Origin of the sequence: Microbacterium sp. 67-17 (assembly GCF_001898325.1) — a bacterium.
GTDB classification, from domain to species: domain Bacteria; phylum Actinomycetota; class Actinomycetes; order Actinomycetales; family Microbacteriaceae; genus Microbacterium; species Microbacterium schleiferi.
Genome location: NZ_MKTR01000012.1, coordinates 90,375 through 146,890, shown reverse-complemented (window position 1 = coordinate 146,890; position 56,516 = coordinate 90,375). Strand labels below are relative to the sequence as shown.

Genomic DNA, 56,516 nt, shown 5'->3' with positions numbered 1-56,516 from the left:
GGCCCAGCGCATTCGCGGTCGCGTGCTCTCCAGCGACACCGCCGCCGATCACAACGACCTTTGCCTTGGGGGTGCCGGGCACGCCGCCCAGCAGCATCCCCCGTCCACCCGACGGGCTCATCAGGGCCTGCGCGCCCACGGTGATCGAGAGCCGGCCGGCGACCTCGCTCATGGGGGCGAGAAGAGGGAGTGCCTTGTCGATCGTCTGCACGGTCTCGTAGGCGACGGCTGTTGTGCCGGCGTTCATCAGGGCGTCAGTCAGCGGCCGGTCGGCTGCGAGGTGCAGGTAGGTGAAGAGGGTGAGATCGTCGCGCAGCAGCCCGTACTCGGGGGCGATCGGCTCCTTGACCTTGACGACCATCTCAGCGCCGCCCCAGGTCTCTTCGGCCGTGTCGGCAATCTGCGCGCCGGCGGCGCGATACGCGTCATCCGTGAACGCACTACCCAGGCCCGCGCCACGCTGAACCGTCACGGTGTGACCGCGACGTACCAGGGCGTCGACTGCTGCCGGCGTCATGGCGACGCGGTTCTCGTTGTTCTTGATCTCGGTGGGTACGCCGATCCGCATGATCTTCTCCGTTCTTCCTTGAGCGCGGCCACACAGCTCGCCGTCGAACAGAGAATCGCACGATCTTCTGCTCGGAATGTTTCAGATCGAAGAAATCGAGCCATATAGCGGGGTTCTGGTGACACCACAACGAAGAAAACTTGGTCGACTAGCACTTATGACGAAGAATATTCGACATGAGTACGGAGCTTGACCCGATCGACGAACGCATCGTTGCGCTGCTGTCCGCCGACGGTCGGATGACCAACGCGGCCCTCGCCGATGCGATCGGCCTTGCGCCATCAACCGTGCACACGCGTGTTCGCGCTCTCGTGGACCGCGGTGTCATCACAGGCTTTCACGCTGCCCTCGACCAGGGTGCCCTCGGGCGCGGGCTGCAGGCTGTCATCGGAGTGACACTGCGTCCCGGTGCGCGCCAAGAGAGCATCCGCGCCTTCACACAAGAGGTGCGGCGAATCCCTGAGGTCATCCAGGTCTTCTTTCTCGGCGGTGCTGACGACTTCCTCGTCCACATCGCGGTCGAGGATTCGTCGGCGGTGCGCCGCTTCGTCGTCGATCACCTCTCGGCTCGCCACAGCGTGGCATCCACCCGCACGAGCCTGATCTTCGAATACCACCGCAACGCCGTCGCGGCTGACTTCGACTAGGTCCGCGCGAGTGCGGTGTCGTAAGAAAGCGCCGCGCAATTGGTCCCGCAGCCTTGGAACGACGGATGATGGAACAACGGCGCATCACAGCATCAGTGCGCCGACCCACACCTGGAGGCCCCGTGTCCCGTCCCTTTGGCGCATCCCGCGCCCGCATCCTCGCCGTCGCAGCAGCAGTCGCAGTCTCGGCGCTCGCCCTGGCCGGCTGCTCGAGTTCGAGCGAGCAGGCAGACTCAGCCGACGCGGGCTACGTCACGCCCGGCAAGCTCACCATCGCAACCGGGCAGACCGCCTACGAGCCGTACGTCATTGGCGACGACCCGGCCTCGGGTGAAGGATTCGAGGCCGCTCTCGCCTACGCGATCGCCGACAAGCTCGGTTTTGCCGCCGAGGACGTCGAATGGGTGCGCACGAGCTTCGAGGCAGCGATCGCCCCCGGTCCCAAGGACTTCGACTTCAACATCCAGCAGTACACGATCACCGACGAACGCAAGCAGGCCGTCGATTTCTCGTCGCCCTACTATTCGGCGGCGCAGGCTGTTGTCGCACTGGAGGGTGGGCCGGCAGAGGGTGTCAGCGACCTCGACGGGCTGAAGTCCCTCGTGTTCGGCGCAATGTCTGGCTCGACCAGCGCGCAGACGATCGACGCGGTAGTGCAGCCCGACACGACGACACAGTTGTACTCATCGAACGAGGATGCCGTCGCAGCCCTCAAGGCGGGGCAGATCGACGCGTTCGTGATCGATCTTCCGACGGCGTTCCTTGCCACGTCGCAGTACATCGAGAACTCCTTCATCGTCGGCCAGCTGCCCCTCGGCGGAATCGCCGATGAGTGGGGCGTGGTTCTGGCGAAGGACTCGCCGCTGACGGCATCCGTCTCAGCAGCGATCGACGAACTGCGCGCCGACGGCACGCTGCAGCAGATCACCGACCAGTGGCTGGATGCCGAGCAGGGCGTTCCGATCCTGCAGTGACCACTCCCGCCCCCACCGCGGACGGCCCACCGCCGCCCAGCGCGCTCGAGCTCGACCGCCGCGCCTATCGGCGCCGGCGGTCGCAGCGCTCTGTGCTGCTTGCGGTCGCCTCGACGGTGGTGTTCGCCGCCATCGTCTGGTTGACGGTCATCCGGACGCCCGGATGGGCTGCCGTGCAGGAATCGTTCTTCGACCCGCGGATCGCAATCGAGTCGCTCCCGAAGGTGTGGGACGGGTTCCTGCTGAACCTTCAGGTGCTGGGGCTGTCGGTGATCACGGTGAGTGTGGTCGCGCTGACGGTCGCGGTGCTGCGTACTCTGCGCGGACCGGTGTTCTTTCCGCTGCGGGTGCTCGCGGCCGGCTACACCGACTTGTTTCGCGGGTTCCCGTTCATCATCGTGCTTTACCTCGTCGGGTTCGGCATCCCGACGGTCGTGGGTGAGCGGATCGAGCCCGTGATCCTCGCGGTGCTGGCAGTCACCCTCACCTACTCGGCGTACGTCGCTGAAGTCATCCGTGCCGGCATCGAGGCTGTGCATCCGTCGCAGCGCCTCGCCGCGCGCGCCCTTGGGCTCGGGCACGTGCAGACGCTCCGGCATGTCGTGCTGCCGCAGGCTCTGCGCAAGATGACACCGCCCCTGATGAACGACTTCATCTCGATGCAGAAGGATGTCGGATTGATCTCGATCCTCGGGGCTGTGGATGCCATCGCCGCCGCCCGCTCGGAGGTCTCACTCACCTACAACTTCACGCCGTACGTCGTGGCGGGCATCCTGTTCGTCCTGCTCGCCATCCCGACGATCCGCGTGGCGGATTGGTACACCGCGAAACTGCAGCGCCGCGAGCAGGCGGGATCCGTCCTATGAGCACCGTGCTGCGGGCCGAGGGCCTGTGGAAGAGCTTCGGCGATCAGCCCGTGCTGCGGGGAGTATCACTCGACCTCTCCCGCCACGAGGTCGTCGCAGTGATCGGCTCGAGTGGCTCGGGTAAGTCCACTCTGTTGCGGTGTCTGAACCTGCTCGAGAGCATCGACGACGGGCGCATCTTGCTCGGTGACGACGACATCTCCGATCCGCGCGTGGATGCCGACCGCGTGCGCTCGCGGCTCGGCACCGTCTTTCAGGGGTACAACCTGTTCCCGCACCTGAGCGTGCTCGATAACGTCACCCTCGCGTCGCGGGTTGTGCGACGGGTGCCACGGCGCGATGCCGAGGAACGAGGGAAGGTGCTGCTTGACCGGGTGGGGCTCGCAGCGTTCGCGCACGAGCATCCCGACCGTCTCTCAGGCGGACAGCAGCAGCGTGCGGCGCTGGCCCGCGCTATCGCTACCGACCCCGAGGTGCTGCTACTCGACGAGATCACCTCGGCCCTCGACCCGGAGCTCGTCGGCGAGGTGCTCGGCCTGGTCCGTCAGCTGGCCGAAGACGGTGCGACGATCCTCATGGCTACCCACGAGATGGCCTTCGCCCGCGACGTCGCCCATCGCGTGCTGTTTCTCGATGAGGGCCGTGTGCTCGAAGAGGGCACGCCCGCCCAGGTGTTCGAGGCGCCGCGCGAAGCCCGCACCAGGGAGTTCCTCACGCGCTTCCGAGCGTAGGGGTCGCCAGCCGGGATGTCAGTGGCCGGCGCCGAGCTCTCGGGGCGGAGTCGTTGACCGTCCCTAACTCCGCAGTATCGCCGCTTGTTCGCATCCGTTGTGCCGGATGCTGCGAAGTCCGCGCAATTCTGCGGAGTTAGCGGCGCCGACAGCGGCGACCCCGGCCGTCGGGCGCTTCAGGCGACGTATCCTGAACCGGACCGGGGCGAGAGGAGCGACGGATGACAATCGTCGATGAGGCTGCCCGGATTGAGGCAATCAGCGGTTACGACGTCATCGCTTGCCCGCCCGCGTCGGAGCTTCAGGGGCTCGTACGTCTCGCGGCGATGTTGTGCGGAGTCTCGAAGGCCGTGATCAACATCATCGATGATCGCTTTCAGCACCAGGTCGCCGCGTTCGGTCTCGAACCGGCAGTCTGCGCCCGCGAGGACTCGATGTGCGCCGCCGTTCTCGCGGATCGAGCCCCCATCGTGGTTACGGATGCCCGGCGGGATCCTCGATTCCGAGCGCACCCGTTCGTCGTGGGCGAGATCGCGAGCGTGCGCTTCTACGCGTCGAGCCCGCTCGTGACACCTGACGGTGCGATCATCGGGACGCTCTGTGTCTTCGACGAGACCGTCCGCGACCTCGATCCCGAGGCCCAGCGCGCCCTCGAGATCCTCGCCGGGCAGGTCATCGAGGTCCTCGAACTCCGGCGCGCGACGCGAGAGCTCACTGCGTCCAACGAGATGCTCACCCAGTTCGCGGGGCAGATCAGCCACGATCTTCGCAATCCGCTGACCGCGTTGGTCGGATACCTGGAGCTGGCATCCGACAGCCCCGACATCGATTTGGCGCCGCAGGCCGCCCGATCTCTCGCGCACGCCGAGTCGGCGGCTGACCGGATGGCCGCCATGATCGCTGATTTGCTGGAGTACGCACGGCGCGGATCTGCTGCACCTCATCCTCAAGCGGTGAAGCTTGATGAGCTGACCGCAGACGTCATCGCTGATCTTCGTGTGCCGATCGCCGCGTCGTCGGCGACGATCGCCGTGGATGCCGACATCGAGGTCTGGGCTGATCGCACGCTGCTGGGAGTCGTGATGCAGAATGTGGTCGCGAACGCGGTGAAGTTCGCGGCAGCGGCCGGCTTTCAGCCGCACGTCGAGGTAACGGGAACACGAACGTCAGCCGGTTCACTCATTGCCGTCGACGACAACGGGCCGGGAGTGCCTCGCGAGTTGCGCAGGCGTGTGTTCGATCTGATGGACCGCGGCAACGCGGAGGGGGTCGACGGCCTGGGACTCGGTCTTGCCACCTGCCGCGGCATCCTGCAGGCTCACGGCGGCCGCATCGCCATCGAAGACTCACCACTCGGCGGCGCTCGGGTGCGGATCACCTTGCCGAACCCACCAGACCTGCCCTGAAGTGGCGCCGCAACCTGGGTTGCGCGCAGAAGACTGGAACCGCTCCCATACAATTGTCGGCGGCCTCGCCATGACTCCCGATACTCCTTCCCGCACTGCGCCGCGCCGCGACATCCAGGGCCTGCGCGCGCTTGCCGTCCTGGCGGTGCTCGGCGCGCACGCAGTCGGGTGGCCCGCCGGGGGGTTCGTCGGGGTCGACATCTTCTTCGTGATCTCGGGCTTTCTCATCACCGGGATGCTGCTCTCCGAGATTCGCCGTCGCGGCAGCGTCTCCGTGGGCGGCTTCTACGCGCGCCGTGCACGTCGCATCCTTCCCGCGGCGCTCGTGACCCTGGGTGCGGTCGTCGGCGCTGCGTTTGCGCTGTTCAACACCGTGCGGGCCGATCAGACCCTGTGGGATGCCATCAGCGCAGCGCTGTTCGTCTCGAACTGGCGCTTCGCCGCCCAGGGCACCGACTATTTCCACGCCGCTGATGCCGTCTCACCCCTACAGAACTTCTGGTCGCTGTCGGTGGAAGAGCAGTTCTACCTCGCATGGCCGGGGCTGCTTGTCATCCTCGTGCTGCTCGTGCCCGTTGCGGCACGGCGAGGCGCTGCGGCACGAGTGGTTGTGGGAATCGCTGCGGGAGCGATTGTCGCGGCATCCTTCGCCTGGGCGCTCACGCAGACCGAGGCGCACCCCACCCTCGCCTACTTCTCGACGCTGACGCGGGCGTGGGAACTCGCGGCGGGGGCGCTGCTTGCTGCGGCGGTTCCGGTGCTTACCCGAATACCGCGAGCTCTCGGAATCGTGATGGGATGGCTGGGGCTTGCCGGTGCGGTGACGGCAGTCCTGTTCATCGAACCCACCGCTGCCGGCTTCCCCGCGCCGTGGGCCGCGCTTCCGGTTGTCGCCACCTGCCTCGTGCTTGCCGGTGGCGTCGCCGGAGATCCACGGCAGAGACACCTGTTTCCGCTCAGCAACTCCGTGAGCGTGTTCGTCGGTGACATGTCCTACTCGCTCTACCTGTGGCACTTTCCCGTCATCGTTTTCGCCGCCGTGCTGCTCCCTGAGTCCGATCAGAGAATCTGGATCGTGCTCGGGGCCATCGCCGTGCTGAGCCTTGCCTCGTATTTCATCGTCGAGCAGCCCTTGCGATACGCGCCGTGGCTGGGGGCTCGGATGCCTGCCCCGTCGGATCGGGCGGCATCCGAGCGGGCCGCGCTGCAGCCGGCGGCGGCAAACGGCACGCCGGCGAGCGGTGGCGTGGCCTCGACTCGGCCGGCGGGATGGACACCGGGAACCCGGTACTTCCCTGACAGTCGGCGGCCGATGCCTGCGTCGGCGCTTTCAGTTCCTCCGAACACGCCTGCTGTCTCGGGCGGCCCTGCAGCAATCCCGCCGCAGCAGCTCGTGCGTGGTCCTGCCTCGCCCGCCGACGCCGAGTCGGTGAGCGCACCCGAGGCAGCGCCCGGTCGGCTGTGGCGTGAACGATTCGGGGCACAGATCTTCCTCGCTACGGCGGGTCTGCTCGCCGTCGCGCTGGGAACTGCGACGTGGGTGTACTCGACCTCCGGTGCTGGCCCGCTTATTCAGCCGCCGGCTTTTTCTGCTCCCGCGCCGCCCCAGCCGGCGGCTGACCCGACAGCACAGCTGCAGGCCGAGCTTGCCGCAGCAGTCGCGGCGACGTCATGGCCCGAGCTTCATCCCTCCCTCGACGAGGTCATGGCGCAGTCATCCGGTGCCAACCCGGCGCACGACTGCTTCTCGCCGACCGTGACGCCTGATCCGGCGGCGTGCACGTGGGGGAGCGCTGACGCGCCGACCCACCTCTACCTCGTTGGCGACTCCACGGCGATGGCTTACGCCCCGGCACTCCGGTCGCTGGCCGACAACAGCGGCGGGACGATCTCCGCGACCACGGTGGGGCTGTACGGATGCCGCTTCACCGATGTCCTCGTGCAGAACGACGGCGACGGAATCATGGCGGCATGCTCCGAACGCAAGGACGTCGTTCGGCAGCTGATCGCGGCTGATCAGCCCTCCCTCGTTATCGTGTCGAACGCCTTCACCCTCGGACGCTCGACAGACGGAACGGATCTGTCGGCGCAGGATCTCGTCGCGGCTGCGCAGTCCGAGGCTGCCACCTACGGGATGCCGGGCCGTGTCGTTTACCTGGCGCCGCCGCCGCAGGGAGTGAATCTCGGTGCCTGCTATTCGCCGGTGTCGTCGCCGTCGGCGTGTGCGTCCGCGGTTGACGACACCTGGATCGCGATGTGGGACGCGACGGTTGCTGCAGCGGCGGCATCCGGTGACCACGCCGTCGACGCGCTGCCGTTCAGCTGCTGGGAAGGGATCTGTCCTGCCTTTGCCGGGACGCTACCGACCAAGTACGACCAGACGCACCTGACGGTTCCGTATGCGGAGCACATCGCGCCCTACCTGGCGTGGGTGCTTCAGAGCCAGGGCCTTATCGCCGCAGGATGATCGTCTCGGAAATCATCCGAAGTGCTGATCGAGGGCCGTCATCACGGCATCCGGATAGGCGAGGCCGACGAAATGTCCGGCCTCGGGAAAGCTCACGAGCGTTGCCGAGGGCACCGCTGCCGCCATCCGGGATGCCCAGCTGGGTCGGATGAGCTGGTCTGCATCACCTTGGATCAGCGTGACCGGCATCGTGACATCGGCCAGCGCGAAGCCCCACGGCGCACCGAAGACCCGATACTCATCAACGGCGCCCTCGATCTGCGTCACTGCCTCGAGCATGCAGGCGGTGTACCACTCGGAGCGGGCGCGAATGATCGCCGCATCGGCAGGCCCCAGCGACTTCTCCGAGAGGCGTTCGACCTGCTCGGGTCTGCGGCGCAGCATCCGCCGCATCACATGGAAGTAGCTGCGGGCTGTCGCGGGGAGGCGCCGCGACAGGGTGATGAGCCGCCGGTCCATACGGCCCAGCTCGCGGAGAGTGTCGGCGTCGTCGAGCGGCAGCGCGCCAGCGATCACGACGACGCCCCGGATCCTGTCGGGCTGCGCCACAGCAGCCGCTAACGCGTACTGCCCGCCGGCTGACCAGCCCAGCGCGACGGCATCGGCCGCGCCGACGTCGTCGAGAACGGCGCCGACATCCTCTTGTCCCCACGACAGAATCGACCGCTTCGGGTCGCGATCGCTCATTCCGACCCCGGGACGGTCGGGTGAGACGATCCGGATGCCGCGATCGCGGGCGATGTCGTCGTACGCTGACGAATCCCACCCGCTCACCAGGCCGCCGTGGGCGCTGATGACGGTTCGCGATGAGCTCGTGTCGCCGAATACGCGATAGCCAATCGCACGGCCACCGACGGTGACCACGCGCGATGAGGACGCAGCGGGTTGAGGCTCCATCGCCGGTTCAGTTGGCGGCGTTATAGGCCTCGAGAACGGATGCCGGAACTCGTCCGCGCTCCGAGACGGAGTACCCGTTCTCCTTGGCCCACGCGCGCACGGCGCTGTAGTCCTGCTGGCCCGAACGCCGGCGCTTGCGTCCCGCCGCCGATGCGCTGTGCGACGCCGAGATTCGGCGTCCGGCCGAGACATACGGCGCCAGCGAATCCCGCAACGCTGCGGCATTCGCGTCGGTGAGATCGATCTCGTATGCGACGCCGTCGAGGGAGAACGTCAATGTTTCTCCTTCGCCGATCTCCAGAACGGTTCCGTCGAGATCATCGACGAGTTGATGAACGATTTTGCGTGCCATATGTCGAGTGTATTGCGAATGCATCCCTGAGGCGGGAGATAAAGTCCATCGCGGGGTGAATTCCGTTCTTTCGCGACCGGACCCCGAATTACGGCAGAATTCCCGCGCGTCGTGCCTTTGTCACAGCTGCATGGCGGGTGGAGACATCCAGTTTCGACATCGCCGACTGAAGATAGGACTTGACCGTTCCTTCTCGGAGTCCGAGGGATGCCGCCACTTCCGCATTCGTCGCGCCCAGGGCGACGCTCGCAAGGACATCGACCTCTCGAGGAGAAAGGCGCACGTCCAGAGTGGTGGCTGAACCGTCACCGCTCAATGCGGCAAGTCGGCGCTCGATGGCCTGGAGTCGACGTTTCACCGATTCATCCGAAATCGAGGCGGCAATACTCCGTATTTCGGCGTAGCTCTCTCGCAACTCTTCGCGCGCGGCACTGCCGATATCCGTGGATGCAGGTGTCGCAAAGCTCGATAGACGGCGATCGATTTCGCTTCTCACCCGCAGTTCGGTGGCGAGAGAGTCGGCAACAGAGAATGCTGCGCGCGCCACGACCTCGCCCACGGCGGATTCTGCCCACGAGCCGCAATAAAGAACTCCGCGCGCCTGACCATCGACCATCACGGGAACCGCGAACAGCGTAGAGATTCCCTCGCCGAGAACCGCACGATCATAGTCGTGAGTAATACCCCGTGCGGTGCGATAGTCGATCGCGAGCCGCGCGCGCTTTTCGACGAGCGACCGGCCGCCGAGGCCCCGTTCGGGCTGGACGACGAGTCCGGCAAGCGATCGAGTTCGCGTCCCGGCCGTCGCGGTGACCGGCAGGAGTCCGTCGGTTGTCAGCCCGCCGAAGGCGACAGGGAACTTCGTAACGCGGGGAAGACTGTCGACTGCGCGCGCGAGTAACTCCTGCTCTGTCTCGGATGAGAATCGCAGGGCCACATCGACCGCCTCGTGTCGGGACGACCGCGTCGGTCCAGGACGTCACTGTCGCCGAATTCAGTAGCGATGAGGCTACCACCGGTGTTTCCTCGGTGCGCAGTGCGGGATCCCCGGTCGAACCCGGGGATCCCGCCGGTCGCGCCGGCCTACACGGCGCGACCGGCTTGTTCTCGCTCGAGCACGTGGGATTCGAGGTCGAGGAGGAACCTCTTTGTTTCGGGGTGGCCGCCGTACTCTCCGATCGACCCGTCGGCGCGGATGACGCGGTGAACCGGAACGACGATCGAGAACGGTGTCGTCGCGCATGCCGTGCCGACAGCCCGCGCAGCCCGCGCGCGCCCCGCCATGACAGCGACCTCGCCGTAGCCGGCAGTCTCGCCGAATGGGATTCGCGCCACAGCCTCGAGCGCATCGCGCGTGAAGCCGCGCACGAGTGCCCAGTCGAGTGGCACCTCGAACGCCGTCCGATCGCCAGCGAAGTACTCGTCGAGTTGCGCGGCAAGCTGCAGCGCGGCATCCGTGGTTCCGGGGCTCGGCTCGGCCCGAAGCGCCACCGTCAGGGCCGCGAGCTCATCCCCCGGATTGTCGTAGACGGGGTGGCACGAGATGACTGCGTCGGGCGTGCTGACGATCAGCACGTCTCCGAGGGGAGTGGGGTGCAAGAGGTATCTCGAGGAGACGGCTACGGGAGGCATGTCTCCATCCTGTCCATTGACGCCGGTTCGGATGCCGCCGGGGGTGGCGCGCGGTGGACAGTAGTGCCACATCGGCCCCGGGGGAGGAAGCCCTGACGGATTCGGCGTGTCGCGCAATACCGCAACACTCGTGGTGCGTTACCGGGACGCATCGAGACCGCAACCTAGTCTGACCGTGTGGTGCGAGCAGAAGGTGGCGTCATCCTTGGCGCCGATGGTGCGATGCGTGCGGTGTCTGTGGATCCCGCAGACCTGACCCTCGCTGACACCGACGCGACGATCGTTCACATCGCCGAGGAGGAGCGCGAGAGGTTGCGCGCCCAGGCGGCGGATCTCGGTGGTCGCTCGGCGCTCTTGCATTTCTCCGATACTCCGGATGCCGGAATCGAGATCACCAAGGCGCATCCGGGGAGCCTTCCGCAGTTCATCACGGGACGATCGACGCTGCTGTCGGGCCTGTTCCGCGACGAAGTCGCCCTCGGCACCGCTCGTCGGGCTGCGGAGCGGATCACAACGAAGAACGTCGAGCTGCGGACTGCCCGGGGGATCGATGCCGTGCGCCTGGCTGTCGGGATCGCATCGTGGCGTATCGGGGGACTTGACTGCATAGCTCCCGTCTTGCTGCGTCCGTTGGCCATCCGCCGGCACCACACCGACTTCGAACTGAAGCTGCACGGCAGCTTCCAGGTCAATCCCGAACTCCTGCGCGCGATGCGGATGCACTTCGGCATCGAACTCGACGGTGACGCCCTGTCGGGTCTTGCCTACGATCAGGGCGTCTTCAAGCCGCAGCCGGTGATCGATCACCTGCGTGCGCTCATGGCGCAGATTCCGTCGTTCATGGTCAAGCCGCGCCTCGTCGTCTCGACGTTTGTGGACGTCGGGTCCGCGATGGTACGCGACTCGGCTCAGTTGGATCATCCGGTCCTGAATGCCCTCGCAGGTCACCCCGCCGATCGGGAGGCAGTGACGCTGCGGCGTCCGGTTCCGGTGATGCCCGGGCCCGACGAGCGCGTGCCTTCTGCTGACACACTGCTGCTGGATGCCGACGCCGAGCAGGAAGCCGTGTTGGCGCGGGTTGCTGCCGGTCAATCTCTGGTCGTTCACACGTTGCCGGGTACCGGCGGAACCCAGACCGTCATCAACGCGGTGGGAGCGCTTGTGCGGGAGGGGCGGCGGGTGCTCGTCGTCAGTGCGCGACGCTCGACACTCGACGGGGTCCGACACCGCCTCGCGGGCGTTGGGCTTCCGGGCCTTGCCGTCTCACCGAGCGAACTGCAGCGCGATCTCGTCCGCGCGATCGGCCGCAATGAGAAGGCCGTTGCCCCCAAGGTTTCCGAGATCGATGACGCCCTCGTGCGCCTTCGCACGGTGCTGCGCGACTACCGGTCGTCGCTGGCCGATCGCCACGACGCCCTCGGAACCTCCGTGCTCGACATCCTGCGGGAACTGTCGGCGCTCGCCCAGCGCGAGGAACCCCCGACGACGACCGCACGCCTGGATATCGAGACTCTCGTGCGGCTCGCGAAGGGTCGAGAGGATGCCGCCGCGAAGCTTGCCTCGGCGGCGCGTCTCGGCGAGTTCCGGATCGGCCCATCGGATTCGCCCTGGTACGGCGTGAGCTTTGCCACGACCGAGCAGGCGCGGTCGGCGCACGCTCTGGCGGGCAAGCTCCACCGCATGGACCTTCCGCACCTGCTTGAGCGCGGGTACGTGCTGCTCGGGCAGACGCACATGCGCCCCTTCGAGAGCGTCGGTGAGCTGGGGGAGTACCTCCGTCTGCTGCAGGGCATCCGGGACTCGCTCGACCGCTTCAGCCCGACGGTCTTCGAGCGGCCGATCGGTGACCTCATTCAGGCTCATGCGCCGCGCCGTGACACCTCGACGCTCAGCGGCGCCGACCGCCGTCGGCTTCGGCGCCTCTCTCGCGAGTACGTGCGCCCCGGCGTGCACGTCGGTGACATGTACGAGGCGCTTTCTCGTATCCAGAAGCAGCGTCAGCAGTGGCAGCGCTACGTCGAGGCGAACGTCGTTCCCGACATCCCGCTCGGCCTTGCCGACGTCGCGGTTGCGTGGCAGCGCGTGGATGCCGAACTCAGCGAGCTGGATGCGGTTCTCGGGCGCTCGGGGGCGCAGGCGCTGTCTTCGCTTCCGGTGAAGACACTCGTGCGCACGCTCGCAGGGCTGGCCGCGGAGTCCGAGGTGTTCGAGAACCTCATGGAACGCGCGAGTCTGCGCAGCGAGTTGGCCTCGCTCGGTCTCGAGCCGCTGCTGCTCGACCTCTCAGTGCGGCACGTGCCCGAACAGCAGGTCGCCGGTGAGCTCGAATATGCGTGGTGGCAGTCGGCGCTTGAGCACCTGTTGCGCAGCGACCGGGCGCTTCTCGGTGCCAATACGGCAGTCGTCGACCGACTGGAGCGCGACTTCCGTCTGGTCGATGAAGCTCATGCCGCGGCATCCGGGCAGCTTCTTGCTGCCCAACTGGCAACGCAGTGGCGGGTCGGAATCGTCGATGAACCCCACGAGGCTGCGGCCCTGAAGCAGGCGCTGCGCGAGGGGCGAACCTCACCGCGCACTCTCGTTTCGACAGCGCCGACACTCATGCGCTCGCTCGCGCCGGTCTGGCTCGCTTCGCCCTACGAAGTGCCCGCGATCCCCGACGACCTCGTCTTCGACGTCGTCATCATCTCGGATGCCGCATCGCTGAGCCTTGCCGAGGCTGCCCCCGCGATCCGTCGCGGCCGGCAGATTGTGGCGCTCGGCGATCCTGTGACCCAGAAGCCGACGGCGTTCCGTGTCGCCGCCGGCTCGCCGACTGCCGACGACGAGCCGGAGGTGCCGTTCGACGACGCGAGCGTGTTCGAGCGCCTTGCTGAGATCCTGCCCGTCGAAACACTCACGCGCAGCTATCGGGCCGGGGGCGAGGATCTCGCGGAGCTGGTCAATGGCGCGTTCTACGGCGGCGAGATCGTCTCCCTACCCTGGGCCGGGTCCTACCTCGGGCGCGGAAGCCTCTCGGTGGATTACGTCGAGGGCGGCATCGGTGTGCCCGACCCCGAGTCTGGCGCCGTCGAGAGCCCGGATGCCGAGGTTCAGCGCGTCGTGACTCTCGTGGTCGAGCATGCCGTCAACCGTGGGTCCGAATCACTCATGGTCATCACGGCCAGTGCGAAGCACGCTGCCCGCATCCGTGCCGCTGTCGACCGCGCTTTCGCGGGGCGCTCGGACGTCGCCGACTTCGTCGCGCGCGACTCCGCCGAGCCGTTCTCGGTGCTCACGCTGGAGGAGTCGGTGGCCGAGAGTCGCGACCGCGTCATCTTCTCGCTCGGGTACGGGCTCACCCGACACGGGCGCGTCCTCAGCGACTTCGGTGATCTTTCGACCTCCGACGGTGAGCGGCTGCTGACCGTGGGGATGACGCGCGCTCGCCGCTCGATGGTGATCGTGTCCTGCATCCGTCCCGGTGCCGTTGATGACGGCCGGCTGGCGCACGGGGCGGCATCCCTCATGTCGATCCTCGGCGACGTTGAGCGTCGCGCTCGAGTCTCGCGGCACGAGGATGACGGTGACCCTTTGATGCTCTCGCTCGCGAAGGAGCTGCGCCGCCTGGGGGTTGCCGTCGAGGTGAACTACCGAGGCCTGCTTCCGCTGGTCGCGCACCACCAGGGCAAGGCCGTCGTCGCTGAAAGCGATCCCGAGACCATCGGCGGATCGCTGCGCGAGTCGCTGCGGCTGCGGCCCCAGATTCTGCGGCGCCTCGGCTGGCACTACGTGCGCGTGCACTCGTTCGATCTGTACAGCGACCCCGGCGGCGTCGCACAGCGCATCGCCGGCATCCTCGGCGTAACCGTCGAATCGCCCGTTGCCGAGGGTGACACGCAGCCGATCGATGTCGTCGCCTGACGAGCGTCAGCGCGTCGAGCGCGTTCCCGGATCACGTCGCGCACGTCTGACTCCGGCCCCGGGCACGGATGTCGCCCCCGAAACCCCGGATGCCGACGCCGACGCCAACGCGCCCTCGACCTCGTCTGACACCGGCCCGAACGACGACCGCCTACGAGCCGACGTCCCTCCGCACTACTGACGCTGCGTCAGGGTTTCGGCGGCGCCGCGTCGTTCTGCTTCTGGAGCAGATCGCGGATCTGGATGAGGATCTCGGCTTCGCTCGGCATCGGCTCGGGCTCGGGCGGCAGCTGCTCGCGAGCAGCGGCGCGCTCCTTGAGCTTGTTCATCGGCATGACGAAGACGAAGTAGACGACCACGGCTACCGCGAGGAAGTTGATGACCGCGCCGATGATCGAACCCCAGGCGAAGGTGGTGGTTCCACCCATAAGCGTCGGCACATCCCAGGTGAGTCCGTTGAGGCTTTCCGCCTGAAACACGTAGGCGATCATGGGATTGATCAGACCGGAGACGATCGCGTTGACGATGCCGGTGAAGGCAGCGCCGATGACGACGGCTACCGCGAGGTCGATGACGTTACCGCGGAGGATGAACTCCCGGAATCCCTTGATCATGGTGGTCCCTTCGTTGTGTCGAGCGTCAGCTGGAGGTGGTCGCGGTACTCGTCGAGGCGCTCGACCCTGACGACGAACCTGAACTCGACGATGAGCTCGAGCTGTCCGACTTCGATCCCGAGTCCTTCGAGCCGGATTCCTTCGATCCCGAGCCGCCGGAGTCCTTGCCGCCACTACCCGCCCGTGAGTCGGTGCGGTAGAAGCCGGATCCGTTGAAGGTCACGCCGATCGATCCGTACTCCTTTCGAAGTGATCCGCCGCACTCCGGGCACTCGGTGAGGGAGGCATCCGTAAAGGACTGCACGGCTTCGAATCGGTGGCCGCATTGGCGGCAGGCGTAGGCATAGGTGGGCATCGGTGGTCTTTCGGTGGGTGCGAGGGTTCAGCGGTGAGGATGCAGGTCGACGATACGGGTCGGCGTGACCACGCCGGTGACCGGTTGGTCGTGGACGTCCCGCGGAACAGCGGGCACGAGTTCGTCGTCGAAAATGACGGCGTAGACGGGCGGGCAGCGCTCCATCGAGCCGATCGTCTTATCGAAATAGCCGCGACCCCAGCCGAGCCGCATGCCGGTGGTGTCCACGGCGGCGGCGGGGATGATCATGAGGTCGACGTCGTTCACAGCGATCGGGCCGAGGAGCTCGCCGGTGGGCTCGGGCATCCCGAACAGCCCCTCGACCTCGCTGCCGTCGCGCTCGGCGACCGTCCAGTCGAGGAGCCCGTCGGCGCGGGTGATAGGGAGCAGGACGCGCAAGCCGCGGTCGATGGCGGCATTCACGAACTCTCGCGTGCCCGGCTCGGTTGTCGTCGACAGGAAGCACGAGAGGGATGTTGCGCCCGAGCGCTCCACGAGGGCATCGAGCTGGGAGCGGATGCCTTCGGCGGCGGCTTCCCGGGCGGTTTCGGAGTGCGTCTGCCGACGCTCTCGAAGGTCCGCGCGCATCGCACGCTTGGCATCGGCGATCGCATCAGACATGCGTAGATTCTAAGCTGCTTGCGTGCGCAGACAGGCTCCGGCCCCCGATGTCAAGGGGTGACGGCGCGTCGCGTATCCGTCACATCGTGTTCATAGCCTCTCGGTAGAGTGAGGGCCATGTCTGATCTCCCCTTCAAGGCAGTGATTCCCGCGGCGGGTCTCGGCACTCGCTTCCTTCCTGCCACCAAAGCCATGCCCAAAGAGATGCTGCCGGTGGTTGACAAGCCGGCGATCCAGTACGTCGTGGAAGAGGCCGCGGCTGCCGGCATCCAGGATGTGCTGATCATCATCGGGCGGAACAAGAACAACATCGCCAACCACTTCGACTCGGTTCCCGAGCTCGAAGAGAAGCTGCGCGAGAAGGGCGACGGCAAGAAGCTGGCGGCCGTCGAGCACTCCTCGGACCTCGCCGAGGTGCACATGGTGCGCCAGGGTGAGCCCAAGGGCCTGGGTCACGCAGTGCTGCGTGCGAAGTCGCACGTCGGTAACCACCCGTTCGCGGTGCTCCTCGGTGATGACCTGATCGACGAGCGCGACCCGCTGCTGACCAAGATGCTCGATGAGCACCGCCGCACGGGTGCCGCGATCGTCGCGCTCATGGAGGTCGACCCCGAGCAGATCCACCTCTACGGGTGCGCCGTCGCCGAGCCCACCGATGACCCGGATGTCGTCACCGTGGGCGGCCTTGTCGAAAAGCCCGCCAAAGAAGACGCCCCCTCGAACCTTGCGATCATCGGTCGCTATGTCCTCGCGCCGACCGTGTTCGACGTTCTCGAGCACACCGAGCCGGGCAAGGGTGGCGAGATCCAGCTCACCGACGCGCTCGAAGAGCTCGCGAAGGACCCCAACGGGCCCGGCGTGCGCGGTGTAATCTTCCGCGGGCGTCGCTATGACACCGGCGATAAGGTTGACTACATCAAGGCCATCGTTCAGCTCGCCTCGGATCGTGAAGACCTTGGCGCCGAGCTGAAGCCCTGGTTGAAGGATTTCGCGGCGACCCTGTAGCGCCGCCCGGGTGGGAGGGTCACGTGGATCTGACGTCGCCCTTCCACCACGGTCCGGTATCCATTCGTCTCATCCGACCGCGCGACGCCCGCGTTCTGCAGCAGCAGCTACTCGACAATCGATCGTGGTTGCGGCGGTGGGAGGCGACCAGCCCCGATGGGCCGGTCTCGTTCGACATGAGGCTCAGCATCCGTCGCCTCTTGCAGCAGCATCGCGAGGGAGCCGGTGTGCCCTACGTGATGGAGTACGAGGGGCAGTGCGCCGGACAGCTCAACGTCTGGGGGATCGCTCGGGGTTCCCTTGCCTCTGCGACGATCGGGTACTGGATCGCCGAGGAGTTCGCTGGCCGCAACGTGACGCCGATTTCGGTCGCCCTCGCCACCGACATCTGCTTCCGAGAACTCAACCTGCATCGGGTTGAGATCTGCATCCGTCCCGAGAATCGGGCGAGTCTGCGGGTGGTTGAGAAGCTCGGCTTCCGCTATGAGGGGTATCGGCGTCGCTACATCCACATCGACGGCGACTGGCGTGACCACTATGCCTTCGCCCTGGTGCGTGAGGACGTTCCCGAGGGTGTACTGCGTCGGTGGGTCTCGGGGCGGGTGCCGCCGGATGCCGCGACCGTTCCTCCCGAAGACCGGATGCCCGTCTGAATCGGTGCGTTTAGGCACAAACCGAGACAGACACACGTCGCGGGCTCCCGGGATCGTGCGCCCTCGTCGCATACCGTATGGATCATGGATGGGCAGGTACTCGGAGGGGGCGTGATCGTCGCGGTTTCCGTGCTCCTGTGGCTCGTCTATCTCGTGCCTTCCTGGTACGAGCGTCGTCAGTACGATGCTGCCGAACGAAACGCCGTTCGGCTGAACCAGGCGCTGCGTGTCCTCGCTGAGACAAGCGAGACGCCCGATGAGGTTCGGCTCGAACTCAACACCCGCACGGCACAAGCGCAGCAGCGCGAAGCCAAGCGCGCACTAGCCGAACGTGAGCGGCTCGCCAAGCTTGCCGCCGCTGAGCGTGAGCAGGCAGCCGTCGAGGAGGCCCGCGCCGAACTCGTTGTCGCGAAGTCGTATCCCGCAGCCCGCCGCGCTCGCGCTCGCCGCCGCGCGCGGCTGTTGACGACGATCGTCGGGCTCGTCGCCATTGCCCTCCTTGGTTGGGGCACGTGGCTGCTGGCCACGACCGGCTCGCAGACTCTGCTGTGGTGGTCGGCCGGCATCCTTGCGGTCTGCGCCACGATGCTCGTGCAGATGGCGCGTGTTTCGTCGCGCGCCGCGGTGCGGTCCCAGGTCGCCGTGGAAGCTCCCGTGCGGGCGGCGCCCGCCGTGCAGGATGTCGCCCTTCCCGTCTCACGCCAGTGGGCGCCGCGTGAGCTGCCCAAGCCCCTCACCGCGGCATCCGGCTCCCGCGCCTCAGCGACGCTCGACGGTGTTGCAGCGCGCGAGGCTCTTCGCCAAGCCGCGCGCGATGAGGCGATGCGCCAGCGTGCCGAAGCGGCTGCGCCGCCGACGATCGACCGCGCTCGCGCCGACCGCGAACGTGCCCGACGGGCGGCATCCGTTGCTGCCCCTGCGCGGGAGGCGGCTGCTTCTGCGGGCGTTGATTTCGCACGCATGGGGTACGTCGATGACGCCGAGATCGAAGCCCACGTGCGCGACCTGTTGAGCCGCCGCGCTGCCAGCGCTTAGGGGCTCCAGCGATTCAGCCCGCCGGGGCGTGCGTGATAGTGTTGCTGAGTTCACGGGCCTGTGGCGCAGTTGGTAGCGCGCCTCGTTCGCATCGAGGAGGTCAGGGGTTCGAATCCCCTCAGGTCCACCGTGTGATGAGTCGCGACATAGGTCTCTCCTGAGTCGCGTCATATGTCACTTTCGACCGACTGCGGGACGCGTTTCGTTGGTAAAGGGGGCCGTCACTGCGCACCAAATTGTTGACGGATCTCGTCGCTTCCCAGCCGTGAAGCGGCAATCTGGGCCACCTATTCCGCGCTTCGAGGAAGCTGCCGGGCGACGGGAGTCCAGAGCCGATGTGGCGCGAACGGTTACCTCGGGCTCGCGGTGCGCGCGGAGCGGCGATTGGCTTGGATGAAGGCCAGAAGCGCCGCGGCACTCAGCGCTAGGGCCAGCAGGCCGCCCAGCGCGAGCACGATCTCGCTGCCGGGTCGCTCAACGTAGGCATAGGTGCCATACGTGGCGTCCCAGACGGTGGTCTCGACGCCGTAGCTGGCGGCTGCCCAGCCCATGAGAACGGCGAGCGCGAAGCTGACTCCTGCCGTGACCAGCAGGGCCAGAGGTCGCGAGGTCATCACGGATGCAGCATGCCACGTCGGACTGTCCTTCTGGTGAACAGGCGACGTCATCGAGCGGCGCTGGCCGCCGCGGCGACCTACATCCAGCGCCGTAGCAGGAGCTTCTGGGCGAGGCTCAGGAGCGCGTTAGTGAGGGTTCCGAGCAGCGCGAGCAGCACGATCGCAAGCAGGATGCGGTCGACTCGGCCCGTGGACTGCGAGTCGGTCAGCAGGAAGCCCAGGCCCATGGCTGCCGCTAGCAGCTCAGCCGCTACGAGGAACAGCCACGACTGCGCGAGCCCGAGCCGCAAGCCCGACATGATCGAGGGCACCACGGCGGGTAGCTGCACCGCGCGGAAGAGGTCGAAGCCCCCCAGGCTGAACGACCGCGCCATCTCGACCGCATGCGGGTCGACCTGGCGTAGGGCGGCGCTCACGGTCGTGAAGACGGGGAAGAAGGCGCCGATCGCGATCAGTGTCACCTTGGAGTCCTCGCCAATTCCCATCCACAGCAGAAGCAGCGGGACGAGCGCAAGTGAAGGGATAGCCCGCACGGCGGCAAGCGACGGGCTCAGCAGGATGTCACCTGCGCGCGTGAGCCCGACGATTGCCGCGACCGCGAGACCGACGACCGAACCGATCGCGAAGCCCAGCAAGACGCGCTGCAGCGAGATCGCGACGTGGATCCACAGGTCACCGCTCTGGGCGAGTTGGACGGCGGCATCGAGCACCGTCGCGGGCGGCGGCAGCCGATAGGGCGGGATGAGTCCCGAGACCGTGACGGCCTGCCAGAGCGCGAGGACCAGAAGCGGCAGGATGAGACCGCCGATGACTCTGGTCGCCCGGCGATCCCACAGGGTGCGCGGCCCCGGGGCGGCGGCGTCGGTCAGACGCTCACCGCCCCGAATAGCAGTCGTCGCGCTCATCAGCCCTGCGTGGCCTTCTCAGCGAAGGTCGGGTTGATGATCGTGGCGAGAGCTTCATCGATCGCGGCTTGTCCGCCCTGGACAGCATCCGAGGCGACCAGGACCGGCGCGATCTTCTTCAGCACGGCGAGCTGGTCTGCTCCCGGGATGCCGCTGACGTCGAGGTTCGAGCGTTCGGTGATGACCGTGGCGGCGACATCCGGATCGATGCCCGCCACCTCGGCGAGGAGTGCTGCGGTCTCATCCGGGTGCTCGAGTGCCCAGGCGCGAGCCTGCTCGTAGGCATCCACGACAACCTGGGCGAGGTCGGCGTGGTCGGTGAGGAACTGCTCGGTCGCGTTGAGGAAGCCGTAGGAATTGAAGTCGACGTTGCGGTAGATCAGGCGAGCGCCCGACTCGACCTCGGCCGCAGCCATGATCGGGTCGAGGCCCGCCCAGGCATCCACCGACCCGGCATCCAGCGCGGCACGACCGTCGGCATGCTGCACGTTCTGCACTTCGACATCCTCGATCGACAGGCCCTCGGCCTCGAGGGCCTGCAGCAGGAAGAAGTAGGGGTCGGTTCCGGCGGTCGCGGCGATCGATGCGCCAGCCAGGTCTTGCACGGACTGGATGGGGCTCTCGGCGGGCACGACGATCGCCGACCACTCGGGCTGCGAGTAGATGTCGATCACCTGGATCGGCGAGCCGTTAGCTCGGGCGAGGAGCGCCGCAGAGCCGGCGGTCGAGCCGACATCGACGGATCCTGCGCGCAGGAACTCGTTCGCCTTGTTCGAACCGGCCGACTGCACCCACTCGACGGTGACGCTGTCGCCGAGCGCTTCTTCGATGAGCCCCTGGTTGCGAACGATGAGACTCAGCGGGTTGTAGGTCGCGAAGTCGACGGTGAGCGTGTCCGATGACCAGGCGCTATCGCCGGACGCCGCCGGGGCTGCTGAAGCGTTCTCGCCAGCGAGGCATCCGGTGGTGCCGAGGGCGACAGCGGCGGTCGTGAGCAGGACGAGCCCGGCACGGATGCCGAGAGCGGTGCGCGAGGGCATGGGTGTCTCCGTTGATCTGGTGCGGTGCAAGGGGGTGGATTAGGGGAGGGAGGCGTGATGCGTGTCGACGCCGAGGCCGGTAAGGACGTCGGCGCGCAGGTCGGCAAACGCCGCCTCGGCTCGGTCACGAGGACGCTCGCCTGGAGCTGTGAGGATGCGCGCTACCGATCCGGTGTCGTCGCCGCGCGTCAGCGTACGCAGCAGCAGCACGCGATCGGCGAGGAACAGTGCCTCCTCGACGTCGTGCGTGACGAGGACCACGGTGGTCGGTTCTGCGGTGTGGACCTGAAGCAGCAGATCCTGCATCCGGAGCCTCGTGAGGGCATCGAGGGCGCCGAAGGGTTCATCGAGCAGCAGCACTTCGGGGCCGCGAGCCAGCGCGCGCGCGAGGGAGGCACGCTGTGCCATGCCGCCCGACACCTGTCGCGGACGCAGGTCAGCGGATGCCGTGAGCCCGACGATGTCGAGCAGCTCGGCGACCCGCGCACGCCCGGCCCGGCGGCCGGTGCCGCGTGGTAGTCCGAGTTCGACGTTCTCGGCGATCGTGCGCCACGGCAGCAGGCGCGGCTCCTGGAAGGCGATGGCAGTGCGGGAATCGGTGTCGACAACCGGATGCCCCGAGACGGTGATCTCTCCGGCCGTCGGACGGTCGAGGCCACCGATCACGCGCAGGAGCGTCGACTTGCCGCATCCGGAGGGCCCGACGATGCTGAGGATCTCGCCGCCGCGAATCTGGAGCGTGAGGTCGCGAAGCACGTCGCGGCCGCCGTCGGGGCCGGGAAAGGTGCGACCAAGGTCGACGAGGTCGACGGTTCCCCCGACGCGGGAGCGCGCGTCGACCACATCGTCGAATGCAACGGAACTGTCGAGTGCGATCACAGACATGCCGCCCATGGTGTCGGCGTTCGCGTCACGGGCCCAACCCGATCGTCACGAAGCGCCGCGGGGCGTCATGGTTCGACGCGCAGCGTCATGAATCGAAATCAGGCCCGTACTGGCGCGGCTTGCTGTCACACGTGGCTGAGGACCCTGCGTGCGTGGTGGCCCCTAGCTGCGGGTTCCTGCGCTCGTCGGAACGGGCCCCGTCCCCGTGCCCGGGTTGACCATCGCGCCGAACTCCTCAGCAGCGGCGGTCGCGAGCATCGCCTCGTCGTCAGCGGCTTCCTGGAGCGCTGAGCGGTCGCGCAGCGGCGGGGTGCGGAAGAAGAGCGAGAGGACGAACGCGATGAGGACGACGTACATCCCAACCCAGTAGACCAGCACCGCCGACTCGTTGAACGCGATGAGCAGCGGCTCAGCGAGCGCCGGGTTCGCGCCGGTGAGGAACGACGTGTCATCCATCGTGCTGCTATCGAGCGAGCTGTCGCCGCCACCGGCGAACTGCTCCTCGATCTGCGGGATGATCTGTGCGACAAAGGCCTCGCGGTCGGCGGCGTCTGAGAAGTCGAGTGTGACCGTGCCGTCGCTCGAGATCTGCGCGACCGGGATCTGCTCCTCGATCTGTGCCGTCGCCGCGGCTTGTGCCTGCGCGACGGCAGCTGCGGTGGCTGCCTCTTGCGCGGAGGCCGGGATGGTCCCTGCCGCGACCTGATCGGCGACGGCCTGAGTGGCGGCATCCGTTGCCTGCTGCAGCCCCTGCTCGATCTGCTGCGTGGTTGCATCGGTAACGGCTGAAACGATCGGGGTGTAGATCGTCTGCATGATCGCCGCGTTCTCGGGAGCGTTGGCGATCTCGGGAGTCAGGGCGGCGTTCAGTGCGCCCGACAGGTTCGTCTCGTTCTGGAAAGCGGTCTGCACGTTGGTGGGGAGCACCGTGAACAGCAGCGAGAGGAGCACGGCAGTCCCGGCGGTGCCACCGATCTGACGGAAGAAGGTCGACGCGCTCGTGGCCACACCCATGTCGCGCGCGCCGACGGAGTTCTGGCTCGCGATCGTGAGGGTCTGCATGAGCTGCCCAAGCCCGAGCCCGAGCAGCAGCATCGCGCCGGCGATCATCCAGTAGGACGAGTCGTATCGCATGAAGGTCAAGACGAAGTAGCCGAGCGCCATGAACGCGGTGCCGGTGATCGGGAAGATGCGGTACCTGCCGGTGCGCGCGATGATCTGGCCGCTTGCGATCGACGAGATCATGAGGCCGAGGATCATCGGCAGCAGCTGGAGGCCGCTCTCGGTCGGGGTCGATCCCAGGACGAGCTGCAGGTACAGGGGGATCGTGAGCATCGCGCCGAACATGCCGAAGCCGACGAACACGCCGATGACGGTCGCCATCGAGAACGTGGGGGAGCTGAACAGCTTCAGGGGGATGATCGCGTCATCCTTCATCGCCCGCTCGATGAGCACAAAGGCCAGGATGCCGATGGCGCCGATCACGTAGCAGGAGATGGCGATGGGCGAATCCCAACCCCACTCGCGGCCCTGCTCGGCGACCAGCAGCAGCGGCACGAGGGCGACGATGACGGCGGCAGCCCCCCACCAGTCGATGCGAACCGAGCGGGCGCCGTTATGGCGGGGAATGTGGAGGAAGCGCACGACGACCGCGAGGGCCGCGATACCGATCGGCACGTTGATGAGGAAGACCCAGCGCCATCCGTCGATCCACAGGATCTGGTCGGCGCCGGCGAACAGGCCGCCGATGAGCGGGCCGATCACCGAAGAGATACCGAAGACGGCCAGGAAGTATCCCTGGTAGCGGGCTCGCTCGCGCGGCGCGAGGATGTCGCCCATGATCGCGAGGGGCATCGACATCAGGCCACCGGCACCGAGGCCCTGGATCGCGCGGAACACGGCGAGCTGCACCATCGACTGCGAGAAGCTGGCCAGGATCGAGCCGATGATGAAGATCCCGATCGCGATGATGAACAGCGGACGACGGCCGAAGATGTCAGACAGCTTGCCGTAGATCGGCGTCGAGATCGTCGCCAGGATGAGGTACGCCGTGGTGACCCACGCCTGCAGGCTCAGTCCATTGAGGTCGTCGCCGATCGTGCGGATCGAGGTGCCGACGATGGTCTGATCCAGCGCAGAGAGGAACATGCCGGCCATGAGGCCGAAGATGACCACGAGGATCTCTCGGTGTGTCATCACCGGAGCGCCGGCGGCAGGGCGAACTGCAGCAGTTGACATAGTGCCTCACGAGAAAAGAGGGGCAGAGCGCCCGAAAGATGGTTGACCAGACGCAACTATATACCCGGATCGTCGGAATGGAGGCGCCGTGACTCCTTCAGCTATGCTGAAGGAGTGTTCCGAACTCCACTCTCCCTCTTTCGCACCCTCGCCATCCTCGAGGCGATTTCGTGGACCCTGCTCATCGCAGCGCTCATTGCTCGCGCCGTGAACCCGGAACTCGCGCTCGCCGTAACGATCGGGGGCGGCATCCACGGCTTCATCTTCTTGTCTTACGGCGCCACGGTGATCCTCGTGGCGCTGAACAACAGATGGCGGGCGTGGCCGACCGTTGTCGGTCTCGTCAGTGCCGTCGTGCCGTACGCCACGATCCCGACGGAGATCTGGCTGCACCGGCGCGGATCGCTCGCCGGGACCTGGCGCCTCGAGCAGACCGATGATCCGCGCGATGGCGCCTGGTACGACCGTGCGTTGCGCTGGTTCCTGCGCCGCCCGTGGATGCTCGGCATCCTGATTGCCGCGGCTGTCGTCGTGCTCTATGTGAGCCTGCTGATGATCGGCCCGCCCGGCGGCAAGGGCTGAGGTTCGACCGCGCCTCAGCTCAGCTCGTGCATGACGAACGCGAGAAGGAATCCGAGGGTCGCCCACAGGCCCGTCAGGAAGTGAAGGCGCTCGAACGCTTCGGGGATCATCGTGTTCGCGACCATGGCGAGCAGCGCGCCCGCCGCCACGCTCGTGATGATCGCGATGAGCTCGGGCGGTGCGGTCTGGAGGGCCAGGTATCCGACCACGGCTGCGATGACGGACGCCGCCGTGATACCGCCCCACAGCACCGCGACAGTGCGGCCGCGGCTGCCGTCCTGCTTGAAGGCTGCCGTCGACGAGAGCCCCTCGGGAATGTTGCTGATCGCGATCGCTGCGACGACCGGGATGCTGAGTCCGCCCGTCTGCAACACCGAGAGTCCCAAGACCACAGACTCGGGGATGCCATCGATGAGCGAACCGATCGCGATCACTGCTCCTCCGGCAGAGAGCGCGGCCTTGCCCTTCCCGCGGCGCTTGGCGATGTTGCGGGAGCCCCCCGCTGCGGGCTTTGGGCGTGAGACAGCCCAGTCGGCGACGATGTAGATCACGGCGCCGCCGAGGAACCCGGCAGAGGTGGGAACGATGCCGCCACCATCAGCGGCCTCGGCCACCAGTTCGAACGCCAACGTCGAGATCAGTACTCCGGCCCCGAATGCCATGATCGCCATGACGACCAGCCGCGGAACCTTCACGAACCACGCGACGCCGGCGCCGACGAACAGCGCGCCGCCTCCGATCAGGCCGCTCAGCGCGGCGAGCCAGACTTCCACGCGGTAAGCCTACGGATGCCGGCGCCCGGTGTCGCGGCATCCGTGTGCGTGTCAGCTTCCGCCCGACAGGATGCCGACCAGGCCCGAAACGACCAGATACACGCCGACACCGGCAACGACGACCCAGATTGTGATGCGTGCGGGCGTGATCTTGTTCTTGTCGTTGCCCGACCCGCCGCCGAAGAAGCTCATTGGCACAGGATATCCGGCGCGCTCGCTGCTCGCCCTAGGCTCAGATCATGTCCGATCACCTTCCTGCTCGCAGCCGCCTCGTCCACGACGCGATCCGTGCCGCGGGGATTCCCGGCGACATCGTCGTTCTCCCGGATGCCGCATCCACTGCGGCGCTGGCAGCCGACGCCCTCGGAGTCGAGGTGGGGGCCATCGCCAACAGCCTGGTCTTCTGGTCCGACGGAGAACCGCTGCTGGTGATGACCAGCGGTGCCCACCGCGTCGATACGAAAGCATTGGCGACCCGGCTCGGCCGGACCTCGATCACCCGTGCGACCCCCGATCAGGTGCGTCAGGCCACCGGGCAGGCGATCGGGGGAGTCGCTCCGACGGGGCATCCGGCGTCGCTCGTGACGATCGTCGATGAGGATCTCGCCGCGTTCCCCGAGATCTGGGCGGCAGGCGGCACGCCGCATACGGTGTTCCCGCTGACCTTCCCCCAGTTGGTGGATCTCACCGGCGGGACCGTCATCAGCGTCGTCTGACCGCGCCTGATCGCGGCGCTCGCGCTCAGCCGAACAGGGCGTGAGCGATCGCGTAGATCGCAAGTCCCGCCAGCGCGCCGACGATCGTGCCGTTCAGGCGGATGTACTGCAGGTCGCGTCCGACCATGAGCTCGATCTTCTCGGTCGTCTCGGCAGGGTCCCAGCGCTCGACGGTGTCGGTGATCAGCGAGGCGATGTCGTGGCGATATCGGTCGACGAGGAAGACTGCGGCATCCGTCACCCAGGTGTCGACGCGACGCTGCAGTTCGGGTTCGCGCACGAGCCGTTCACCGATGTCACGAAGGGCACTGTCGATCTGGGTGCGCAGTCCGCTGTGCGGGTCGGCGAGCGCGTCGAGAAGGCCCGACTTTGCCGTGCTCCAGGCATGGGTTGCTAGGTCGCGAACGCGGGGGCTGTCGAAGATCGCGAGCTTGGCATCCTCGAATCGGCCGATCGTCTGCGGGTCGTGCTGCATGCTCTCGGACAAGCGGCTGAGGTAGGCGGTGATCGCAGCACGGGCCGGATGCTCGGGATTGGTTCGCACGGCACGCACGAACCCGACGGCCTCGGAGTACACGGTCTCGTCGACGAGGCGCGCGGCGATGCTCGGCACCCAGGAGGGTAGGCGCCCCGAGACCAGGCCCGTGAAGGCATCCCGGTTGTTCGCGAGCCACTCGTCGATGTTCTCGGCGGCGAGGTCCACGGCGGTTCGGTGGGCGTCGGCGTCGACGATGCGGCCGAGCCACTCGCCGATCGCCGGCGACCACTCCGGCACGATGAGGTGCTCGCGGGCGAGGGCGGTGATGACATCTTGAGCGTCGTCGTCGCTGAGGGCGCGAAGGATGCCGGAACCCATCGCCGCCGCTTCCGACCCGATCCGCGCCGCGTGTGCGGGATCGCTCAGCCACGCACCCAGGCGGGCGGCGATCGAGGTCGATTCGAGCTTGGTGCGCACGACATCCGTCGCGAGGAAGTTCGTCTCGACGAACTCGCCCAGCGACTGACCGATCTCGTCTTTCCGCCGCGGGATGATCGCGGTGTGGGGGATCGGGATCCCCAACGGATGCCGAAACAGCGCAGTCACTGCGAACCAGTCGGCCAGTGCGCCGACCATTCCGCCTTCGGCTGCTGCGCGCAGGTAGGCGAGCCCCGGAACCTGTTGTTGGCCGATGAAGCCGATGAGGAACAGGACTGCCATGAGAAGCAGGGCTCCGAGCGCCACGGACTTCATGGTGCGTAGGCCCCGTCGCCGCTCCTGGTCGGCGGGGCTCAGCAGAGCGGTCGGCGTGCGTGCCATTCCCACATCTTCACACGCGGCGGGTCGCGTCGATCAGGTAGCGCAGAGCTCAACCCGCCACCGGCCCGAGCCACGCCGTGGCGACGGTGGAGTGCGCCGACTCCGGGTCGGACGGGTGGAACATCCCGGCCAGCACGTCGCGGTACAGGCGGCTGAGCTCACTCCCGGCGAAGTAACTCGACCCGCCTGCCACGAGGATCGCATCATCCACGACAGCCTTGGCCATCGTAACGGCGCGGTGCTTCACGCCCGACAGGAGCGAGAACCACCGCGGCCCGTGATCGACGAGGGTGTCGATGTCGCGGCTGAGCGTCGCCAGCTGCGGAGGCAGCGCGTCGTACGCGAGCGCCATGTCGGCGATTCGCCAGCGGATGTCGGGGTCCTGACTGTAGGTCAGTCCCGTCTTCTTCGACCGGCGCGTGCCGACGGTTGCGACAGCGACATCCAGCGCCCGGCGAGCGATGCCCGTATAGACCGAGGCCAGCAGGATCTCGAAGACGCTGAAGATGCCGAACACGATCGGATCGGGGTTCGGTCCCGGCGGGATGCGGCGCACGACCCGGTCTGCCGCTGCCACTGCTCCCCGCAGCTGCGTCGTGCGGGACTGCGTGGCGCGCATGCCGAGCGTGTTCCAGTCGTCGCGGGTGGCGATTCGCCCGGCATCCTCCTCGGAGCGCGGCACGAAGGCGTAGACCATCTTCGGGCCGTCGGGTGAGGTGGTGTCCAGGCCGTGGAGGCCGAGCTGCGTCCAGACCGGCGCGAGAGAAGTGAAGATCTTTGTGCCGGTGAAGGCGTATGAGCCGTCCGGCTGCGGCGCGGCGTCAGTGTCACTGCCGAAGAGCACGAGATCGTTGCCCGCCTCGCTGATGCCGAACGCGAAGACCTCGCCCGCCACGGCGCCCTCGAGCACGAAGCGCAGATCGTCGACGCCGCGATCTGCGAGCGCCTTCGCGACACCGGTCCACACGAGGTGCATGTTGATCGCGAGCGCTGTCGCCGGGGCTGCGGTAGCCAGGCGCTGCTGCAGGAGCGACACCTCGGCAAGACCGAGGCCCGCCCCGCCGAGCTCCGTCGGAGCGAACAGCGCGAGGTATCCGGCATCCCTCAGGTCGGCGAGGTCGTCGTGCGGGAAGGTGTTGTCGCTGTCGTGCTGGGCCGCACGCTTGCGGAACCGCTGGAGCAGAGCGTCGGGCAGCACGGATGCCGGGTCGAAGGGGCTCCGGTGGTCAGGGCTTGTCATGGCTTCAGCATCCTTTCAGCGCGCGCGCGGCCTGTACGTGCCGACGGGAATGATCGTGCCGTCGGGTGCGCGCATGCCGAATCCGAAAGTCCGATCCAGAGCGATGTGAAGCAGCCAGCCCATGCCGCACCAGAACAGCGGCAGTCCGACCTCCCGCATCTCCCACAGGTATGCCATGGAGCCGCCGAGGAAGAACAGCAGCGCCGGAATCCACGCCTGATGCAACCAGTTGTAGAACGCGACGCGTTCGGGGCGAATGATGCCGCGCTGGCTGCTGGACGCCCCGATCAGGGAGATGTCGGGAAGCAACGCGAACACGATGATGATCCCGGCGGTCACCCATCCGTGGCCGATGCTCTCGAAGACCGTGACGATCAACAGTGCAAGGGCAAGAAGAGTCCAGGCGAGCCGGGTGTAGGTCACGGGTTCATCGTAGGCGCGCGTGGTGAACGCGCGGGTCAGGATCAGGGCATCGGCGGCGCCGCGTGCGCGACTCCCGCGCCCTTCGCCGGTGCAATTCGCTCGAAGAAGCCCCCGCGCTCGAGAGCTGCGACCGCCTGCTCACGGGACGATACCCCGAGCTTCGCGTACAGCCGGCGCAGGACGGCATCCTCGAACTCGGCCTCCGCGACGTCGTCATCGCCTAGAGCGCGGTGCGCGAGCGCGCGCCGGAACAGGATCGGGCCGCGGGTTCTGATGCAGTGGCGCGCGCCCATCGCCGCACGCGCGCGCGTCGTCTGCAGCGCTCTCAGCGGTTCTCCGAGAGCCAGGTAGGCCGAGGCTCGCTGCATGTCGAAGCACAGAGTGTGCTCCCGGTTTGAGTCGACGCCCTCGAGCAGGGCGAGAGTCCGCAGCGGCTCCCCTCGCAGCAGGTGTGCGTCCGCGATGATCCCCAGCGCGAACCCTCGCACCATCGGCAGAACCCGCTCGTCGGCCATCCCCCCGACGGCCGGGTGGGCAGCGGCGATGGCCCCGGCGGAGTCACCGCGGGCCAAGGCCGACATCCCTGCGACCACAGTTGCCGTCGAGGCGAACCGCGGGTCGTCGGGACGCAAAACTCATCTCGGTCACCGGTGATCGGGTGGCTCAGGTGATCGTCGGAACGGGCTCGGTATCGGGGATGGGGCTCGGATCCCGATCGCGCAGGTCAGGGAAGCCGCGGACGAACACGATGGCCACGATCGCGCCGGTCGCAGCGAACAGCGCAGCGGCAAGGTAGGCGCCCTGCGGGCCCGCGCCGTCGACGAGGAAGCCCGCGACGGCGGAACCCGCCGCGGCGCCGATGAGCTGCCCGGTCCCGATCCAGCCGTAAGCTTCGGCGGTCTCGCTGAACTTCACGCTCGCGGACGTCATGGCGAAGATCACCGCTAGCGCTGGCGCCACGCCCAGGCCCGCGACGGCGAGTGTCGCACCCAGCCACCAGGCGTTGAGCGAGATCATCGTCAGGCCGAGTCCCGCCGCAACGATCAGCATCCGCCTTGCCGTCGCCCACGGTCCGATCGGGATGTGGCCGAAGGAGAGACCCCCGGCGAGGCTGCCGACGGCGAAGACCGCAAGCACCAGGCCCGCCTCGATACCCTCGTGCCCGAAGGTGGATACCACGCCCACCTCGACGGCGGAGCACGCGCCGATCAGGAGGAAGCCGACGACGGTTGCCAACAGCACCGCGGGCTTGCCGAGCACCTTTCCGAAGCTGCGACGGCTACGAGGGATGCGTACCCGCCCGACCTCGGGGGAGAGGATGAACCAGGCGCCACCACCCAGAAGGACGACGACGATGAGAGCGAGGGCTTGGACGGTACCGATCTGCGTCGCGACGAACGTGATGAGAACGGGTGCGACGACCCAGATGATCTCCTGGAGTGAGGCATCCAGGGAGTACAGCGGAGTCACCTGTCGCGAGTTGACCATCTTGGGGTAGATCGTGCGAACCGCTGCTTGCACCGGCGGTGTTGACAGACCGGCGATGAGCCCCAGCACCATATAGGCAGGCAGGGGGAGCGTGAACGCCGCGATGCACGCGATCGCTGCGGCGCAGATGGCGAGGGTCACGGTCAGCACCCGTCGCATACCCCACAGGCCCATCCACCTGCTCGTGATCGGACCCGCGACAGCCTGCCCGACCGAGGTCGCAGCCAGCACGAGTCCTGCAGAGCCGTAGGAGCCCGTGACCTGTTCGATGTGCAGCAGGATCGCCAGGCTCGTCATCCCGTTCGGGAACCGCGCTGTCAGCTGCGCTGCGATGATGCGCGCGACCCCCGGAGTGCGCAGCAGTTCTCCATATCCCGCCACCCTCCTACGGTAGTCGCGCCGAACCGGTTGGGCGATATCGGAGCGCGGACCACGCGGTGCGTGGGCGGATGCCGCGACACGCCGCGACACGCCGGAAACGCAATCCACAGGCGAATTCGATGTCGGTGGATCGCCGTAGCGTCGCGCTGTGGAGGGATGACGGACGCAGGCACCCGAACCCGCGTGATTTCAGGCTTCTCCCAGGTTTCGCGGGTTGGTCGATCTGTGGATGAAACGGTGGACAAATCGCGTTGTATCTGAGGAGAGCGGTGGAAAACTACACGAATGTAACTACTACCCCTTGTGGTGCTATCCGATGTCGGCACCCATATGTAGTATTGGACTCCCGGTGGGGGAGCTGCCGGTTCGACGAAGGATTTTGAGGGGACAACGGATCTAACATGGCGATCACGGTCTACACCAAGCCGGCCTGCGTGCAGTGCACTGCGACCTACCGCGCGCTGGATTCCAAGGGCATCGATTACGAAGTTCTCGACCTCTCGCAGGACCCCGCGGCCCTCGAGCAGGTCAAGGCGCTGGGCTACCTGCAGGCCCCCGTCGTCATCACCGACGAGGACCACTGGTCGGGCTTCCGTCCCGACAAGATCGACGAGCTCGCGTCTCGCCTCGCCTGAGCCATGAGCACGGCGATCGCGACAGAGACGCCGTTGCTCGTGTACTTCTCGAGCGTTTCGCAGAACACGGCGCGCTTCATCGAGAAGTTGGGATTGCGCGCTGAGCGCATCCCGCTCTTCGCATCCGAGCCGATGCTCCTGGTCGATGAGCCCTTCGTCCTGGTCACCCCCACCTATGGGGGAGGCCAGGGTCGCGGCGAGGAGCGAGGCGCGGTGCCCAAGCAAGTCATCCGGTTCCTCAACGTCGAGCAGAACCGCACCCTCATCCGCGGCGTCATCGCCGCGGGAAACACCAATTTCGGCGACGCTTTCTGCGCCGCCGGCGACATCATCAGCCGCAAGTGTCACGTGCCGCACTTGTACCGGCTCGAATTGTTCGGCACGTCGGAAGACGTCACACGCGTAAGCGAAGGATTGGAACGATGGTGGAAGCTGCAGTGACAGACACGGCATTCAAGACCGAGGCCCGCTTCGATGGGCTCGACTATCACGCCCTCAACGCCATGTTGAATCTGTATGGGCCCGACGGCAAAATCCAGTTCGACGCCGACAAGCGTGCTGCGCGGGAATACTTCCTGCAGCACGTCAACCAGAACACCGTCTTCTTCCACTCGCTGAAGGAGAAGCTCGACTACCTGGTCGACAAGCAGTACTACGAGCCCGCCGTGCTCGAGAAGTACTCGTTCGAGTTCATCTCGTCGCTGCACGACCACGCGTTCGAGAAGAAGTTCCGCTTCGAGACCTTCCTCGGCGCCTTCAAGTACTACACGAGCTACACCCTGAAGACCTTCGACGGAAAGCGCTACCTCGAGCGTTTCGAGGACCGCGTCGTGATGACGGCCCTCGGTCTTGCCGACGGTGACGAGGCCCTCGCGACGCAGCTGGTCGACGAGATCATCTCGGGTCGCTTCCAGCCCGCGACCCCGACGTTCCTGAACACCGGCAAGGCCCAGCGCGGGGAACTGGTCTCGTGCTTCCTGCTGCGCATCGAAGACAACATGGAGTCGATCGCCCGTGGCATCAACTCCGCGCTGCAGCTGAGCAAGCGCGGCGGTGGCGTCGCACTCCTCCTGTCGAACATCCGCGAGGCGGGTGCTCCCATCAAGCAGATCGAGAACCAGTCCAGCGGCATCATCCCCGTCATGAAGCTGCTCGAAGACAGCTTCAGCTACGCCAACCAACTCGGGGCACGTCAGGGAGCGGGCGCCGTCTACCTGTCGGCCCACCACCCCGACATCCTGAAGTTCCTCGACACCAAGCGCGAGAACGCCGACGAGAAGATCCGCATCAAGACCCTCTCGCTCGGGGTCGTCGTTCCCGACATCACGTTCGAACTGGCCAAGAACGGCGAGGACATGTACCTCTTCTCGCCCTACGACGTCGAGCGCGTCTACGGCGTGCCGTTCGGCGACATCTCGGTCACCGAGAAGTACCGCGAGATGGTCGATGACCCGCGCATCAAGAAGAGCAAGATCAACGCGCGTGAGTTCTTCCAGACTCTCGCCGAGATCCAGTTCGAGTCGGGCTATCCCTACATCATGTTCGAAGACACGGTGAACCGAGCCAACCCCATCAAGGGCCGGATCAACATGTCGAACCTGTGCTCCGAGATCCTGCAGGTCAACACCCCGACGACCTACAACGAAGACCTCTCGTACGACCAGATCGGCAAGGACATCTCGTGCAACCTCGGGTCGATGAACATCGCCCTGGCGATGGACGGCGGCGACCTCGGTCTCACGGTAGACACGGCCATCCGTGCCCTGACCGCGGTCAGCGACCAGAGCCACATCTCGTCGGTGCGATCGATCGAAGACGGCAACGACCGCTCCCACGCGATCGGCCTCGGCCAGATGAACCTGCACGGCTACCTCGCTCGTGAGCACGTTCACTACGGCTCGGAAGAGGGCCTGGACTTCACGAACATCTACTTCTACACGGTGCTCTTCCACGCTCTGCGCGCGTCGAACAAGCTCGCGATCGAGCGGGGGACAGCCTTCGAGGGCTTCCCCGACTCGACGTACGCGTCGGGCGAGTTCTTCGACAAGTACACCGAGCAGGAGTGGGTTCCGCAGACCGAGCGCGTGCGCGAGTTGTTCGCCGGGCACCACATTCCTACGCAGGATGACTGGCGTGAGTTGAAGGCGTCGGTGCAGGCCCACGGGATCTACAACCAGAACCTGCAGGCTGTGCCCCCGACCGGATCCATCTCCTACATCAACAACTCGACGAGCTCGATCCACCCGATCGCCTCGAAGATCGAGATCCGCAAGGAAGGCAAGCTCGGCCGCGTCTACTACCCGGCGCCGTTCATGACCAACGACAACCTGGAGTACTACCAGGATGCCTACGAGATCGGTTACGAGAAGGTCATCGACACCTACGCTGCTGCCACCCAGCACGTGGACCAGGGCCTGTCGCTCACGCTGTTCTTCAAGGACACCGCGACCACCCGTGACATCAACCGGGCGCAGATCTACGCCTGGAAGAAGGGCATCAAGACCATTTACTACATCCGTCTGCGTCAGATGGCCCTGGAGGGCACTGATATGACGGAGTGCGTCAGCTGCATGCTCTGAGCACCGCCGATTCGACTCTGCGAGAAAGACGACAATGACCGAGAAGCTCAAGCTGATCGACCACGTACAGGCGATCAACTGGAACCGCATTCAAGACGACAAGGACCTCGAAGTCTGGAACCGTCTCGTGAACAACTTCTGGCTGCCCGAGAAGGTGCCTCTCTCCAACGACGTGCAGTCGTGGAACACCCTCACCCCCGAGGAGCAGACCCTCACGATGCGCGTGTTCACGGGGTTGACGCTCCTGGACACGATCCAGGGCACCGTCGGCGCGGTTTCGCTGATCCCCGACGCGATCACACCGCACGAAGAGGCCGTGTACACGAACATCGCCTTCATGGAGTCGGTGCACGCGAAAAGCTACTCGTCGATCTTCTCGACCCTGTGCTCGACGAAGGAGATCGACGAGGCGTTCCGCTGGTCGGTCGAAAACCCCAACTTGCAGCGCAAGGCGCAGATCGTCATGGAGTACTACCGGGGCGACGAGCCGCTCAAGCGTAAGGTCGCCTCGACCCTGCTGGAGTCGTTCCTCTTCTACTCGGGCTTCTACCTGCCCATGCACTGGTCGAGCCGCGCAAAGCTCACCAACACCGCCGACCTCATTCGCCTCATCATCCGTGATGAGGCCGTGCACGGCTACTACATCGGCTACAAGTTCCAGAAGGGGCTCGAGCGGGTCGACGAGGCCAAACGCCAGGACATCAAGGACTACACGTTCTCGCTGCTGTATGAGCTCTACGACAACGAGGTGCAGTACACGCAGGACCTTTACGACGGCGTCGGCCTGACCGAAGACGTCAAGAAGTTCTTGCACTACAACGCCAACAAGGCGCTCATGAACCTCGGCTACGAGGCCATGTTCCCCGAGTCGGTCACGAATGTGAACCCCGCGATCCTGTCGGCCCTGTCGCCGAACGCCGACGAGAACCACGACTTCTTCTCGGGGTCGGGCTCCTCGTACGTCATCGGCAAGGCCGTCGCCACCGAGGACGAGGACTGGGACTTCTAGAAGCCCAGATAAGAAGCCGATTTCGGCAGGACAGCGAACCATGAGGACGGCCCCGGTCGGCAGCTCAGAAGAGCCAGCAGATCGGGGCCGTGCCCGCATTTTGCCCACATCCTGAAGGGAACGAACATGGCGAAAGGTGACATCAGTACCTACAACGACGGAGGCGTCTGGAAGTCGAAGGTCGAGGGCAGCTCGCGCGCTGCTCACGCCGGCGGCACCAAAGCCGAGCAGCAGGCCATTGGCCGCCGCATGGCGCAGGACCGCGGCGTCGAGCACACCATCCGCAAGATGGACGGCACGATCGGCGAGAAGAACTCCTACGGCAAGGACCCCTACCCGCCCAAGGGCTGACCAGCGGGATTCATCCCAAGGCGCGCAGGTGTGACCGCAGCTCGGGCGTCGGCAAGAACGGCGAGATCCGCTCCGTCGACGTGAAGCCGAGCATCTCGGCCACCTGGAGATCACCGAGTCCATTCGCGCGGAGCGAGCCTCCGATGCTCGGTGCGAGCCGCGGCGTCTCGGGGATGAACGTCTCATCCCCGGGCTCGCGAGTTCGCCAGCGCCGGGCACTCATCATCTTGTAGAAGTCCTGGCGCCTGGCGGCATCGACAACTCCGAGACTGAAAGCACGCTCGTACAGTGCCTGCATCGACGTGCCCCAACGCTCCTTGAGCGTCAGGAGAAGCGAAATCGTTCGCTGCGCGGAGGCTCCGCTCAGCGGGCGGAGTTCGTTGCGGATGATGTGTCCTGGCATGAGGAACTCGGCGGCGAATGCGTTCGCCTCTGATTCGACGTCGTCGTCGCCGGCCAGTACCTCGTCGTGCATGACGAGGTGCCCGAGTTCGTGCGTCATTGTCAGTCGGCGCCGGTGCAGGGGGAGTAGCCCGTTCACGAGCATCACAGCGGATTCCTTGCCCCACTGGCTCATGCCGTCGATCTTCGGCGTGGGGAAGTCTTCTACGATCACCACGATCCCGGCAGCTTCGAGCCACGGCGTGATTGAGGCTACGGGGCCGCTCGGCATTCTCCACCGGGCACGGGTGAGCTGCGCGGCCTCTTCCGGCGAGGTGACGGTCATGTCCACCTCGGGCACCGTGAACTCCTGCCGCATGGGCGCACGCGCAAGGAAGTACGTGGTGCTCATCCTCAGCTCGTTCAGGCGCGCCTCCACGAGCTTCCAGTCGCCCGCCTTGGTTGTCTTCCGCTTTCTCATGTGTGCGTCTTGTGCCACGCCGCCTTGAAGGCGGAACTCGTGCTGCAGGAACTGCTCGGTCACGCCGAGCGCTGCCGCCAGTTCAGTCACGACTTCCGGGCGTGGCTCACGCTCTCCAGCTTCGTAGCGGTGGAGAGTGACCTGAGTGGCGCCTATCTTGTCGGCGAGCTCGGTCTGCGAGAGCCCTCGTGACTGGCGAAGCGTGGTGATTGCGTCGCCGAGAGTGCTCATGACGATTCAGCGTCCTTCGCGGATGCGGCGACGATTCCGGAGAAGTCGAACTCCGGCTGAGGCGGAATGATCGGCTCGTACGGGACGTGCAGGATGCCGTCGTCGATCTCACCGACACCGATAACCCAGATCGGCTCGGCGCCGGTGGATTTTTGCTTGGACAGCACGGCGCGGCCGATGCTCCGCGTCTCGGGGATCCATTCATAGCCGATCGCGAGGTTCTCGACTTCCAGCCCGGCGAGCGTCCCCATGTAGAAGTCGCGGGAACCGCGAGTGCGGTAGCCGCTGATCTGTCCGTCCATGGAGTGTCGTTTCACGCGGAGACCGACGCTGTCATCGATGCAGATGGTGCGGGTCGTCCCGTTGTCGGTGACGACGATGTTGGCCTCGAGCGCCTCGACGTCGTGGGTGACGTGGCTCCAGAGTCGATCATGGATAACCCCGGCGAGGGTGCGGTCGGACCAGTCGACATGCCAGTCGGAGGGGAGTGTTGCGAAGAAGTGTGCGAAGTCGTTGCGCGTCTCGTCGATTGCGCTGCGGAAGTGCTGAAGGAACGGGCGTCCGAGAGCGGCAAGGGCATCCTCTGGAGTGATCAGCGCATCAACCATGCATGCAAATATACCAGAAAATATACCGGATGGAAGTGTGGACCATCAGACCGCGGCGTGCCATTCGCGGGTCATAGCCGCCGCGACTTCTTCTCGGGGTCTGGCTCCTCATACGTCATCGGCAAGGCAGTCGCGACCGAGGACGAGGACTGGGACTTCTAGATCTCCCGGTGCGGGCTCTGTTTAGTCCTCAACGGCGCGTCGAGGCCGTGACCGTGAACTTCGGGGTCCGGGCGATCTGACGAGTCGGGCCGACGACTTTCTCGAGCGACGGGCGGTAGCGGAGGGCCGAGTTCCAGACGGTCCACAGTTCGCCGCCCGGGCGCAGGACGCGCGCCGCATCCGCGAACAGGTGGCGCGCGATCGTCTCATCGATCGCTGCGCCCCGATGAAACGGCGGGTTCAGGGCGATGAACGACGCGCTCGCGTCGGGCAGGGTCGACAGTGCGTCATCACGAACCACTGTCATCCGGTCGCCAATCCCGTTCGCTGCCGCGGTCGCGCGAGCCGAAGCGACGGCGGCGGCCGACTCGTCGGACGCGTACACGCGCAGCCCCGGATGCCGCAGGGCCAGCGTCGCGCCGACGACCCCGTTGCCGCACGCCAGGTCGACCGCCTGCCCGGGGATCGTCTCGGGCAGGTTGTCGAGCAGCAGGCGCGTGCCGATGTCGAGTGTCGCGCCGGCGAACACACCGCCGAAGGCGCGGACCTCGACATCCGTGTCACCGATGTGCTGCCGTGCCGCAGACGGCTCGGGATCGCGCCCGCCGTGAGGGCCGCGCGCGATGAGCACCCGCGACTTCTGCCGGGCGTGCGAGACATCCACCGTGTCGAAGTGCTCCCGCAGCACGTCGTTCATGCCGAGGCTCATGTGTTTGATCCGCCCACCCGCGAACACGACGACATCGGGCGCGGCGTGCGCGGCGATCAGCCCCGCGACGTCGCGGAGCGCCTCGAGTGACCGGGGGAGGCGCACGAGTACGACCCGCGCACCGCGCACGACCTCTGCATCAAGAGGGAGCGACTCGACGGATGCCTCGAGCCCGGTCGATCGCGCATTGGCGGTGAGGGTGCGCTCACCGCCGAGGGAGTCCTGGTGGACGCGGACGACACCATCGGCGGCATCGCTGGCGCACGCGAGAGCCAGGGCGCCGAACGTATCGCCGATGACGGCGATCTCATGTCGCGCAAGGCCGCGCCGAGCGTCGGCTGACTCGTCGAGGAGCAGCCGATCCGCCGCATCGTGTGCGCGGCGGTCAGGGTCACCGGCATCGGGGAAGGGGCGAAGAGCGTCGAGGTCGAGGGTCACTGGATCCACGCTATCCCGCGCCGAGGGAGCTCTCAGCCCTGTGCGAGCGCCGCTTTCGTGTATGCCACGACGGCGTTCGCGTGGCCGTGGCCCAGCCCGTGTTCAGTCTTGAGCGCCTCGACAACTGCCATGTGCGCGTCGCCGGCGTCGAGCCGCTCGACAGCGATGTCGATCCAGTCCTGCACCGGACGACCGTACGTCTTCTCGATGCTCGGGAAGTACGACGCAGGCCCTTTCGGCTTGTCGATGCCGGACAGGTCAGGGGCGAGCACGCGGGAGGCCATGACACGACAGTAGCGCCCGTCCCCGACACCCCGGACGTCCGTCATGCCAGAGTGGATCCGTCGGCGACAGCGCTGGAGGAACACGGATGCCGGTACAGGATGACTACCGTCGCAAGCTCATGTCGGCAGCGGATGCCGCGGCATCCATCCCCTCGGGAGTGCAGGTGCTGGTGGCGATGGGCCTCGGGGCGCCGCCGGCGATTCTGGCAGCTCTTGCCGATCGCGTGCGCGCCGACGAGCTCGTCGACCTCGACCTCTACTACGGCATGGGCGGCGACGCGATCGGTGACACGATCCTGCAGCCCGGGGTGATCGAGAAGCTCCGTGCGCATACGTTCTTCGTCGCCGGACGCGATCACCACATCATCGCCGACCCCGCTCGAGCCGACCGCGAAACCCTCGATTTCATTCCGGTCAACTTCTCGAACCTGCCGCGGGTGATCCGCGAACACCTCGACATCGACACGTTCCTGGTGCAGGTCAGCCCCATGGACGCGAGCGGTCACTTCTCGTTCGGCGTCGTGAACGATTACGCGAGCGTCGCGGCGCGCGCCTGCCGCCGCCTGATCGTCGAGGTCAACCCCAACATGCCGCGCGTCTTCGGTGATTCCCTCCTTCACATCGACGAGGTGGACGCTGTCGTCGAGCATCCGTCGCCCCTCCCCGAGCTCATTGAGGCACCACCGACCGACGCTGACCTCGCGATCGCAGCGCTCGTGGCGGCGCGCATTCCCGATGGCGCCACGCTGCAGATCGGCGCCGGCCGGGTTCCCGCCGCGGTCGCCGCCGCCCTCGCCGACCACCGTGACCTCGGCATCCATTCGGCGCTCTTCTCATCGGCGTTCGTGCCCCTGATCGAATCGGGGGTGATCACAGGCCGGCGCAAGACTCTGCATCCGCGGCGGCATGTCTGGACCTCGGCGGTCGGGGATGCCCACACCTACGCCTTCATGAACGACAACCCGTCGATGGTCAGCTTTCCCGCCGACTACGTCAACGATCCGCAGGTGATCTCGCGCAACGACGACATGATTTCCGTCAACGCGGCGATTCAGGTCGATCTCTACGGGCAGGTCAACGCCGAGATGATCGGGGGCCTGCAGTACTCCGGATCGGGGGGACAGTTCGATTTCGTGACGGGGGCTGCCAAGTCGCGGGGGGCGGCAAGTCGTTCGTGGTGCTCCCTGCCACAGCCAAGGGTGGCTCAGTGTCGACGATCGTGCCGCGGGTCGACATCGTCACCGACGAGCGCATGGATGTCGAGCACGTCGTGACCGAGCACGGCACGGTGAATCTGCGGGGGCTCTCGACGCAGGAGCGCGCGCTTGCCCTGATCTCGCTTGCCGATGACGCCCACAAGGATGCCTTGATTGAGGCTGCGCGAGCGCAGCGGCTCCTAGCCTGAGGCGCGCTGCGGCTCCTGAGCTCTACCGGTGGTGCCGATGCCCCGAACCCGAGGCGACGGGTTGGGGTCCCGTCGTCGTCGGAACGGGGAGTGCGAAGAACGACTGGATCTCTTCGAGTACGTCCGTGAGACGCTCGACGGCTGACTGCAGGCTGTCGATCGCGCGGAGGGTGGGGTCATCGGGATAGCTCTGCTGGGCCTCGTGGAGTTCCGCGAGGGCCCTACTGAGGTCCTTCCGGATCTCGTACAGCGAGGTGTCCATTTTCTGATGATGGCACGACCTACGCCGGATTGCGCAGGGGTTTTTCCCGGTCATCGCCGCTTGACTTCTTTATGCACGACGATCCTGTCCCGTCTGTTCGGGAGGGCGCGGGCTACGATGAAGGATCTGGCGTCCCGCAGAAGGAGATCCCGTGGCAGCTCAGCAACGACGGTTCAGTCCAGTCATCGCGCTGCTGACGATGTCGAGCATCTGGGAGGCGCAACTCGGCGCGGTTCTGAAGGATCTCGGGCTCACCACGCGCAAGTATGCCCTGCTCGGCCACATCTACGGGATGCCGGGCATTTCGTTCAGCGAACTTGCACGCCGATCGCAGATCACCGTCCAGACCGCGCACACGGCCGTGCGCACTCTCGTGGACGAAGGGTTCGTGCACGACTCGACGGCTCACGCCGGCTCGGCATCCGAGCTGCGGGTCACCGAGAAGGGGGACTGGGCGCTCATGGAGGCCGAGAAGCGACTGCGCGCTCTCGACCGGGACCTGTCAAAGGGTGCGCCAGAACTCTCGCAGGCACTGCGAGGCCTGCACGAGGAGCCCGTCGAGGTACACCCGGCGGGCCGACGCACGGCATGAGGGTGCTTCGCTGGCTCCTCGCGGCTCTCCTCGTGGCAGCGGGAGTGTCGCATCTCACGTGGGGGCGGCGGGGCTATCGCATCGTCGTGCCGGACTGGGCGACCAGGCTCTTGCACACCGACAAGGATGCAATCGTCGTCGGCTCCGGCGCCGTGGAGATCATGCTCGGCGCCGGGCTCGTAGCGCTGCCCCGCGAACGGGTACGCCTCGGCGCCGCGGTCGCGGCATTTTTCGTCGCGGTCTTTCCAGGGAACGTGCACCAGTGGCAGACGGGTCGGTCTGCGCCGCTGCTCGACACCGACACGCGCCGCTTTGTGCGGCTCCTGCTCCAACCGCTGCTGGTGGTGTGGGCGCTCGCCGTCGCCCTCTCACCCGAGCGGTAACGACCCGCGCCGCCTCGGCTGGACACCCGCCTACGACGTTGACTTTCCCGGCGCGGGAGGTTTGGCTGGGCGCATGCGAACAGTACTGAGGTGGATGCTGGCCGGGGCGATGATCTTCGCGGGAGTGACCCGCCTCACGGTGGCCCGCAAGGAGTTCCAGACACAGGTGCCGCCGTGGGCCGCGGAACTCTCGCCGCTGGATGAGGATGCGATCGTGGTGGCATCCGGCGTTGTCGAGATCATGCTCGGCACGGCGCTTGTCGCACTGCCCAAGGAGCGTCGCCGCGTCGGCGCGATCCTCGCGGCGTTCTTCATCGCGATCTTCCCCGGCAACATCTCGCAGTACGTCGAAAAGCGCGACGGCTTCGGGCTCGATACCGATACGAAGCGTCTCGTTCGGCTGTTCTTCCAGCCGGTACTCGTTGCCTGGGCGTGGTGGTCGACGCGCCGCTGACGGCATTCGGTCCGGCGCCCGGACCCCCGGGGGCAATGTCGGACCCCCCTCGTAGTGTCGGGGTATGGACGATTTCGGCGCCACCGAGCCGGGCGAGAACGCTCGTGAGCCGGATGCCGCGTCCTGCGCCCACCAGCACACCGTCGACCCCGACGAGTACCTCGTGTATGAGGGTGATGACTGCTTCGTTCGCGAAGGTGACTTCTGCGACTCCGACGAGGAGCTGGGCTGGGTGCCGGCGCAGCCCGATGCCGTGGCGCTCGTGCTTGAGGTCGCGACGATGGAGGCGGTGTTCGCGGCGCAGCGGCTTGCCCGCATCGACCAGCTGCGTGTCGAGGCGCTCGACGACGTCACGCGATACGGCGGAGGCTCGCGGGAGTTGATCGAGCGCTCGGTGCGGCTCGAGCTGGCCGCAGCCCTCCGGATCACCGAGAACCAGGCCGGAATGCTGATGTACCGTGCCGAGGCACTCGTGCACCGGTACCCGACGGTCTGGAATTCGCTGGCCCGCGCGGGCATGACCGAGCGGCACGCGACGATCATCGTGGATGAGCTTGCGCCCCTCGAACCGGAGGTTGCGGCGCGGCTCGTCGAGAATGCGCGAGACCTCGCAGAGACCCTCGCGGTCGGGCCGTTCAGGCGGGCGCTGCGACGGCTCATCGATCGGGAACTGGCGCCGACACTGTCGGTGCGGCACGAACACGCCGTCCGACGCCGGAGGATCTTCGTCGAGCCCGAGGCCGACGGGATGTCGTGGCTGCATGCACTGGTGCCGACGGTCGAAGCTCACGCGATTCACGGACGAATGACGGCGAAGGGCAAGGCGTTTCTCGCCGCGCATGTCGGCGGCGAAGGCGGCGGCTCTCAGCCCGATGACCGCACGCTCGACGAGATCCGTGCCGACATCCTGTGCGATCTTCTGCTTGACGGTATTGTTCCTGCTCACCCGAAGGATGTGCAGGGCATCCGCCCCACGGTTGTCGTGACGGTTCCCGCGCTCGCTCTGCTCGGTGCCGACGGCGATGGCCCTCAGGACCCCGCGGTCGTGGAGGGTGTTGGTCCTATCCCGATCGAGAAGGCGCGGGAACTTGCGGGAGCCGCGACGTCGTGGATCCGGGTACTGACCCACCCCGAAACCGGCGTCGTTCTGTCGGTCGGCAGAACCCGATACCGACCTCCGCCAGACATGGTGGCGCTGACGAAGTGGCGCGCCGATAGATGCATGGCACCGGGGTGCGGTGTCCCCGCCTCCCGATGTCAGATCGATCACTCGCTCGCCTGGGAACACGGCGGAGAGACCTCGGTCGTGAATACCGCTCCGCTCTGTCAGGGGCACCATACGGTCAAGCACCATGGCGGCTGGCGCGTCATCCAGACCGGAGATGGGTCGCTGCTATGGATTTCTCCGAGCGGTCGTCAGTACATCGTTGCTCCGGAGCGCCGACTTCCCGTCTTCCGGGTGGACTCGGCTGCCGCCTGAGCGGGCTTATTCGCCCGGGTAACGCACGCCGAGCTGCGCGCGCAGTTCGTCGAGCACGTGCATGATGGCTACCGACTCGTCCAGCGCAAGCAGGTCGCTGTCGGTCTTGCCCTCGGCGAGCAGCCGCTCGGCGGCGATCGCCTGGTACTGCATGCCCCGGCCCTGAACCTCGCTGTGATACTCCTCGAGAACCTCGCCGTCGTGCGCGACAACACGGAACGAGGTGGGGGTGTACCAGACGCGATCGATGTCAATGCGTGCGTCAGTGCCCAGAACATGGGCGGTGTTGGGGCCGACCGCGCGTGAGGTCGAGATCGAGGTCGAGACCGCTCCACCGTCGTGCGTGAAGATCGTCGCGACCTCGGCATCCGCGCCCGTGTCGCCGAGGCGCCCGCGCGCGGTCACCGTCTGCGGCTTCCCGAGCACGTCCCACGCGAACGAGACCGGATAGATCCCGAGGTCCAGGAGCGACCCGCCGCCGAGTTCCAGGGCGTTGAGGCGGTGGCTCGGGTCGGACGAGATCCGCTGAGTGTGATCGGCGAACAGCGTGCGGATCTCGCCCAGCGTGCCGGCCGCGATGATCTCGCGGATCCGTACCATGTGCGGCAGATACCGGGTCCACATCGCTTCCATCGCCAGTAGACCCCGAGCGCGAGCGACATCGCGCACACGCTCGGCCTCGGCGCCGGTCAGCGTGAAGGGCTTCTCGATGAGCACATGCTTGCCAGCTTCGAGCGCGAGCACAGCGTTGTCGGCGTGCATCGGATGCGGCGTTGCGATGTAGACGATGTCGACGTCGGGATCGGCGACGAGGTCTTCGTAGGAACCGTGTGCGTGCGGAATGTCGAACTGGTCAGCGAAAGCCTGCGAGGCATCCGGACGCCGAGATCCCACCGCTGAGACGGTCAGTCCGGCAGTTCGCAGGTCGCTCGTGAAGGCGTGTGCGATACCGCCCGTGGCCAGGATTCCCCATCGCAATGCAGTCATGGTTCGAGCGTAGCCCGCCCGCGCAGTGCCGCGAGTAGCCTCGAAGCATGAGCACTCCGTTGGATCGCTTCCGAGAACTCCTGGCTATCCCCACCGTGTCGTACGCCGACGATTCGCGGATGGATGCGTCGGTGTTCGACGAGTTCCACCGTGCGCTGGAGCGCCTCTACCCGAAGACGCATGAGCGCCTCGAGCGTGACGTGATCGCCCGCCACTCGCTGCTGTACCGCTGGCCGGGCACCTCATCCGAGGATCCGCTCGTTCTCATGGCCCACATGGATGTCGTGCCCGTCATCGAGGCGGAGTGGCAGCATCCACCGTTCGGTGCCGAGATCGTGGGCGAGGGTGAGGATGCCGAACTCCACGCCCGTGGCGCCATCGACGACAAAGGGTCGCTCGTTGCCATCTTCGAGGCTGTCGAGATTCTCGTCGCCGAAGGATTCACACCGGCACGCGACATCTACCTGTCGTTCGGTCACAACGAAGAGACGTCGGGAGACGGAGCGCGCGCGATCGTCGCGCACCTGGAAGAGCGCGGCATCCATCCGGCGCTCGTGCTCGATGAGGGCGGCGCCGTCGTCGAGGGCATCATCCCGGGCGTCGCGGTGCCCACGGCGATGATTGGTGTCGCCGAACGGGGGGTCATGACCCTCGTCATGACCGTCCGCGAACAGGGCGGGCACGCATCGACGCCGCCCGCGATGCCCGCCACCGCACGGTTGGCGCGAGCTATCGACCGGCTGCGGCGCAAACCGTTCCCGACGCGGCTCGCACCCCCGGTACGCGCCATGCTCGCAACCCTCTCGCCCCACACTCCCGAACCGCTACGGACCCTGTTCCGGCGCGGTGAGATCACGGGGCCGCTGCTTGCCGGCGCCTTCACGCTCGGCGGGCCGGAGACCAACGCGATGGTGCGCACCACCGCGGTCGTCACCGAACTCAGCGGCGCACCCGGGGAGAACGTCCTGGCCACGTCAGCGAAGGCGTCGGTAAACATCCGCCTGCTCACTGGCGACACCATCGAGAGCGCAACCGCACACGTGCGTCGGGCGGTGGCCGACGAGAAGGTCGAGCTCGAGGTGCGTCACGCCTCCAACCCGTCGCCGGTTTCGCCCTGGCGAGGAGAGCCGTGGCGGCGGATCGCCAGCGCCGTGGTCTCGACTCTCGGCGGCGATATCGTTCCGACGCCCTACGTGCAGCTCGGCGCAAGCGACAGCCGGTGGTTCACGGCAATCAGCGACCACGTCTATCGGTTCACGCCATTCCATCTGACCCGGTCCGAGCGCGACGCGCTGCACTCGCACAACGAGAGAATCCGCGTCGAGGTATGGCTCCGCGGAATCGGCTTCTACCGCGCTCTCATCGAAGCGTCGTAACCCCGCTCCGTTAGGCCAGCGCCTGCGCGAGATCCGCGATGAGATCGGTCTCGTCCTCGAGTCCGATCGAGAGCCGGATCGTCCGAGGCGAGATGCCTGCTTCGCGCAGTTGCTCCGCGGTCAAGTGCAGGTGGGTCATGGATGCCGGGTGGTTCACCATGCTGCGAGCATCGCCGATGTTGGCGACCAGGCGGATGACGTGCAGCGCGTCGATGACCTGCTCGACGCGGCGATCATCGGCATCCGCATCCCCGGTGCCGGCGAGATCGAACGAGAACACCGACGAGGCCCCACGCGGCAAGTAGCGCTGGGTAGTCGCGTGCCACGGGCTGGACGCGAGTCCCGGATGCCACACCTTCTCGACAGCGGGATGCTGCTCGAGAAATCGCGCGACGGCGAGTGCGCTCGCCGAGTGACGCTGCATCCTCAGATCGAGGGTCTCGAGCCCCTGGAGAAGCTGGAACGACGACCACGCCGGCAGGGTCGTTCCGAAATCGTGCACGAACCGGGTCTTGATGTAGATGACCAGGGCAAGCCCCTGCTCCCCGAAACGGTCCCACAGCACCAGGTCGCCGAATCGGGGATACGGCGTCGTGAACTGGGGCCAGCGCCCGGGATCGGCGCCGAAATCGAACGAGCCGATATCGACCACCACGCCGCCGAGCGCCACGCCGTGCCCGCCGATGTACTTCGTGGCGGAATGGATGACGATGTCTGCGCCGTGCTCGCCCGGACGCACCAGGTACGGCGACGCGACGGTGTTGTCGACGACGAGCGGCACCCCCGCGGCGTGGGCGACATCGGCGACGGCACGGATGTCGAGCACGGTCGCCAGCGGATTGGTGATCGTCTCGGCGAAGAAGGCTCGCGTGCTCGGGCGAACCGCATCACGCCAGGCATCCGTGTCGTCCTGATCGACGTAGGTGACCTCGATGCCGAGGCTCCCGAGCGAGTCCGACAGCAGATCAACGGTGCCGCCGTAGAGCTGGCGGGCAGCAACCACGTGGTCGCCAGCCGAGGCCAGCGCAAGAATCGCCGCCGCCGCGGCCGCCTGCCCGGACGACACCGCGACAGCGGCTCGCCCACCCTCGAGGGCAGCGATGCGCTGCTCGAACACCGCCTGGGTGGGGTTCGCGTTGCGGCTGTAGACGTTGCCAAGGCTGCGGAGGGCGAAGACGTCGCGCGCGTGGGCGAGGGAGGGGAACTCGTAGCCGTTGGACTGGTAGATCGGCACGACGGCGGTGTTCTGCGCGACACCGGGCACGTACCCTGCCTGCACCTGGGCGGTCGCGAACGACGCGGTGGGATCGGGCACAGGGGTGGTCACATTTCCATCGTGGCATGCGGCGTCGCCCCCGTCGGAGCTGTGTGTCGCTGTGTGACAGCCAGGCGCACTCAGGCGCCGGCCAACGCCTTCGTCAACCGTTGCAGCGAGACGGGTTCGGCAGTGCCGAGGTTCTGGGCGAACAGGCTCACGCGGTACTCCTCGAGCAGCCAGCGCCCGTGAACGAGCGGCGCGGGGGCGTCGGGGGCCAGGGGAATCGTGCCGCCAGCATCCCGGTAGATTGCCGCCGCGCGCTCATACTCGGTCAAGCGCTGTCGATCACGTCCGGGGTTCTCGGCGAGTGCGGCGGTGCGGGTGATCAGGGCCGCGAGATATCGCGGGTAGTGCGCGAGACGCTCCAGCCCTACCTTCGACACGAAACCGGGATAGATGAGCCCCGACAACTGCCCGCGGACGTCGGTGAGCGCTGCCAGCAGCGTCATGGCATTGAGGTTTCGAAGGCCCCGCTCGACCTCGCGCGCCGCGGTGAGGATGCGGGAGGTCAGCGAAACCGCCGAGAACAGGGCGTCGGTCACCTCGGCCGAGAACGCATCCCGCGCTGTCTCGAACTGGGCGCGGGTGCGGATCGGATCGGCAAAGCGGGCGAGGATTGCGTCTGCCACGGCGACCCGGCAGTCCTCCACGAGGGCGCGCGCCGATGAATACGGGGATGCCGCGAGCGCGAGCTTCTCGGCGGCAGTGAGGTGGTCGAGCACATACGTGGCGGGGGAGGGTACCGCGAGCAGCAGCAGGCGACGAAGACCTGCGCGGGTGGCTCGCTCGGCGGCCTCCGGAGTGGCGTCGATCCGCAGCGCGACGCTCTCCCCCTCGTCGATGAGGGCGGGATAACCGCGCACCACACCGCCGGCAACGCGCGTGTCGACGACGGCGGGAAGCTCGGAGAGCGTCCAGTCGGTGAGCCCAGATACCTCCGTGAACGCGGCGGTATCGGCAGCCGGCTTCGGCGCACGCTGGGTGGGTGCCGGCGGGCGGGAGAGGGAGGATGCCACGGCACCCCGGGCAGCCCCGGCCAACTCCTGCTGCAGGCGGGTGAGGTCGCGCCCGGAGCCGAGCGTGCGTCCTCGCTGATCGACCACCCGGAACGAGATCCCGAGGTGGGGAGGTACGCGCTCGAGGTCGAAATCGTCTGCCGTGACAGGATGGTGGGCCACGCGCTGGATCCGCCCCGCGAGCGCTGCCCGAAGGGTCGTCGGCGGGAGTCCGCCGTGATCCTCCGGTCCCTCGCCGGCGAGATCCGCCGAGAATCGCGCTGCCCAGTCGGCAGCAGGCACGACGTGACGGCGAATGGCCTTGGGCAGTGCCCGGATGAGCGCGGCGATCAGCTCGTCGCGCAGTCCCGGCACCTGCCAGTCGAATCCAGTGTCGCGAAGCCCCGCGAGGAGGGCCACCGGCACCACAGCATTGACCCCATCGTCGGCGGCGCCCGGTTCGAACCGGTAGCTCAGCGAGAGCACCTGATCGCCCTGCGTCCACCGGGAGGGATACTCATCGCTGCGCGCTGCCGCGGCGCCCTCGGCAAGGTCGGATTCGCCCATGTCGAGCAGGCGCGGAGTGCGGTTCGAGGTCTCTCGCCACCACGACTCGAATGAGCGGACGTCGAACACGTCACGCGGAATCCGTGCGTCGTAGAACGCGAAAACCGCCTCATCGCCCGCGAGAATGTCGCGGCGCCGTTCCCTCTCCTCGAGTTTTTCCAGGCGCCGTCGCAGATCCGCGTTGCGCCGGTCGAAGGCTGTCAGGCGCTTATCGAGGTTTGCGGCATCCCATTCGCCCTCGACCAGCGCGTGGCGGATGAAGAGCTCCCGAGCAAGCGGCCGATCAAACCGGGCGAGCTGCACGCGTCGCTTCGGAATGATCTCCACCCCGAACAGGGTGACCTTTTCGTACGCGGATGCCGCGCCCGCCGACCGCGACCAGTGAGGCTCGCCCAGCTGACGGTGGGCGAGGTCGCCGGCGAGCTCCTCGGCCCAGGCTGGCTCGACCGCTGCGACGGTCCGGGCGAACAGGCGCGAGGTCTCGACGAGCTCTGCCGCCATGACGGCATCCGGACTCTTCTTGCGAAGCCCCGACCCCGGGAAGATCGCGAAGCGCGCGCCGCGGGCTCCGCGGTATTCGGCGGTCGGGCGGCGAGGCTTGCCGGAAGCTGCGCCTTTGGCTGCGGACGTCGTTGCTCGGTCATCGCGGATGCCGATCTGCGAGAGCAAACCCGACAGGATCGCGCGATGGACGGCACCCGGGTCGGCGTCGACCCTCGTCTTCGCGCGCCGTGCGCCCATCAGATCCGCGAGTTGCCGGTGCACATCGACCCACTCGCGCACACGCACGTAGTTCAGGAACTCGGCGCGGCACATCCGCCGAAACGCGCTCGAGCCGAGCTCTGACTGCTTCTCCTGCAGGTAGTTCCACAGACCGAGCAGCGAGAGGAAGTCGCTCGTGGGGTCGGTGAACCGTGCGTGGAGGCGATCAGCCTGCTCGCGTTGCTCCTCTGGCCGTTCGCGGACATCCTGAAGAGACAGGCCGGCCACGATCGCCAAGACGCTCGGCAGCACATCCCGCTCGCGCGCTTCGATGAGCATTCGCGCGAACCGTGGATCGATGGGGAGCCGGGCAAGCTCCCGGCCGATCTTCGTGAGTCTGCCTCCCGAGAGCGCGCGGAGTTCGACGAGCAGATCCATGGCAGCCTTCACGCCGCGTGAGTCCGGGGGAGTGAGGAACGGGAAGGCTGCGACATCCCCCATCCCGAGCGCCATCATCTGCAGCACGACGGCGGCGAGATTGGTGCGCAGGACCTCGGGTTCGGTGAACTCGGGGCGAGAGGTGAAGTCGTCCTCGGCGTAGAGCCGGATGGCGATACCCGGCGCCGTGCGCCCCGCGCGGCCCGCGCGCTGCTGCGCGGACGCTTGCGAGATCGCCTCGATCGGCAGTCGCTGGATCTTGGATCGCACCGAGTACCGCGAGATGCGGGCCGTACCGGTGTCGATCACGTACCGGATGCCGGGGACGGTCAAGCTCGTTTCGGCGACGTTCGTCGCGAGGATGACGCGACGGCGCACTCCCGCGCGGGTCGACGGCTCGAACACTCGGTGTTGTTCGGCAGCGCTCAGTCGCCCGTAGAGGGGAAGGACCTCGGTCGGCGCGGCATCGTGCGCATACATGCCGCGGACGGCATCCATCGCGTCTCGGATCTCGGCTTCGCCGGGAAGGAACACCAAGACGTCTCCGCGCTCTTCGCGGTCGAGCTCTCGCAGCGCCGCCACGAGGCCGTCGATGTCATCGTCTGCGTTCTCGTCGTGGGCTCGATAGCGGATCTCGACGGGATAGGTGCGCCCCGACACCTCCACGATCGGGGCAGCTGCCTCGGGATCTTCGGGCCTCGGTGAGAAGTGCCGCGCGAAACTCTCGGGATCGATCGTCGCGGAGGTCACGATGACCTTCAGGTCAGGGCGCTTCGGCAGGATGCGGCGCAGGTACCCCAGCAGGAAGTCGATGTTCAGTGACCGCTCGTGAGCCTCGTCGATGATGATCGTGTCGTAGCGGCGCAGCAGCCGGTCGCGGTGGATCTCATTGAGCAGGATGCCGTCGGTCATCAGCGTGATCCGCGTGTCTTCGCTCACGGCATCCGTGAACCGCACCCGATAGCCGACCGCGCCGCCCAGGGGTACCTGCAGCTCGCTTGCGATGCGCTCGGCGATCGAGCGCGCGGCGATCCGCCGAGGCTGCGTGTGGGCGATACGACCGCGACCGAGCTCGAGGCAGATCTTCGGAAGCTGGGTCGTCTTGCCCGAGCCCGTCGCCCCTGCAACGATGACGACCTGATGGTCTTCGATGGCGCGCGCGATCTCATCCCGGGCGGCGCTGACGGGCAGCTCCGGCGGGTAGAGGATGACGGGTTCTGGCGCGGGCATAGCCTTCGATCGTAACCGCTACGGGAGGCGGTCACGCCGGCCGCGACGCAGGGACCGCAGCGAGAGCGCCGCCCGCATCCGATCGCGCCACGATCCCGCCTCGCCCAGGCGTTCGCGCTCGCGATCGACGAGTCGCCAGAACGCTGCGGCTTCCTCGTCCCGCGGCGAGTCGTCAGCGAAGCTGGCACGGTCGGCGAGCACCGCAAGCGCGCGGGCATCGTCGGCGCCGCCGGCTGCCTCCACGAACTCGCTGCGCGTGCGGGTGGCAGGCAGGGGGCCACCGCTGTCGATCGTCGCGTCGACCCACTCGTCCCAGCCTCCGGAGATGCGCTGGGCAGGCAGCGCGGCGTGTCGCCGGCGGCGGCGCCGCCACGCCTTGACCGCAACGATCCCCGCGAGGGGCCCGAGAAGAATTCCGAGAACGAGCAGGATGCTCCCGGCGATCTGCACCGCCAGCACAAGGCTCGACAGGTCGGACTCGATCTGCTGATCGTCGGACGCGCGGGGGTCCGCGTCCGCCGGGTCGGCCTCGGGGGGCTTGACGACCTCGGCGCGCTCGCTCTCGACGTCGGTGGCGTTCTCCGGGTCCCGTCGTTCCTCGACGACAGCATCCATCGGGATCTCATGCTGGGGAGTGATATCGACCGGAATCCAGGTGCCGGAGACGTCTTGGACCTCGACCCAGGCTGTGATGTTGCGGCCTCGGCAGGTCCCCTCCTCACAGGGTGGGACACCCGCCGCCGAGCCGTCGTCGGCCTGCAGGCGAGCGCCGACCACGATCCGGGAGGGAAACCCGAGCTGGTCGGCGATCATCGCCGCGGCCACGGCGAACTGCTCGTCATCACCGACAGCCGCGACCAGTTCGGCATCCGTCGCATCGGGGAACTGGGTCTGTCTATTGACGAGAGCCGCGAAGAGGGCGTCGATGCGGTCTGTGGAGTGTCCGGCGCGACTGGGCGCGAACGTGTAGTCGCCGAGGTCGGTGACCCAGCCGGTACCGGGAGGCGGCGTCTCGAGCGCGTGGCTGAGATATCCGCGCTGACGCAGGCGGTCGATGAGTTCTGCAAGGCCTGCACCCGCGCCCCCCGCCTCCTGCAGGCGGATCCATTGCGTGAGGCTCGCGGGGACGATGGATTCGTCCAGGGTCGGCGCCGAACGAGGTGGTGTTGCCGCCGACAGGTCCATCGATGCGGGAGCCGCGGCGCGGAGCGTGTAGGTGGTCCCCGCGCCGTAGACGGGGCTGATGTCGATGCCCGATCCTGCCGTAGCGTCATAGAAGAAGCCGTCGGCAAGCGCTGCACGGTCGGCGCCGTCGAAGGCGATAGCCGACACCGTTCCCACTGTCGGTACCCAGAGGCCGGAATACTCCCCGATAACGACGTCCGCGCGCACTCCGTCGCCGCCTCCCCCGAGGCGTGCCGACGGAAGTCGCGTGTAAGCGGTAGCGGGGTCGTTGATCCCGCCTGCCGGGTCGGTAACCCGAGCCAGCTGTCCGTCGTAGAAACCGAGGGTGGCAAGCCGCACCCGGTCGACGCCCGCTGTCGTGATCTCGAAGAGGACCTCGTCCGCGGTGCCTGCGGCGAACATCGCGCGGTACGTCGACAGGGGACTCGGCTCCTGGGCGAGACGGATGAGGGGCTCACTCGCCGAGCGGGGAACCGTCCGAGGATGCAGTGCCGTAAGGATCGGCGTGATGCTGACAGCGGCGATCACGGCGATCACGAGCATGCTGGTGCCGATCGCTGCCCGACCCAGTGCCGCACGGCGGGCCGGACGCTGACGGATGCCACCCCCTTCGCGCAGGGCGAGACGCCGCACCGTCACGGAGCGCCACAGCATCCACAGCAGCACCGTGGTGCAGCTGGCGATGCCGATCAGGGCCTCACGCAGGCCCGGGATCGAGACCTCCGCGAGAATGCCGGACGTCGCGGCTGTTGTCGCACCGAACACGATCGCGAACGCCGCCGGCACCAGCGCGACCGGTGCTGCAAATCCCCACCATCGGGACCTTCTGGCGCCGACGGCCAGCGCGGTACCCGGCGCCGCTACCAGCACGAGAAACGCCGGAGCGAGCGTTGCCTGATACGTTCCGAGCGGGAGTTCCAGGGTGAGCAGGTTGTTGGGACCCGTGACCGGTGCACTGATCACTCCGACCAGGGCAACGGGAATGAGGCTCGGGTCGGTGAGGACCGCGGGAACTGCCAGGGGGATGCCTGCCACGACGAAGACCGCGACGAACGCGATAGCCGTCCGCCACCACACCCACGAGCGCACAAGCGAGATCGAGCCGACGACGATCGAGAGGGCGATCGCTGAGGCTGCCATCACAGTGAACCAGGGATCCTCGTAGATCGGCCACATGCCGATCGCGCCGACGACGGCGGCGAGGACCATGAACGCTGCCGTCCCGAGGACCATTGCCGGTCTCACGACTGTGCCCCGCGCAGCAGGATCTGGCGCAGATCATCCAGAACACCGACGGAGATGACCGTCGCTTCGCCCAGTCGCCGCAGGCGTGGTTCGCCCTCGAGGTCGCAGACCACCGCCGCAACCCCGACATGGGACGGGAACGCCAGTGCTGAGCGCTGCAGACCCGCTGCCGTCATCGTTGAGCCGCACACCAGGAAGGCGAGAGAGACGTCACTGTGAGCCTCGACCGCCAGTGCTGCGACCTCGGACAGCGGGTTGACGGCATCGTGGCTTGTCACGCCGGCGAGGGCGTCCATGAGGATGCGTTCGGTCATCGTCGCCAGCTCACGGATCGAGCGCACTCGACTCCGAGCGAACTCGGGCAGCTCTTCGCCGACGACGACCTGAACATCCCGCCCGTCGCGCACGCCGCGCACCCCGAGGGAAGCGGCGACGCTGACGGCCAGTTCGAACTCATCTTCGTCTCGGTAGCTCGATCGGTCCGTGTCGATCGCGATGACCATCCGAGACCGGCGGGTCTGCTCGTACTGGCGCACCATCAGGGTGCCGGTCTTGGCCGTCGACTTCCAGTGGACATGGCGCTGCGCGTCGCCGGGAACATACTCGCGGATCGCGTGGAAGGAGATGTCCGAATCGACCAGGACAGGCGAGGGGCGACCGTCGAGGTCGCGGATGAAGCCCGCCGACGTCGGTGGAATGGCAGTTGTGCGGGGGTGGATGTAGAGCGTGCGGGTCTGTGACCACGTCGCCTCTCGGCGCAGCAGCCCCAGGGGGTCGCCGCGCACCGAGCTGATCGGTCCGATCGAGACGACTCCGCGGCGAGGCGCAGGGATCTCAACGGCCTCGATGTGGGAGGTCCCCGCACGAAGGAGGGGAACCGCGATGTCGATGATCCCCGTCCCGACCGGAATATCGATGGTTCCGGGCAGCACGACCGGTGACGTGTCGTTGCGCACCGTGATCTGCGCGTGGGCCCTCGAACCCGCGACGACGCGGTCGTGAACGAGAGTGAAGTCCACGGTGTACGGCCGTGCGCGCAACAGGAAGGGCAGCGCCAGCAGCAGCAGAACCGAGGTCAGGGCGCCGGCAGCGATGAGTTCGGCGATCCCGAAGCGGATGCCCAGCCCGAGTCCGACGGTCGCGACAATCAGCGCGAGCCATCCTCCCGGTCGCACGATCCCCCGGATCCACCGCCACGCCCGGACGGCGCGCTCGGTGAGGCGATGCCAGACACTGACCCCGCGCATGGCGATGACGGTGGTGCCGTGTGTCTGTGTCATCCGCGTACGGCTGCTGGCCTGTGTCGCGGTGACCTCCCGGGTGAGCGGCGTGGGAGTGGGTGTCATGGCGCCTCACGCTGCGTCGGGGGAGCGACATCCAAGAGCACCTGGCCGATCACGGCGCGGGCGGTGACGCCGTCGAACTCTGCCTCCGGGTCCAGGACGAGTCGGTGTGCGAGGACGGACTCGGCGAGAGCCTTCACGTCGTCGGGTGTGACGAACCCGCGGCCGTGTGCGATAGCCCAGGTCTTTGAAGCCCGGGTGAGGGCTATCGCCCCCCGAACGCTCACGCCGAGGCGCACCTCGACAGCCGCGCGCGTGGCGTCCACGACCCGCGCGATGTAGTCGAGCACGACGGGGCTGACGTAGACGTCGCGGGCCAGCGCCGACATCCCGCGGATGCCATCGAGAGATACGACCGGTGAGAGTTCGACCCGCTCGGTCGCGGTGCCCTCGAGGATCCGCAGCGTTGCGGCGTGGTCGGGGTATCCCAGCGTCGCCTTGATGAGGAACCGGTCGAGCTGAGCCTCGGGGAGCCGGTAGGTTCCGGCCTGCTCAATGGGGTTCTGAGTGGCCACCACGAGGAAGGGCTGACCCACCGGGCGGGTCACACCGTCGATCGTGACGTGGCCTTCTTCCATCACCTCAAGCAGGGCGGACTGCGTCTTAGGGCTTGCACGGTTGATCTCGTCGGCCAGCACGATGTTCGCGAAGACAGGGCCCCGGTGGAACTCGAACTCGCCGCGCTTCTGGTCGTAGACGGTGATGCCTGTCACATCGCCCGGAAGCAGATCAGGGGTGAACTGAATGCGGGAGCTGACGCCGTCGACGCTCTGACCCATGGCGCGCGCGAGGGACGTCTTTCCCGTTCCCGGGTAGTCCTCCAGAAGCAGGTGCCCCTGCGAGATCATCGCCGTGAAGGCGAGCTCGATGACGTGGCGCTTGCCGAGAACGACGTGTTCGACGTTTTCGACGAGAACGCGGAACGTGTCGTGGAACCGGGTCACCTGGTCGGCTGTGACGGTCATGGGGTCCTCTCGGGGGTGGGGCACACCAGGCCCGTGTGGCTGTAAGCGTCCAGGCCGCCGAGGCGACCCGAGAACGAGACAGTGATTTCCCACGCCGTCTCCGTGTCGTCGGCCGACGGCGTTCCGCTGGTTGTGATGCTGTAGTCGGCGGGCGCTGCATCCACCATGGTCGCCGACGGCTGACCGTCTGCATCGCAGGTGGTGGGGAAGACGACCTGTGTCGTGTACGCGGCGCCGGTCGGTGTGATCGTCGTCGAATTGTCCGAACACACATCGCCGACGCACCACCAGGACTGGATCGTCCCGGGGTCGGTGCCGGTGCGGAACAGGCTCGTGAAGTCCGTCGTTCGGGGCGCGCCGTAGCGCACCTCGTAGCGGGGGTGCTCCAACGACGGTCCAGTCACTCGCGT

The 56,516-nt window shown here is 66.9% G+C and carries 55 protein-coding genes, 1 tRNA gene and 1 pseudogene (1 of these 57 only partly in view); 25 read left to right on the top strand and 32 right to left on the bottom strand.

Annotation, left to right across the window (positions count from 1 at the left end; translation table 11 throughout):
• A protein-coding gene (gene ald, locus BGO47_RS04740; protein WP_292709059.1) for an alanine dehydrogenase crosses the window boundary here: on the bottom strand, positions 1-568 show its 5' portion. The gene continues 518 nt to the left of window position 1, outside the view; the window shows 568 of its 1,086 coding nt (coding positions 1-568); it begins with the start codon at positions 566-568; its stop codon lies off the left edge, out of view.
• A gap of 176 nt (positions 569-744) precedes the next feature.
• On the opposite strand from ald, the gene BGO47_RS04735 reads away from it, so the two are divergent.
• The 6 genes from BGO47_RS04735 to BGO47_RS04710 all read left to right on the top strand — a co-directional run bounded on the left by BGO47_RS04735 (position 745) and on the right by BGO47_RS04710 (position 7,659).
• Positions 745-1,215: an Lrp/AsnC family transcriptional regulator gene (locus tag BGO47_RS04735; protein ID WP_292709057.1), complete on the top strand. Its 471-nt coding sequence runs from the start codon at positions 745-747 to the stop codon at positions 1,213-1,215.
• 122 nt (positions 1,216-1,337) lie between these two features.
• Positions 1,338-2,189 (top strand): transporter substrate-binding domain-containing protein, encoded by an 852-nt coding sequence (locus BGO47_RS04730; protein WP_292709055.1) that lies wholly within the window; start codon positions 1,338-1,340, stop codon positions 2,187-2,189.
• On the top strand, positions 2,186-3,055 hold the full coding sequence (locus BGO47_RS04725; RefSeq protein ID WP_292709054.1) for an amino acid ABC transporter permease: 870 nt from the start codon (positions 2,186-2,188) through the stop codon (positions 3,053-3,055). Before BGO47_RS04730 ends, BGO47_RS04725 begins: the two co-directional genes overlap by 4 nt.
• Positions 3,052-3,786, top strand: coding sequence for an amino acid ABC transporter ATP-binding protein (locus BGO47_RS04720; protein ID WP_292709053.1), 735 nt, complete (start codon positions 3,052-3,054; stop codon positions 3,784-3,786). The genes BGO47_RS04725 and BGO47_RS04720 overlap by 4 nt, the downstream gene beginning before the upstream one ends.
• Positions 3,787-4,007: 221 nt before the next feature.
• The gene (locus BGO47_RS04715; RefSeq protein ID WP_292709052.1) at positions 4,008-5,192 is read left to right on the top strand and encodes a GAF domain-containing sensor histidine kinase; all 1,185 of its coding nucleotides are present in this window, start codon (positions 4,008-4,010) and stop codon (positions 5,190-5,192) included.
• Between the two features lie 70 nt (positions 5,193-5,262).
• Complete coding sequence (locus tag BGO47_RS04710; RefSeq protein WP_292709050.1) at positions 5,263-7,659, top strand: acyltransferase family protein; 2,397 nt, start codon at positions 5,263-5,265, stop codon at positions 7,657-7,659.
• A 12-nt stretch (positions 7,660-7,671) separates the two neighbouring features.
• Here the strand turns inward: BGO47_RS04710 and BGO47_RS04705 are convergent, their stop codons facing one another.
• The 4 genes from BGO47_RS04705 to BGO47_RS04690 form a co-directional block, all read right to left on the bottom strand.
• Positions 7,672-8,523 carry an alpha/beta hydrolase gene (locus tag BGO47_RS04705; RefSeq protein ID WP_292709048.1) on the bottom strand — a complete coding sequence of 284 codons (852 nt, stop codon included), beginning with the start codon at positions 8,521-8,523 and terminating at the stop codon, positions 7,672-7,674.
• 40 nt (positions 8,524-8,563) lie between these two features.
• A complete protein-coding gene (locus tag BGO47_RS04700) occupies positions 8,564-8,908 on the bottom strand; it encodes an Lsr2 family protein (protein ID WP_292709046.1) in 345 nt (114 codons plus the stop codon).
• An 88-nt stretch (positions 8,909-8,996) separates the two neighbouring features.
• On the bottom strand, positions 8,997-9,524 hold the full coding sequence (locus tag BGO47_RS15100) for a LuxR C-terminal-related transcriptional regulator (RefSeq protein WP_331792189.1): 528 nt from the start codon (positions 9,522-9,524) through the stop codon (positions 8,997-8,999).
• A 467-nt stretch (positions 9,525-9,991) separates the two neighbouring features.
• The gene (locus BGO47_RS04690) at positions 9,992-10,540 is read right to left on the bottom strand and encodes a methylated-DNA--[protein]-cysteine S-methyltransferase (RefSeq protein ID WP_292709043.1); all 549 of its coding nucleotides are present in this window, start codon (positions 10,538-10,540) and stop codon (positions 9,992-9,994) included.
• Positions 10,541-10,762: 222 nt separating this feature from the next.
• Here BGO47_RS04690 and BGO47_RS04685 point away from each other — a divergent pair, with 222 nt between their 5' ends.
• Together BGO47_RS04685 and BGO47_RS04680 are read left to right on the top strand one after the other, a co-directional pair.
• Positions 10,763-14,443: an AAA family ATPase gene (locus BGO47_RS04685; RefSeq protein ID WP_292709210.1), complete on the top strand. Its 3,681-nt coding sequence runs from the start codon at positions 10,763-10,765 to the stop codon at positions 14,441-14,443.
• Entirely contained in the window at positions 14,430-14,624 is a 195-nt protein-coding gene (locus tag BGO47_RS04680) for a hypothetical protein (RefSeq protein ID WP_292709041.1), read from the top strand. Before BGO47_RS04685 ends, BGO47_RS04680 begins: the two co-directional genes overlap by 14 nt.
• Positions 14,625-14,631: 7 nt before the next feature.
• Here the strand turns inward: BGO47_RS04680 and mscL are convergent, their stop codons facing one another.
• Genes mscL through BGO47_RS04665 form a run of 3 tightly spaced genes read right to left on the bottom strand, consistent with a single transcriptional unit; the run spans position 14,632 to position 16,033 of the window.
• Positions 14,632-15,057 (bottom strand): large conductance mechanosensitive channel protein MscL, encoded by a 426-nt coding sequence (mscL, locus tag BGO47_RS04675; protein WP_292709039.1) that lies wholly within the window; start codon positions 15,055-15,057, stop codon positions 14,632-14,634.
• Positions 15,058-15,082: 25 nt separating this feature from the next.
• The gene (locus BGO47_RS04670; RefSeq protein ID WP_292709037.1) at positions 15,083-15,412 is read right to left on the bottom strand and encodes an FmdB family zinc ribbon protein; all 330 of its coding nucleotides are present in this window, start codon (positions 15,410-15,412) and stop codon (positions 15,083-15,085) included.
• 27 nt (positions 15,413-15,439) lie between these two features.
• Complete coding sequence (locus tag BGO47_RS04665) at positions 15,440-16,033, bottom strand: 5-formyltetrahydrofolate cyclo-ligase (RefSeq protein ID WP_292709036.1); 594 nt, start codon at positions 16,031-16,033, stop codon at positions 15,440-15,442.
• A 117-nt stretch (positions 16,034-16,150) separates the two neighbouring features.
• On the opposite strand from BGO47_RS04665, the gene galU reads away from it, so the two are divergent.
• From galU to BGO47_RS04645, 4 genes are all read left to right on the top strand, one after another.
• On the top strand, positions 16,151-17,038 hold the full coding sequence (gene galU / locus BGO47_RS04660) for a UTP--glucose-1-phosphate uridylyltransferase GalU (protein ID WP_292709034.1): 888 nt from the start codon (positions 16,151-16,153) through the stop codon (positions 17,036-17,038).
• 23 nt (positions 17,039-17,061) lie between these two features.
• The gene (locus BGO47_RS04655; protein WP_292709032.1) at positions 17,062-17,691 is read left to right on the top strand and encodes a GNAT family protein; all 630 of its coding nucleotides are present in this window, start codon (positions 17,062-17,064) and stop codon (positions 17,689-17,691) included.
• Between the two features lie 84 nt (positions 17,692-17,775).
• Positions 17,776-18,726, top strand: a complete 951-nt coding sequence (locus BGO47_RS04650; protein WP_292709030.1) for a large exoprotein — start codon at positions 17,776-17,778, stop codon at positions 18,724-18,726.
• A gap of 54 nt (positions 18,727-18,780) precedes the next feature.
• A tRNA-Ala gene (locus BGO47_RS04645) sits at positions 18,781-18,853 on the top strand.
• A gap of 223 nt (positions 18,854-19,076) precedes the next feature.
• On the opposite strand, the gene BGO47_RS04640 is transcribed toward BGO47_RS04645, so the two are convergent.
• The 5 genes from BGO47_RS04640 to BGO47_RS04620 all read right to left on the bottom strand — a co-directional run bounded on the left by BGO47_RS04640 (position 19,077) and on the right by BGO47_RS04620 (position 24,411).
• A complete protein-coding gene (locus BGO47_RS04640; RefSeq protein ID WP_292709028.1) occupies positions 19,077-19,343 on the bottom strand; it encodes a hypothetical protein in 267 nt (88 codons plus the stop codon).
• A 77-nt stretch (positions 19,344-19,420) separates the two neighbouring features.
• Complete coding sequence (locus BGO47_RS04635; protein WP_292709027.1) at positions 19,421-20,248, bottom strand: ABC transporter permease; 828 nt, start codon at positions 20,246-20,248, stop codon at positions 19,421-19,423.
• Positions 20,248-21,288: an aliphatic sulfonate ABC transporter substrate-binding protein gene (locus BGO47_RS04630; RefSeq protein ID WP_292709025.1), complete on the bottom strand. Its 1,041-nt coding sequence runs from the start codon at positions 21,286-21,288 to the stop codon at positions 20,248-20,250. Before BGO47_RS04630 ends, BGO47_RS04635 begins: the two co-directional genes overlap by 1 nt.
• A gap of 39 nt (positions 21,289-21,327) precedes the next feature.
• Positions 21,328-22,173, bottom strand: a complete 846-nt coding sequence (locus tag BGO47_RS04625) for an ABC transporter ATP-binding protein (RefSeq protein ID WP_292709023.1) — start codon at positions 22,171-22,173, stop codon at positions 21,328-21,330.
• 162 nt (positions 22,174-22,335) lie between these two features.
• The gene (locus BGO47_RS04620; protein WP_292709021.1) at positions 22,336-24,411 is read right to left on the bottom strand and encodes an MDR family MFS transporter; all 2,076 of its coding nucleotides are present in this window, start codon (positions 24,409-24,411) and stop codon (positions 22,336-22,338) included.
• 114 nt (positions 24,412-24,525) lie between these two features.
• Between BGO47_RS04620 and BGO47_RS04615 the strand changes: the two genes are divergently transcribed.
• Positions 24,526-24,993, top strand: a complete 468-nt coding sequence (locus tag BGO47_RS04615; protein ID WP_292709019.1) for a DUF3817 domain-containing protein — start codon at positions 24,526-24,528, stop codon at positions 24,991-24,993.
• Between the two features lie 14 nt (positions 24,994-25,007).
• On the opposite strand, the gene BGO47_RS04610 is transcribed toward BGO47_RS04615, so the two are convergent.
• Positions 25,008-25,766, bottom strand: a complete 759-nt coding sequence (locus BGO47_RS04610; protein WP_292709017.1) for a ZIP family zinc transporter — start codon at positions 25,764-25,766, stop codon at positions 25,008-25,010.
• A gap of 51 nt (positions 25,767-25,817) precedes the next feature.
• Positions 25,818-25,958, bottom strand: a complete 141-nt coding sequence (locus BGO47_RS04605) for a hypothetical protein (protein WP_292709015.1) — start codon at positions 25,956-25,958, stop codon at positions 25,818-25,820.
• Between the two features lie 47 nt (positions 25,959-26,005).
• Between BGO47_RS04605 and BGO47_RS04600 the strand changes: the two genes are divergently transcribed.
• On the top strand, positions 26,006-26,482 hold the full coding sequence (locus BGO47_RS04600) for a YbaK/EbsC family protein (protein ID WP_292709013.1): 477 nt from the start codon (positions 26,006-26,008) through the stop codon (positions 26,480-26,482).
• A gap of 25 nt (positions 26,483-26,507) precedes the next feature.
• Here BGO47_RS04600 and BGO47_RS04595 read toward each other — a convergent pair whose 3' ends face one another.
• The 5 genes from BGO47_RS04595 to BGO47_RS04575 are packed head-to-tail and all read right to left on the bottom strand — an operon-like array spanning position 26,508 to position 31,311.
• Positions 26,508-27,779 (bottom strand): DUF445 domain-containing protein, encoded by a 1,272-nt coding sequence (locus BGO47_RS04595; protein WP_292709011.1) that lies wholly within the window; start codon positions 27,777-27,779, stop codon positions 26,508-26,510.
• A gap of 49 nt (positions 27,780-27,828) precedes the next feature.
• A complete protein-coding gene (locus tag BGO47_RS04590; protein WP_292709009.1) occupies positions 27,829-29,019 on the bottom strand; it encodes an acyl-CoA dehydrogenase family protein in 1,191 nt (396 codons plus the stop codon).
• Between the two features lie 15 nt (positions 29,020-29,034).
• On the bottom strand, positions 29,035-29,442 hold the full coding sequence (locus BGO47_RS04585) for a DUF4260 family protein (RefSeq protein ID WP_292709007.1): 408 nt from the start codon (positions 29,440-29,442) through the stop codon (positions 29,035-29,037).
• Between the two features lie 41 nt (positions 29,443-29,483).
• Entirely contained in the window at positions 29,484-30,074 is a 591-nt protein-coding gene (locus tag BGO47_RS04580) for a hypothetical protein (protein ID WP_292709006.1), read from the bottom strand.
• Between the two features lie 31 nt (positions 30,075-30,105).
• Positions 30,106-31,311, bottom strand: coding sequence for an MFS transporter (locus tag BGO47_RS04575; RefSeq protein ID WP_292709004.1), 1,206 nt, complete (start codon positions 31,309-31,311; stop codon positions 30,106-30,108).
• A gap of 401 nt (positions 31,312-31,712) precedes the next feature.
• On the opposite strand from BGO47_RS04575, the gene nrdH reads away from it, so the two are divergent.
• The 5 genes from nrdH (at position 31,713) to BGO47_RS04550 (ending at position 35,885) form a co-directional block, all read left to right on the top strand.
• A complete protein-coding gene (gene nrdH, locus BGO47_RS04570) occupies positions 31,713-31,946 on the top strand; it encodes a glutaredoxin-like protein NrdH (RefSeq protein ID WP_292709002.1) in 234 nt (77 codons plus the stop codon).
• Positions 31,947-31,949: 3 nt separating this feature from the next.
• Entirely contained in the window at positions 31,950-32,387 is a 438-nt protein-coding gene (nrdI, locus tag BGO47_RS04565) for a class Ib ribonucleoside-diphosphate reductase assembly flavoprotein NrdI (protein ID WP_292709000.1), read from the top strand.
• The gene (gene nrdE, locus BGO47_RS04560; RefSeq protein WP_292708998.1) at positions 32,369-34,525 is read left to right on the top strand and encodes a class 1b ribonucleoside-diphosphate reductase subunit alpha; all 2,157 of its coding nucleotides are present in this window, start codon (positions 32,369-32,371) and stop codon (positions 34,523-34,525) included. The genes nrdI and nrdE overlap by 19 nt, the downstream gene beginning before the upstream one ends.
• Before the next feature lie 34 nt (positions 34,526-34,559).
• A complete protein-coding gene (nrdF, locus tag BGO47_RS04555) occupies positions 34,560-35,534 on the top strand; it encodes a class 1b ribonucleoside-diphosphate reductase subunit beta (protein WP_292708996.1) in 975 nt (324 codons plus the stop codon).
• 126 nt (positions 35,535-35,660) lie between these two features.
• Positions 35,661-35,885 (top strand): DUF2188 domain-containing protein, encoded by a 225-nt coding sequence (locus BGO47_RS04550; RefSeq protein ID WP_292708994.1) that lies wholly within the window; start codon positions 35,661-35,663, stop codon positions 35,883-35,885.
• 10 nt (positions 35,886-35,895) lie between these two features.
• Here the strand turns inward: BGO47_RS04550 and BGO47_RS04545 are convergent, their stop codons facing one another.
• From BGO47_RS04545 to BGO47_RS04530, 4 genes are all read right to left on the bottom strand, one after another.
• Positions 35,896-36,978 carry an XRE family transcriptional regulator gene (locus BGO47_RS04545; RefSeq protein WP_292708992.1) on the bottom strand — a complete coding sequence of 361 codons (1,083 nt, stop codon included), beginning with the start codon at positions 36,976-36,978 and terminating at the stop codon, positions 35,896-35,898.
• Positions 36,975-37,586, bottom strand: a complete 612-nt coding sequence (locus tag BGO47_RS04540; RefSeq protein WP_292708990.1) for a hypothetical protein — start codon at positions 37,584-37,586, stop codon at positions 36,975-36,977. Before BGO47_RS04540 ends, BGO47_RS04545 begins: the two co-directional genes overlap by 4 nt.
• Positions 37,587-37,776: 190 nt before the next feature.
• On the bottom strand, positions 37,777-38,895 hold the full coding sequence (locus tag BGO47_RS04535; protein ID WP_292708988.1) for a methyltransferase: 1,119 nt from the start codon (positions 38,893-38,895) through the stop codon (positions 37,777-37,779).
• A 32-nt stretch (positions 38,896-38,927) separates the two neighbouring features.
• Positions 38,928-39,179: a DUF4287 domain-containing protein gene (locus tag BGO47_RS04530; protein WP_292708986.1), complete on the bottom strand. Its 252-nt coding sequence runs from the start codon at positions 39,177-39,179 to the stop codon at positions 38,928-38,930.
• Positions 39,180-39,265: 86 nt separating this feature from the next.
• On the opposite strand from BGO47_RS04530, the pseudogene BGO47_RS04525 reads away from it, so the two are divergent.
• Positions 39,266-40,584: pseudogene (locus BGO47_RS04525) on the top strand (acetyl-CoA hydrolase/transferase C-terminal domain-containing protein).
• A 22-nt stretch (positions 40,585-40,606) separates the two neighbouring features.
• Here BGO47_RS04525 and BGO47_RS04515 read toward each other — a convergent pair.
• Positions 40,607-40,846, bottom strand: a complete 240-nt coding sequence (locus BGO47_RS04515; protein ID WP_292708984.1) for a hypothetical protein — start codon at positions 40,844-40,846, stop codon at positions 40,607-40,609.
• Positions 40,847-40,997: 151 nt separating this feature from the next.
• On the opposite strand from BGO47_RS04515, the gene BGO47_RS04510 reads away from it, so the two are divergent.
• The 4 genes from BGO47_RS04510 to BGO47_RS04495 all read left to right on the top strand — a co-directional run bounded on the left by BGO47_RS04510 (position 40,998) and on the right by BGO47_RS04495 (position 43,755).
• On the top strand, positions 40,998-41,438 hold the full coding sequence (locus tag BGO47_RS04510) for a MarR family winged helix-turn-helix transcriptional regulator (protein WP_292708982.1): 441 nt from the start codon (positions 40,998-41,000) through the stop codon (positions 41,436-41,438).
• Complete coding sequence (locus tag BGO47_RS04505; RefSeq protein ID WP_292708980.1) at positions 41,435-41,821, top strand: hypothetical protein; 387 nt, start codon at positions 41,435-41,437, stop codon at positions 41,819-41,821. Before BGO47_RS04510 ends, BGO47_RS04505 begins: the two co-directional genes overlap by 4 nt.
• A gap of 73 nt (positions 41,822-41,894) precedes the next feature.
• Positions 41,895-42,275, top strand: a complete 381-nt coding sequence (locus tag BGO47_RS04500) for a hypothetical protein (protein WP_292708978.1) — start codon at positions 41,895-41,897, stop codon at positions 42,273-42,275.
• Between the two features lie 64 nt (positions 42,276-42,339).
• Positions 42,340-43,755, top strand: coding sequence for an HNH endonuclease signature motif containing protein (locus BGO47_RS04495; protein ID WP_292708976.1), 1,416 nt, complete (start codon positions 42,340-42,342; stop codon positions 43,753-43,755).
• A 6-nt stretch (positions 43,756-43,761) separates the two neighbouring features.
• On the opposite strand, the gene BGO47_RS04490 is transcribed toward BGO47_RS04495, so the two are convergent.
• Positions 43,762-44,742, bottom strand: a complete 981-nt coding sequence (locus BGO47_RS04490) for a Gfo/Idh/MocA family oxidoreductase (protein WP_292708974.1) — start codon at positions 44,740-44,742, stop codon at positions 43,762-43,764.
• A gap of 47 nt (positions 44,743-44,789) precedes the next feature.
• Between BGO47_RS04490 and BGO47_RS04485 the strand changes: the two genes are divergently transcribed.
• Positions 44,790-46,118, top strand: coding sequence for a M20/M25/M40 family metallo-hydrolase (locus BGO47_RS04485; protein WP_292708972.1), 1,329 nt, complete (start codon positions 44,790-44,792; stop codon positions 46,116-46,118).
• Between the two features lie 10 nt (positions 46,119-46,128).
• Here the strand turns inward: BGO47_RS04485 and BGO47_RS04480 are convergent, their stop codons facing one another.
• The 6 genes from BGO47_RS04480 to BGO47_RS04455 form a co-directional block, all read right to left on the bottom strand.
• Positions 46,129-47,445, bottom strand: a complete 1,317-nt coding sequence (locus BGO47_RS04480) for an O-acetylhomoserine aminocarboxypropyltransferase/cysteine synthase family protein (RefSeq protein WP_292708970.1) — start codon at positions 47,443-47,445, stop codon at positions 46,129-46,131.
• 68 nt (positions 47,446-47,513) lie between these two features.
• Complete coding sequence (gene hrpA / locus BGO47_RS04475; RefSeq protein WP_292708968.1) at positions 47,514-51,368, bottom strand: ATP-dependent RNA helicase HrpA; 3,855 nt, start codon at positions 51,366-51,368, stop codon at positions 47,514-47,516.
• 18 nt (positions 51,369-51,386) lie between these two features.
• A complete protein-coding gene (locus BGO47_RS04470; protein WP_292708966.1) occupies positions 51,387-53,762 on the bottom strand; it encodes a transglutaminase-like domain-containing protein in 2,376 nt (791 codons plus the stop codon).
• A gap of 32 nt (positions 53,763-53,794) precedes the next feature.
• Complete coding sequence (locus BGO47_RS04465; RefSeq protein WP_292708964.1) at positions 53,795-55,144, bottom strand: DUF58 domain-containing protein; 1,350 nt, start codon at positions 55,142-55,144, stop codon at positions 53,795-53,797.
• Positions 55,141-56,106: a MoxR family ATPase gene (locus tag BGO47_RS04460; RefSeq protein ID WP_292708962.1), complete on the bottom strand. Its 966-nt coding sequence runs from the start codon at positions 56,104-56,106 to the stop codon at positions 55,141-55,143. The genes BGO47_RS04465 and BGO47_RS04460 overlap by 4 nt, the downstream gene beginning before the upstream one ends.
• Positions 56,103-56,516, bottom strand: a 414-nt coding sequence (locus tag BGO47_RS04455) for a hypothetical protein (protein ID WP_292708961.1), incomplete at its 5' end; no start/stop codon positions are given. The genes BGO47_RS04455 and BGO47_RS04460, both read right to left, overlap by 4 nt.

Bases quoted from the DNA above. Each gene is read 5' to 3' on its own strand.
- BGO47_RS04465 (WP_292708964.1), bottom strand. From the start codon at position 55,144: ATGACACCCACTCCCACGCCGCTCACCCGGGAGGTCACCGCGACACAG.
- BGO47_RS04500 (WP_292708978.1), top strand. From the start codon at position 41,895: ATGCGAACAGTACTGAGGTGGATGCTGGCCGGGGCGATGATCTTCGCG.
- BGO47_RS15100 (WP_331792189.1), bottom strand. From the start codon at position 9,524: ATGGTCGATGGTCAGGCGCGCGGAGTTCTTTATTGCGGCTCGTGGGCA.
- BGO47_RS04635 (WP_292709027.1), bottom strand. From the start codon at position 20,248: ATGAGCGCGACGACTGCTATTCGGGGCGGTGAGCGTCTGACCGACGCC.
- BGO47_RS04485 (WP_292708972.1), top strand. From the start codon at position 44,790: ATGAGCACTCCGTTGGATCGCTTCCGAGAACTCCTGGCTATCCCCACC.
- BGO47_RS04505 (WP_292708980.1), top strand. From the start codon at position 41,435: ATGAGGGTGCTTCGCTGGCTCCTCGCGGCTCTCCTCGTGGCAGCGGGA.
- BGO47_RS04620 (WP_292709021.1), bottom strand. From the start codon at position 24,411: ATGTCAACTGCTGCAGTTCGCCCTGCCGCCGGCGCTCCGGTGATGACA.
- BGO47_RS04495 (WP_292708976.1), top strand. From the start codon at position 42,340: ATGGACGATTTCGGCGCCACCGAGCCGGGCGAGAACGCTCGTGAGCCG.
- BGO47_RS04685 (WP_292709210.1), top strand. From the start codon at position 10,763: ATGCGTGCGGTGTCTGTGGATCCCGCAGACCTGACCCTCGCTGACACC.
- BGO47_RS04700 (WP_292709046.1), bottom strand. From the start codon at position 8,908: ATGGCACGCAAAATCGTTCATCAACTCGTCGATGATCTCGACGGAACC.
- BGO47_RS04665 (WP_292709036.1), bottom strand. From the start codon at position 16,033: ATGTCTGATGCGATCGCCGATGCCAAGCGTGCGATGCGCGCGGACCTT.
- BGO47_RS04735 (WP_292709057.1), top strand. From the start codon at position 745: ATGAGTACGGAGCTTGACCCGATCGACGAACGCATCGTTGCGCTGCTG.
- BGO47_RS04595 (WP_292709011.1), bottom strand. From the start codon at position 27,779: ATGGCACGCACGCCGACCGCTCTGCTGAGCCCCGCCGACCAGGAGCGG.
- BGO47_RS04460 (WP_292708962.1), bottom strand. From the start codon at position 56,106: ATGACCGTCACAGCCGACCAGGTGACCCGGTTCCACGACACGTTCCGC.
- BGO47_RS04515 (WP_292708984.1), bottom strand. From the start codon at position 40,846: ATGGACACCTCGCTGTACGAGATCCGGAAGGACCTCAGTAGGGCCCTC.
- BGO47_RS04470 (WP_292708966.1), bottom strand. From the start codon at position 53,762: ATGGTCCTCGCCGCCGTCGTCGGCGCGATCGGCATGTGGCCGATCTAC.
- BGO47_RS04545 (WP_292708992.1), bottom strand. From the start codon at position 36,978: ATGAGCACTCTCGGCGACGCAATCACCACGCTTCGCCAGTCACGAGGG.
- BGO47_RS04490 (WP_292708974.1), bottom strand. From the start codon at position 44,742: ATGACTGCATTGCGATGGGGAATCCTGGCCACGGGCGGTATCGCACAC.
- BGO47_RS04550 (WP_292708994.1), top strand. From the start codon at position 35,661: ATGGCGAAAGGTGACATCAGTACCTACAACGACGGAGGCGTCTGGAAG.
- hrpA (WP_292708968.1), bottom strand. From the start codon at position 51,368: ATGCCCGCGCCAGAACCCGTCATCCTCTACCCGCCGGAGCTGCCCGTC.
- BGO47_RS04600 (WP_292709013.1), top strand. From the start codon at position 26,006: ATGTCCGATCACCTTCCTGCTCGCAGCCGCCTCGTCCACGACGCGATC.
- BGO47_RS04680 (WP_292709041.1), top strand. From the start codon at position 14,430: ATGTCGTCGCCTGACGAGCGTCAGCGCGTCGAGCGCGTTCCCGGATCA.
- BGO47_RS04690 (WP_292709043.1), bottom strand. From the start codon at position 10,540: ATGCCTCCCGTAGCCGTCTCCTCGAGATACCTCTTGCACCCCACTCCC.
- BGO47_RS04540 (WP_292708990.1), bottom strand. From the start codon at position 37,586: ATGGTTGATGCGCTGATCACTCCAGAGGATGCCCTTGCCGCTCTCGGA.
- BGO47_RS04720 (WP_292709053.1), top strand. From the start codon at position 3,052: ATGAGCACCGTGCTGCGGGCCGAGGGCCTGTGGAAGAGCTTCGGCGAT.
- BGO47_RS04625 (WP_292709023.1), bottom strand. From the start codon at position 22,173: ATGTCTGTGATCGCACTCGACAGTTCCGTTGCATTCGACGATGTGGTC.
- nrdF (WP_292708996.1), top strand. From the start codon at position 34,560: ATGACCGAGAAGCTCAAGCTGATCGACCACGTACAGGCGATCAACTGG.
- nrdH (WP_292709002.1), top strand. From the start codon at position 31,713: ATGGCGATCACGGTCTACACCAAGCCGGCCTGCGTGCAGTGCACTGCG.
- BGO47_RS04630 (WP_292709025.1), bottom strand. From the start codon at position 21,288: ATGCCCTCGCGCACCGCTCTCGGCATCCGTGCCGGGCTCGTCCTGCTC.
- BGO47_RS04710 (WP_292709050.1), top strand. From the start codon at position 5,263: ATGACTCCCGATACTCCTTCCCGCACTGCGCCGCGCCGCGACATCCAG.
- BGO47_RS04590 (WP_292709009.1), bottom strand. From the start codon at position 29,019: ATGACAAGCCCTGACCACCGGAGCCCCTTCGACCCGGCATCCGTGCTG.
- BGO47_RS04650 (WP_292709030.1), top strand. From the start codon at position 17,776: ATGGATGGGCAGGTACTCGGAGGGGGCGTGATCGTCGCGGTTTCCGTG.
- mscL (WP_292709039.1), bottom strand. From the start codon at position 15,057: ATGATCAAGGGATTCCGGGAGTTCATCCTCCGCGGTAACGTCATCGAC.
- BGO47_RS04715 (WP_292709052.1), top strand. From the start codon at position 4,008: ATGACAATCGTCGATGAGGCTGCCCGGATTGAGGCAATCAGCGGTTAC.
- BGO47_RS04530 (WP_292708986.1), bottom strand. From the start codon at position 39,179: ATGGCCTCCCGCGTGCTCGCCCCTGACCTGTCCGGCATCGACAAGCCG.
- nrdI (WP_292709000.1), top strand. From the start codon at position 31,950: ATGAGCACGGCGATCGCGACAGAGACGCCGTTGCTCGTGTACTTCTCG.
- nrdE (WP_292708998.1), top strand. From the start codon at position 32,369: ATGGTGGAAGCTGCAGTGACAGACACGGCATTCAAGACCGAGGCCCGC.
- galU (WP_292709034.1), top strand. From the start codon at position 16,151: ATGTCTGATCTCCCCTTCAAGGCAGTGATTCCCGCGGCGGGTCTCGGC.
- BGO47_RS04670 (WP_292709037.1), bottom strand. From the start codon at position 15,412: ATGCCCACCTATGCCTACGCCTGCCGCCAATGCGGCCACCGATTCGAA.
- BGO47_RS04605 (WP_292709015.1), bottom strand. From the start codon at position 25,958: ATGAGCTTCTTCGGCGGCGGGTCGGGCAACGACAAGAACAAGATCACG.